The following is a 54,472-nucleotide window of genomic DNA, read 5'->3' as shown; positions in this document are numbered from 1 at the left end:
CGGGCGTGCGGGCGATCGTGCAGCCCGGTGGCTCGGTCCGCGACCCCGAGGTCATCGCGGCCGCGGAGAAGGCGGGGGTCACGATGTACCTGACGGGGACGCGCCACTTCGCGCACTGAACCCCGGCTTCGCTTCGAGAGGGAGGGCTCGATGCAGCAACCACCGCCGTACGGACAGGGTCAGCCGGGCTACGGGCAGCAGGGTCCGCCGGGGTATCCCCAGCAGCCCGGCTACCCGCCGCCCGGGTACCCGCCGCAGCAGGGCTACCCGCCGCCCGGTTACGCCGGGCCGATGCGGCCGCCGAAGAAGAAGCGGACCGGGCTGATCCTCGGGATCGTCGGCGCGGTGGTGGTCCTGCTCGGCGCGGGCATCCCGCTCGGCATCTTCGCGAGCGACTACTTCGCGAGCACCGGCGCGGCACCGTCGTCGTCGCCGGTGCCCGCCGAGTGCCAGGTCCCGGCGGCGGTGCTGGAGAAGGCGGGCTTCCCGAGCTTCGCGCTGGGCGGCCCGGGCACCGCGAACGTGCCCGGTCTGAAGCAGGTCAACTGCAGCTGGAAACCCGGGTCCGACGAGAACGTCCGCGACGCCACCCTGAGCGTCCGGATCACCGGGTACTCCGGGGAAAACGCGCGGGATTCGGCGAACCACCTGTACCTGCCGATCGCCCCGGAGGTCCCGCCGACCGACGTGAAGGGCATCGGCGACAAGGCGGCGCTCGTCCGGCTGGTCACGAAGAGCGCGTTCAGCGGGTCCGAACTGCACGTCTTGAAGGGCACCACGGTCGTCATCGTCGAGGTGTCCGGCTGGGACAAGGGGTTCTTCTCGAACTCGCCGATGCCGCAGCAGGAGACCGACGACGCGGTGAAGGCCGTCGGCACCGAGATCGTCAAGAAACTGCGCTAGAGCGTCCCCCGGTCACGCGGGCGCGGGCAGTGTCCTGCAGAGGGCGACGGGGAACTTCGGTTCGGCTGCCCGGATCTCCGGGCAGCCGGCCGACTTGACCTGCGCGAACGACGTCCAGCCCGCGCCGCCCCAGCGGAAGACCGCGCGGGCGGGCGGATCGGCCTGGTGCACCGGCAGGTCGAGGACCAGCCAGTTCGGGTCGCAGGCGCGGGTGGTGCCGGCGCTCTCGGCGCCCGTCGCGGACACTGCCGCGCCGATCCAGGCCGGGTCGCAGTGGTCGGCGGGCGGGGCGCAGGTGCCCTGGGGCGCGCAGTGGCCCCAGCCGGCGCCGAGCTTGTGCCACGCGTTGCCGTTGTCGCCGTTGAGGATCACCGTGCGGTCCGCGACCGGGGTGGCCGTGGCCAGCCGCAGCTCGGCGGGCACCTTGTCCTGGCAGCCGCCCGCCGCGGACCGGGTCGAGTAGACGACGTCGGCGCGGACGTCGGTCTTGGTCTCCACGATCTGTTCGATGCGCGGCTCCCGGACGCAGCCGGGGTCCTTGCCGGGCAGGGCGACCTGCACGAACAGGCTGACGTCGTCCGGCCCCGGGCGGATCCCGGTGATGTCGGCGCGGAACGAGCGCCACTCCGCACCGATCGTCGTCGGCCCGGGGGCCGCGGCCTTGGCGCCGGGCACGCCACCGCCCGCGGTGAGCACGACGGCCAGCACCGCACCCGCCGCGACCAGCGCTCCGGCGATCCACAGAACCGGCCCTTTGGTCATCGCCCACCCCCAGAAGTCACCGGGAAATCTAGCCGACGCCGCAGCGTCAGGCGGGCGGACCGGGTTTTTAGCGCTGTGTGACTTCTTTCTCCAAGTACACCGCGCCGTCGATGTGGCCGCCGGCGTCGGGCGCGTCGGTGAGCCGGTAACCGGCGCGCTGGTAGAGCGTGATGTTGCGGGTGCTGCGGGCGCCGGTGAACAGGGCGAACCGGCGGGCCTCGGCGGGTGCTTGCGCCTCGGCGTGCTCGAGCAGCCGGCGGCCGAGCCCGCGGCCGGCGAGGTCCGGCGCGACCATCAGCCGGCCGAGCTCCCAGCAGTCGCCCTCGAGCCGGGCGCGGACGGCGCCGACCAGCCGGTGCTCGTCGCGCAGGACCCACGCCGACCAGGTCTTCGTCCAGTCGCGGATGTCTTCGAGGGTTTCGTGCAGCGCGGGGATGTCGAGGGTGTCGTTGAGGACGGCCTCCTGGACCCAGCAGCAGCGTTGCAGGACGAGCAGTTCCGGGCAGTCTTCGAGCCGGGCTTCGGTGAGCTCCACGCAGGTCTGTCTAGCGATCGGGGCTCAGCGCGGGCAACTTCATTACCTTCGCGGGGTGATCGATCTGCTGCGTGGCGCTTCGGACGCGCCCGGCGCCCCAAGGGTTCGTGCCCCACCAGTGGGTGACTTGACACCTCGGGTGGTTCGCGGTTGACTTGTCCACGTCGAACACTTGTTCGACGTGGAACCGCCGCCTTCCCCGCGGCGAACCAGTGCCGTCGGTCGCGTTTTGGGAGAGGCCCGACCGCCGGCCTAGTCCGTGGTGGGGAGGTGCGTGCGGTGACTGCTGTGGTGGAGCCGCCGGTGGCCCGGCTGGCGGCCCTGCCCGGGGTCAGCACGGCGAGCCGGGTCGCGGCCCAGGCCGAGCGGGCGCGGGCGACGGGGAAGGTGCTCCCGGTCGTCCCGGCGCTTGCCGAGCTGCTGCCCGCGGCCGGGCTCCGGCGCGGGAGCACGGTGGCGGTCCACGGCGGGACGTCGCTGCTGGTGGCGCTGCTCGCCGAGGCGACGGCCACCGGATCGTGGGCGGCCGTGGTCGGCATGCCGTCGCTGGGGCTGGCGGCGGCGGCCGAGTACGGCGTGGACCTGGACCGGGTGGCCCTGGTCCCGCGTCCGGGCGCGGAGCTCCCGGCGGTGGTCGCGGCGCTGCTCGACGGCGTGGACCTGGTGGTGGTCAACGCGGACAGGGTGCAGGCAGCCGTGGCGCGCCGGTTGTCGGCCCGGGCCCGCCACCGCGGGGCGGTGCTGCTGGCGTCCGGCGGGTGGCCTGGGGCGGATGTCGAGCTGTCGTGCCGGCTTTCGGCGTGGTCCGGTCTGGCGGACGGCTACGGCCACCTGCGTGAGCGACGGGTGCAGGTCCGGGTCCACGGCCGCGGCGCGGCGGCCCGCCCGACCTCGGCCACGCTCGCACTGCCCGGCCCCGCCGGCGCGATCACTGCCGCTTCGAGTCACCTCGCCTCGCGCGAGGAGGCCACCGCATGAGGTCCAATCCAAAGTGGACCCCCACCCCGGCGCGCCCACTGCGTTGCCTTCCCTCCAATTACGCGAGCCGACTTGCTGCTCACACGAGGCACGCGAGCCAACTCTCCAGATACGCGAGCCGACCCTTCGGTCACGTGAGTCGACCGCTCAACCACGTGAGCCGACCCCTGAGGTACGCGGCCAGACCCTTTGGGTGCGCGAGCCGACCATCGAGGTACGCGAGCCGACTCCCCAGGTACGCGCCTCGCCCCTCGGGGTGCGTGAGCCGACCCTTCGGTCACGCGAGCCGACCCTCCGATCACGCGCCTCGGGCCGTCGAACGCACCCGCCCGGCGGGCCTTCGCCTCCCGCGCGAGGAGGTCGCATGACCGTCCCCGCGCCACGCCGTTCCTCCGACCTCCCCGCCCGGATGCTCGTCCTCTGGTGCCCGGACTGGCCCGTCGTCGCCGCGGCGGCCGTCGGCGGTGTTGCCGTTACCGTGCCCGCCGCCGTTTTCAGCGCCAACCGCGTTGTCGCCGGCAATGCCGGCGCGCGGCGGAACGGTGTCCGGCGGGGGATGCGGCGGCGGGAGGCGCAGTCGAACTGTCCGGACCTGGCCGTCTTCGCCGCCGACGATGGCCGGGACGCGCGGCTCTTCGAGGCCGTCGCGCGGGCGGTCGAGGCGCTCGTCGTCGGGGTCGAGGTCGTGCGGCCGGGGCTCGTCGCCGTCCCCGTTGCCGGCGCCGCCGGGTACTTCGGCGGGGAGCACGCCCTCGTCGAGCGGCTCGTCGACGACGTGTCCGCCGCCGCGGGTGTCGAGTGCCAGGTCGGCGTCGCAGAAGGGCTCTTCGCCGCGACGCTCGCCGCCCGGTGCGGGGAGTTCGTCGAACCCGGGCGCGTCGCCGAGTTCCTCGCCCCGCTGCCCGTCACCGAGCTCGACCAGCCCGGCGCCGAGCGCGCGGAGCTCGTCGACCTGCTGCGGCGGCTCGGCTTGCGGACGCTCGGCGCGTTCGCGGAACTCCCGGAGCGCGACGTCGTCAACCGCTTCGGCGCCGCCGGTGTGCTCGCTCACCGGCTCGCGCGGGGCCGATCCGAACGTCCACCGTTGCGGCGACGCCCGCCGCCCGAACTGACGCTCACCGAGGAGTTCGACCCGGTCGTCGAGCGGGTCGACGTCGCCGCGTTCCTCGCCAAGGGCCTCGCTACGCGGTTCTGCGCCGGCTTGGCCGGGCACGGCCTGGCCTGCACCCGGCTCGGCATCTACGCGGTCACCGAGGAAGGCGAACACCTCGGCCGCGCGTGGCGGTGCGCGGAACCCCTGACGCCCGCCGGGGTCGCCGATCGCGTGCGCTGGCAGTTCGAAGGCTGGCTGCGCGCCGCGCCGGGTCAACGTCCGACGTCGGGTGTGGTGCGGCTGCGGCTGGAACCCGAGGAGATCGTCGAAGGACGGTCGCTGCAGCTCGACCTGTGGCAGAACGGCCGTTCCGACGAGGACGACGAGCGCGCGGCGCGGGCGTTCGTGCGGGTCCAGGGGCTGCTCGGGCCGGAGGGCGTGTTGACGCCGGTGCTCGACGGCGGCCGCGACCCGGCGGGCCGCGTCCGGCTGGTGCCCTGGGGCGACCCGCGCGAACACTCGACGCCGGCGGACGCGACCTGGCCGGGACGGCTGCCGGCACCGTCCCCGGCGACGGTCCTCGACCGCCCGGTGCCGGCCCAGGTCTACGACGCCGAGGGCGGGCCGGTCGGCATCACGGCGCGCGAGCAGCTCACGGCGGTCCCGCGCGGGCTGAGCATCACCGGCGGCCCGCCGCGGGAGGTCGTGGGCTGGGCGGGGCCGTGGCCGCTGGCGGGCGACCGCCGAAGACCGGGTCCGCGGCGGGCGCGGCTGCAACTGCTGCTCGCGGGCGAGCCGGACGACCCGCCCGACGCGGTGCTGGTGCACGGCGCGGGCACAGAAAATCCACTGTGGACGGTCGAGGGAGTGTACGACTGAGCATGGACGAGGACTACGCACGGAAGCTCCGAGCCTGGCTGCGCGCCGAACCGGGGACAACGCCCCGCCGAGCCGAAGAGGAGCGCGAGTGGTTTCGCGAAGTGCCGGCCCCGGCGTCCGGCGATCGGGACACGGTGCCCGCTGCGGACGGGGGATGGGTTCGCGGCGAGCAGCCTCCGGCGTCCGGCGAGCCAGGGCCCGCTAGCGGTGACGCGGGTACTGCCGACGACCGGAAACCGGTGTCCCAGCCGGATTCGGAGCGGTGGTCGGTTCGCGGACAGCTGCCGGAAGGCGCGCAGCCCGAAGCCGACGACGAGTGGGTGTGCCCGGTGATCGTGCTGCCGGTCCCGCGCTCGTCGCGGGAGAACGGGTGCCGCCTGAGCGGGCCTGGCGAGCGTCCGCGCATCGAAGCGACTGATCACCCGGCGGAGCCGCGCGTCATGAGCGAAGCCGAAGCCCGCAGCCGCCGGAACCACCCCAGCAACTGGCACCGCCGCCGCCGGGAAGCACGGGAAGCACGGGAAACCGAAGAACGCGAGCCCGGGAGCCGCTGAATGGGCTGGAACAACCCACCCGTCCGCTGGAAGGACCTCGCCCGCACCCTCGCCGGCGGGGTGCCTCCCGGCGACCACGGCGACAGCCCCGCCTGGGGCCGCCGCCGCGAGACCTACCAGCGTCCCGGTGACCTCCCCGCCCGGCGCAACGACGACGGCGGCGAGGCCGTCCGCGTCCCCTACGCCGAGTTGCACTGCCACTCCAACTTCAGCTTCCTCGACGGCGCCAGCCACCCCGAAGAGCTCGTCGAGGAAGCCGCGCGCCTGGAGCTGGACGCCATCGCCCTCACCGACCACGACGGCATGTACGGCGTCGTCCGCTTCGCCGAGGCCGCGCGGGAACTGGGCGTCAACACCGTCTTCGGCACCGAGCTCAGCTTCGGCCTCCGAACCCCGCAGAACGGCGTCGCCGACCCCGAAGGCGAGCACCTCCTGCTGCTCGCCCGCGGCGACCAGGGCTACCGGGCCCTCTGCCGCGCCATCACCGCCGGCCAGATCCACGAGGACGCCGAAAAGGGCCGGCCCAGTTACGACCTCGGTGCGGTCGCCGAGGAGGTCGCCGGGCAGTGCGTGGTCCTGACGGGCTGCCGCAAAGGCGCGGTGCGCTCCGCCCTCGTCACGCACGGCCCGGCGGCCGCCGCGGAGAAACTGAAGGAACTCGTCGATCGGTTCGGGCAGGACAACGTCTACGTCGAGCTCACCGACCACCGCCAGCCGCTCGACAGCACGCACAACGACGTCCTGACGAAGCTCGCCGGCGAACTGGGCCTCCCGACCGTCGCCACCACCGCCGCGCACTACGCCCGGCCGGAACGCGCCCCGCTCGCCGACGCGCTCGCCGCGATCCGCGCCCGCCGCGGCATCGACGAGCTCGAAGGCTGGCTGCCCGCGGCCGGCACCGCATTCCTCCGCAGCGGCGCCGAAATGGACGTCCTGTTCAGGCGCTACCCCGGCGCCGTCCGCCGGAGTGCGTTGCTGGGCATGGAATGCGCCTTCCCGCTCAAGCTGATCGCCCCGAAACTGCCGCCCTTCGACGTTCCGGGTGGGGAAACCGAAGCGGTCTACCTCAGAAAGCTGACCGAGGAAGGGGTGAAGGAGCGCTTCGCAGGAAAGCCGCACGAGGAAAAGGCGAAAGCACAGGTCGAGCACGAGCTGGAGATCATCGAGAAGCTGGGCTTCCCCGGGTACTTCCTGATCGTCTGGGACATCGTCACCTTCTGCCGCAAGAACGACATCCTCTGCCAGGGCCGGGGTTCGGCCGCGAACTCGGCCGTCTGCTACGCGCTCGGCATCACGAAGGTCGACTCGGTGGCCAACAAGCTGCTCTTCGAGCGCTTCCTCGCCCCGGACCGCGACGGCTACCCGGACATCGACCTCGACATCGAGTCCGACCGCCGCGAGGAGGCCATCCAGTACGTCTTCGAGAAGCACGGCCGCCTGAGAACCGCGCAGGTCGCGAACGTGATCACCTACCGAGCCCGGTCGGCGGTCCGCGACGCCGCGCGGGCGCTGGGCTACTCGCCCGGCCAGCAGGACGCCTGGAGCAAGCAGATCGACCGCTGGGGGTCGTTGCGCAGCACCGAAAAGGACCACGACCACGACATCCCGGACGAGGTCGTGCAGCTCGCCTTCGCCCTCGAGGACTTCCCGCGCCACCTGGGCATCCACTCCGGCGGGATGGTCATGTGCCACGAGCCGGTGAGCCAGGTCGTGCCGGTGGAGTGGGCGAGGATGGCCGACCGCAGCGTCATCCAGTGGGAGAAGGAGGACTGCGCGGCCGCCGGGCTCGTCAAGTTCGACCTGCTCGGCCTCGGCATGCTCTCGGCGCTGCACTACATGCTCGACCTCGTCGAGGAGTACAAGGGCGAGAAGATCGACCTCGCCGAGCTGGACCTCACCGACCAGAACATCTACGGCATGCTTTGCCGCGCCGACGCGATCGGCGTGTTCCAGGTCGAAAGCCGCGCACAGCTGGCCACCTTGCCCCGGCTCAAGCCGGACAAGTTCTACGACCTCGCCGTCGAAGTCGCGCTGATCCGGCCCGGCCCGATCCAGGGCGGTTCGGTGCACCCGTACATCCGCCGCAAGCAGGGGATCGAGGAGTGGGACTACGACCACCCGCTGCTGGCGACGGCCCTGGAGAAGACCCTCGGCGTGCCGCTGTTCCAGGAGCAGATGATGCAGATCGCGCTGGACGTCGCGAACTTCACCGCGGCGGAGGCCGACCAGCTGCGGCACGCGATGGGGTCGAAGCGCTCGGACCGGAAGATGGACAGGCTGCGTCAGCGGTTCCTCGAGGGCGCCGCCACGAACGGCGTCGAAGCGGAGCTGGCCGAGAAGATCTTCCTGAAGCTCAAGGCGTTCGCGAACTTCGGCTTCCCGGAGAGCCACGCGCTGAGCTTCGCGCACCTCGTGTTTTCGAGCGCCTACTTCAAGTACTACCACCCGGACGCGTTCCTGGCGGGCCTGCTGCGCGCGCAGCCGATGGGCTTCTACTCGCCGCAGTCGCTGGTCGCCGACGCGCGGCGCCACGGCGTCACCGTGCACGGCCCGGACATCAACCGCAGCCTGCCGCACGCGACGCTGGAACCGGTGCCGGACAACGGACACGCGGTGCGCACCGGGCTGAGCACCGTGCGGATGATCGGCGAGGAGGTCGCCAAGGGGATCGTCTCCGAAAGACAGGCGAACGGCGACTTCACCGACATGGCCGACGTCGCCCGTCGCGTGCGGCTGAAGACCCCGCAGATCGAGGCGCTTGCCACGGCCGGTGCGTTCGCCGGGTTCGGCGGTGACCGCCGGCAGGCGCTGTGGACCGCGGGTGCCGTCGCCGGGGAACGCCCGGAGAAGCTGCCGGGCCTGGTCGGTACGCAGGCTCCGGTGCTGCCCGGGATGGACGGCCTCGACCTCGCGGCGGCGGACGTCTGGGCCACCGGGGTGTCGCCGGACAGCTACCCGACCGAGTTCATCCGCGACCGCCTCGACGAGCTCGGCGTCGTCCCGGCGAACGGCCTGGCCGGCCTCGAAGACGGCGCGCGCGTGCTGATCGGCGGGGCCGTCACGCACCGCCAGCGCCCGGCGACCGCGGGCGGTGTCACCTTCCTCAACATCGAGGACGAGACGGGGATGATCAACGTGATCTGCACGCTCGGCCTGTGGCAGCGCTACCACCGCGTCGCGCGCGCGAGCCCGGCGCTGCTGATCCGCGGGGTGGTGGAGAAGGCCGACGGCGTGGTCAGCGTCCTCGCCGACCGCGTCGAGGCACTGCCGATGCGGATCAAGGCGAAGTCGCGGGACTTCAGGTGAGCGGGCGCCGCACGATCGTGACGATCTCCGGGCTGTCGGCGGTCACCGGCGAACGGTCCCAGTAGCCGTACTGCTCGTCGACGACCAGCCCGGCCTCGTCGATGAACTCGTTCAGGGAAGGCACATCGAGGAAGCGAAGTGTGCTTTCGCTGTACCGCGGCGCGTCCCAGTCCGGGCTTTCATACGTCGTCGTGAAGCTGACGTACCCGTTCTCGAACGGTCCGGCGTCGTTCCACGACCGCACTTCGCCGGCTTCCCAGACGTTCGACGGCGTCCAGCGTTCCCAGGCACGTCTCGCCGGGTTGCGGGTGTCGAAGCCGAACCGGCCGCCGGGTTTCAGGGCACGTCGGATCGCCGCGAACGCCGTCCGCAGCTCCTCGTCGGTGAGCAGCACCTGGAACGCGTGCCCGGTCATCACGGCGAAGTCGAACTCGCCGTCCCAGGCGGCGGTCGACAAGTCGCCGTGGACCCACTCGACGTCGTCCCGGCGGCGGGCCTGGAGGAGCATGCCCTCGGCGGGTCGAGGCCGACGAGCCGTCCGCTGTGGCCGGACTCGCGTGCCCAGTGCAGCAGGGAACCGGTGCCGCAGCCGACGTCCAGCACCGACTCCGCCGTCATGATCATCGGCAGGTAGAACGCGAAGTCGCCGCTGCTCTCCCGCGGGTTCATCACGTCGTAGAGCGAGGCGAGATACGGGTCGACGTAGTCGTGGTCGGGCACGGCGTCACCGTAGTGAGCGGGCCGCGAAAGATCACCCGGTTTTCGGCTCGAGGCCCAGCAGCTCCGGGTGGGCGGCCAGCTCCAGCCAATACGCGCCGGGGTCGGGCAGCAGCCGCCGCCGGTCGAGGTCCAGCAAGCCGGACACCGACGACACGGAAGCGACCAACGTGCCGTCCGGCGCGTGGAATTCCTGAACCACGTGGGAAGTCTTGCCCTCGCCCCACTCGAACGCGCAGCTGACCGAGACCTCGCTGCCCGGGACGAGCTCGCGGTGGAACCGCACGGTCGTCTCCAGGTTCACCGGGCCGATCCGGCGCGCGGCCAGCTCGGCCGGGTCGATGCCCGCGGCCCGCACGCACACCCAGCGCGCGTGGTCGGCGTAGGCGAGGTAGGCCGGGCCGCGGACGTGGCCGTTGACGTCGAGGTCGTCAGCGCGCACCGCGATGGTGACTCGGAACATGCGGACGATCGTGGCGCGCGGACCCAGGTGCCGTCTGGAACTTTTCGGCCACGCGCACGAGTGCCGCGGGGGAGGAGCCGGACAGGCGGCGGCATTCGCGGCCGAGGTGGGACTGGTCGGCGTACCCGAGCCCGGCGGCGACGCCGGCCAGCGACGTCCGCCCGGCGGCCAGGGGTTCGAGCAGGCCCAGGAACCGCTGGAACCGCCGGACGCGCTGCAGTTGCTTCGGCCCGGCGCCGACGGCGTGGACGAAGTGCCGCCGCAACGCGCGTTCGCTGATTCCCACGGCGACATCGGACGTCCGCGTGGTCGCGCCGAGGGCCTGAACGGCAGCCAGCACCCGTCGGCCCGGCGACGCGCTTCGCCGGGCGACGAGCGTTTCGAGGATCCCGCGCTGGACCTCGGGATCGTCGGTCGTCGCCAAGTCCTCTTCGGCGCGCCGGGCGTCCGCGCCCCAGAGGTCGCTCAGCCGGGTCGCGCCCGCGGGCAGCTCCGGCATGGACGTCCCGAGCACGGCGGCCGCGGCCCCGCACCGCAGCCGCACGCCGACCCGCGACGCTTCGGCAGGCACCCACAGCCGCAGGGGAGCGCCGACGGTGACGACGACGGTGAGCGCGTCACCGTCCCAGACGAGGTCCGCGCAGCCGTCCGGGAGCACGCGCAGCGGCCGCGCCCAGCCGGTGCGTCCGTGCCAGCCGCAGGCGAGCACGGCCTCGAGCCCGGGCGGCGGCGGGACTTCGCGGTACACCGACCGCGCCGCCATCGGCCGCAGGGGGATTCCCATGGAGCCAGTATGCAGCGGTCAGGATCTGACCTATTTCGATCTTACGGTCGAAGCCACACCTACCGAGGAGGAAACATGGTTCCCGAGGGCTACACGACGGTCACGCCGTGGATCATCGGCCACGACACCGCCGGATTGCTCGACTTCCTGAAGCGGGCCTTCGGTGCCGAAGAGCTCGGCCGCGTCGTCGGGGAGGACGGGAAGATCGGCCACGCGGAAGTCCGCATCGGCGACGCGGTCGTGATGGCGTTCGACTCGCCGGACGACTGGGCCGCCACTCCCGCCTTCCTGCGGCTTTACGTGCCGGACAGCGAAGAAACGCAGCGACGCGCGATCGAAGCGGGGGCGACCGAGGTGACTCGCCAGACGGTGCTGTTCTTCGGCGACCGCGTCGGGCGCGTGCGTGATCCCTTCGGCAACCTGTGGTGGATCCAGACGCGCCTGGAGAACCTGGACGAGGCCGAGATGACGCGCCGCGCGCAACTGCCCGAGTACATCGAGGCGATGAACTACGTCCAGGGTGCGAAGCTCTGATCACCGGTGTGGCACCCTGGGGCCCGTGCTGGAGACGGGGGAGGACTACCGCGAAGCGGTGTTGTCCGGGCAGTGGTGGGAAAAGCGCCGGTTCACCGGGTGCGACTTCACCGGGGCGGACCTGAGCGGGCTGCGCACGCGCGGCTGCACCTTCGACGACTGCCTGTTCGGCCGGGCCGATCTGTCGCGCTCCCGGCACGACGCGTCCGCGTTCCGCTCGTGCACCTTCGACCGCACGGTGCTCGTCGAAAGCCGCTGGACGTCGTGCTCGCTGCTCGGCTCGTCGTTCGCCGAGTGCGGGTTCGCCGGCATCGCCCTCACCGAGTGCGACCTCTCGCTGGCGTCGCTCGCGAAGGCGCGGCTGCGCAAGCTGGGCCTGTCCGGGCTGCGGCTGCGCGAAGCCAACCTGACCGAGGCCGATCTCGCCGGCGCCGATCTGCGCGGCAGCGACCTGACCGGCGCCCGTCTCCAAGCCGCGAAGCTCGACGGCGCGGACCTGCGCGGCGCGCGTCTCGATGCGAACGCCCTGGTACAGGCCGATCTGCGGGGAGCCGAGGTCGACGTCGAGACGGCCATCTCCTTCGCCGCCGCCCACGGGCTCGTCATCCGCTGAAACGCGAAGACCCCGGCAGCGCGCTGCCGGGGTCTTCGAACGGATCAGTCGATCGGGGGTTCGCCCGGGTCGAGCTCGATCAGGTCGCCCTCGGCGACGAGCTCCTCGATCGACGCCGGGAGCAGGTACGCCGACCCGCCGCCCGGCTGGTTGAACCACGGGATCGCGACGCCGGCCAGCGCCTCGAGCGGCCGCTGCACCCGGTAGACGTGGTACGGCCGGTTCACCCACTCGGGCACCAGCGACCGTTCGGCGAACGGCGTGCCCGCCGCGTACGTCAGGTTGCCGGTCGGGCCGCCGAAGCGGTCCAGCTCGCTGCCCGCGGGCAGCTCGCGCAGCTCCTTGCCGCGGAACAGCGTCAGCGGCGGCTCACCGGCCATCGGCCCGATCGGCCACTGCTGCTGGCCACCGCCACCCCCGCCGTTGACGGCCGGGCGGACCGGCTCCTCACGACGCGGCGGCGCGGGCGGGGCACCCAGCGGCGCCACCGGCGGGGCACCTTGCGGCACCGGGGCGGCCAGGACGGTCGGCGTGGACGGCGGTTCGCGCCGGGGCGGCGCGGGGGCCACCGGCGGCGGGCCGGCCTGCTGCTGAGCCACCGGGGGCCCGGCCGGGACCGGTCCGGCCGGGACCGGCACGGGCGGGGCGGGCTGGCGCGGCGGGGCCGGCGGCTCGTCGTCCTCCAGATCGCCGAACAGCTCCTCGGCGCTCGTGAACGCCGTCTGCTCCTGGGCGGGCACCGGCTCCGGCTTGCGGACCGGGTACGACCCGGTCGCGACCTCCGGCGACAGCGTCGCGACGACCCGCTGCGGCGCCGGTTCCGGCTCGGGTTCGGGCTCCGGTTCCGGTTCCGGGGCGGGCGGCTCCTCGGGCACGTGGCCCTCGGGGTTGAGCAGCAGCTTGCCGAGCATGAACGCGGCCGCGTCCTCGGCGTCGCCGAACACCGCGGGGTTGCTGAGCTTGCCGTCGTACCAGCCGACGCGCCAGCCGTCGTCGACCTCCTCGACGCTCCACCCGTGCTCGGCGGGCTCGCCCAGCTTGTAGCCGCTCTCGGGCACTTCGAGTTCGTCCAGCTTGGTCTGCAGGCCGGCGAGCACCGGGTGGTCCGGGGTTTCGCGGCGCAGCGCACGACGGCCCGAGCGGGGCGCGGGCTCGGGTTCGGGCGCCGTCGGCTCCGGCACCGGCAGCACGCCGGGCACGTCGGTCTGGGTGATCATGGTCGGCGGACCGGGGTCGAACGCGGACCGCCGGCCCCCGCCGCGCGACGCCTCGTCCGGCCGGGGCCGGCCCGGCGGGAAGGCCTCGGGCTCCGGCTGGAACGCCGCGTGCGCGGGCTCGTCCTCACCGGGCTGGATGGCCGCGTGCGCGGGCTCGTCCGCATCCGGCGGGAACGCCGCGTGCGCCGGCTCGTCGTCCCGGTGGAGACCGGTCTCGAACGCGGAGTGGGCGTCGTCCTCGCGGTGGGAGGCGGGCTCCGGTGCCTGCTCGTCGGCGAAGCCGCCCTCGGCCTCGTGCGAGGACCGGCTCACGCCGTCGTGCGGCTCTTCCTCGTGCCCGATCGGCTGGTCGGGGACGTACTCCGCGGTCTCCTCGAGGTCGGGCACCCGGCCCGGCTCCGGCGCGGTGCCGTTGGAGCCGGCGGCGTGCTCGGGGTGCTCGTACTCCTCCTCGCCGTAGGAGTCCTCCTCGGCGAAGCGGTCGTCGAACTCCTGGTCGTCGTAGCCCTCTTCGGCGAACTCGGCGCCTTCGGCGTAGGCGTGCTCCTCCGCCGGGGCCTCCGGCTCGGGGGCGTGCGCCGCCGCTTCCACCGGCGCGGGCGGCTCCTGGTGCTGCTGCGGCGGCACGACAGGCACCGCCGGGGCGACCATGGTCGGCGGCGGGCCCGCGGGCGCCTGCTGGGGCGGCGGACCCTGGGGAGGGGGCCCCTGAGGCGGCCCCGGCGGCGGTCCGACCGGGCGCTGCTGCTGCGGGGGCGGCTGGTTGCCCCGGGTCAGGTACGCGCCGGCGGCTTGCAGCGTCGGCTCGTCGATCGGCGGCAGCTTGAAGCCGACCGCGCGGACGTGCTCGACCAGGTCCGACTCGGGCGAAACGCCGTACTTGCGCAGGTAGAAGTTGACGGCGGCGGGCCAGATCCACTGGCCGTCGCTGTGGAACGCGACCGGGACGGTGGCCTCGGGCGTCGCGGCCAGCCGGTCGATGTCGTAGCCGCGCTCGGTGACGACCAGCGGCGCGTGGTCGAGGTACTCCAGCAGGCGGTCCTGCTCCTCGACCTCGAGGTCGGGGCGGTTGATCACCGGGCGGCCGGCGGGGCCGATCGTGTCGAAGATCCGGGCGATCCGGAAGTGCGGCCCCGGCTGCTCCGGGCCGAGCCCGGACATCCGCCGGATCAGCCACTCGGGCACGTTCTCCTCGGTGCGCGGGAACATCCGCAGCTCGTCCGAGTAGGCCTGCGGCGGCGGCGCGAGGTTCCACACCGGCTCGTCGCGGTTGTACTCGAGGTTGTAGCTGGACGGGTGGTCGAGCTGGTACCGCGCGTTGAACCACGTTCCGCGGCCGTCGCGGTACATGCCCCCGCGCAGCCTGCCGAAGAGGGTCGCGATGTCGTGGGTGGCGAGCCACTCGTGCACCGTGCCGTCTTCGGTGACGATCTCGCCGGTCAGCTCGTGGTACCTCCCGACGGCTCGGTATTCCGCCGAGACCTTGCGCCAGTCGCGCGGGGCGGCACGCAGCAAGGCAAGTCCGATCTGCTTGACCAGGGTGTCCTGCTCGGTCGCGTTCAGCTGCGTCGTCGGTTGTGCCACGGGGACATTTTGACTGTTCGCGCGCGCGAGTGCACCCCGCATGTGGGTTTTGCCGCTCGGCGACCCGGTGGCACCCGGTCTGACCTCGGGTGATGCGAGGTGCGGTAGATCACAGCTTGATCGCGGGCAGCGTCGCGAGTGGACCGTGTGGGGGTGACGATCACTCTACGGGCTGCGACCACCCGCGCCTGGAAGCGACGCGCGGGGGCCGCTTTGCCAGAATGGGCCCCGTGACGGCGAAGATTCTCGACGGCAAAGCCACCAAAAACGCCATTTTCGCGGAGCTCGAACCGCGCGTCGCGGCGCTGGCCGCGAAGGGGGTGACGCCGGGCCTGGGCACCGTCCTGGTCGGCGACGACCCGGGGTCGCACTCCTACGTGCGGATGAAGCACGCCGACAGCGGCAAGATCGGGATCAACTCGATCCGCCGCGACCTGCCGGCCGACATCTCCCAGGAGAAGCTCGAAGCCGTCATCGACGAGCTGAACGCCGACCCGGCGTGCCACGGCTACCTCGTCCAGCTGCCGCTGCCGAAGCACCTCGACGCGAACCGCGTCCTCGAGCGCATCGACCCGGAGAAGGACGCCGACGGCCTCGCCCCGATCAGCCTGGGCCGCCTGGTGCTGGGCAAGCAGGGAGCGCTGCCCTGCACGCCGTACGGGATCGTCGAGCTGCTCAAGCGCCACGGCGTCGAGCTGAACGGCGCCCGCGTCACCGTGGTCGGCCGCGGCATCACCGTCGGCCGGACGCTGGGCCTGCTGCTGACCCGCCGCAGCGAGAACGCCACCGTGACCCTGTGCCACACCGGCACCCGCGACCTCGCCGCCGAGGTCCGCCGGGCGGACATCGTGGTCGCCGCGGCCGGCGTACCGGGGATCATCACGCCGGACATGGTCGCCCCGGGTGCCGCGGTGCTCGACGTCGGCGTGTCCCACGTGGACGGCAAGCTCACCGGCGATGTTCACCCGGACGTGGCCGAGGTGGCCGGCTGGATCTCGCCGAACCCCGGCGGGGTGGGGCCGATGACCCGGGCGATGCTCGTGAGCAACGTCGTCGAGGCGGCGGAGCGCTCGATCCAGGGTCTCCAGGGCTGATGACCATGACCGAGGACCGGCGGGACGTCCACGACCGCCGGCACCGGCAGTCCCGCTTCACCCAGCTCCCGCTGGCGGTGGTGCTGCTGGTCGTGGCCGTCGCCGCCCTGCGGATCGTCCAGTACCACTGGCGGGAGGGCGCGGCGCTGATCGGCGCCGCGCTCCTCCTCGCCGGGGTGCTGCGGGCGGTGCTGCCGACGGAGCGGGCCGGGCTGCTCGCGATCCGCGGCAAGGTCGTCGACATCGTGACCTACGCCGGGCTCGCGGCCGCCGTGCTCTACGTGGCCCTGACGATCATCGGCGGCCCGTTCAGCTCCTCCTGAACGCCGAAAAGCGCCACTTTCGGGGGAAGTGGCGCTTTTCGAGGCCTCTTAGGACGCCATCGCGAGCTCGCGTCGTTCGGCGCGGGCTTCACGGCGGTCCAAGGTGCCCGAGACGATCGCGAGCGTCAGCCCGAAGACCGCCAGGAGCGCGCCGACCCAGTTGGGGGCGACCAGGCCGAGGCCGCCCGCGATGACCAGGCCGCCGAGGTAGGCGCCGATCGAGTTGGCGATGTTGAACGCGGACTGGACGGCGGCCGACACCAGGGACGGAGTGCCGCCCGCCTTCTCCATGATCCGCGCCTGCATCATCGGGCCGATCATGAACCCGGCGACGCCGACGAAGAAGATCGTGATCGCCGCGCCGACCTTGCCCTGCGCGGTGATCGTGAAGATCCCGAGCACGCAGGCCAGCGACAGCAGCGCGGCGTACAGGCCCGGCATCAGCGCGCGGTCGGCCAGGCGGCCGCCGAGCAGGTTGCCGATCGTCATGCCGACCCCGGCCAGCGACAGCAGCAGGGTGACGTTCGACGGCGAGTAGCCGGCGACGTCGGTCAGCATCGGCGTGATGTAGGACAGGCAGGCGAAGACGCCGCCGAGCCCGAACGTGACGATCGCCAGCGCGAGGTGCACCTGCGGCCGCTTGAACGCGCCGAGTTCGCTGCGCAGCGAGGCCTCCGCGGGCCGGCCCTGGTGGGGCACCAGCTTCCCGATGGCCGCGGCGGCGACCAGGCCGATCACGGCGACGACGCCGAAGGTGGCGCGCCAGCCGACCTCCTGGCCCAGCAGCGTGCCCAGCGGCACGCCGATGACGTTGGCCAGGGTCAGCCCGAGGAACATCATCGACACGGCCTTCGCGCGCTGGCCGGGGCCGACGAGGCTGGAGGCGACGACCGCGCCGGCGCCGAAGAACGCGCCGTGGGGCAGCCCGGCCAGGAACCGGAACGCGACGCCGAACTCCTGGTTCGGGGAGAGCGCGAAGAGGGCGTTGCCCAGGGTGAACAGGCCCATCATGGCCAGCAGCATGGTCTTGCGCGGCAGCCGGACGGCGACCGCGGTGAGCAGGGGGGCGCCGACGACGACGCCGAGGGCGTAGGCGGTGATGAGGTAGCCGGCGGTCGGGATGTCGACGCCGAAGTCGGCGGCCGCCTGGGGCAGCACGCCCATCATGACGAACTCGGTGGTTCCGATGCCGAAAGCTCCGATGGCGAGCGCGAGCAGCGCGACGGGCACGGCACTCCTTCCAGGGTTGAGAAATCGATTACTTGGCCGATCTCGTGGTCGGGATCACTGGATCGGTTCAGTGAAGTTTCAAAGGAAAAGGCAGCCGCATGGCCCCAGCGCCGTGAGCTGCCTACGCCAGTCCAACCGACGGGAGGGGTGGTTGTCATCCCGGTATCCGGGTGACGATCCACACCGTAACGCCGTGATCAGCGCGGAGCGGCCAGAACGCCGGCCAGCAGGCCCGGGAACAGGGTGTCGAGGTCGTTGCGGCGCAACGAGTTGAACCGGGTCGTCCCCTCCTGGCGGCCGGCGACGACGCCGGCCTGGCGCAGGATGCTCAGGTGGTGGGTGATTGTGGACTTGGTCACCGGCACGGTCAGCCCGCCGCACGCGATCTCGTGGTCCGCGGCCGCGAGCTGGCGCACGATTCCCAGGCGCACCGGGTCGGCGAGGGCGCGGAGCACACCTTCGACGGTGATCTCGTCCAGCGTCGGGTGGACGATCGGCGGCAGCGTGACGGTCTTGGCCATGAGTCCATTGTACGACGCCGATCGAAATTGTCGGACCCGCGTAGTACGGTAGTTGTCGAACTACGACGTTCGTCGAACCAATCACCCGCTCGCTTGGGGGACCCACCCATGTCCACACCCTCGTCCTCGAGGATTTCGGTGCTGGCCTTCGGCGCGTTCGGCGTCGGGACCAGCGGCTACATCGTCGCCGGGCTGCTGCCGGCGCTGACCGGCGAGCTGCACGTCTCGGCCACCGCCGCGGCGCAGCTCGTCACGGCCTTCGCCATCGCGTACGCGATCGGCTCGCCGCTCTTCGCCGCCGTCACCGGCACCTGGGAGCGCCGGACGCTGCTGGTCGCCGCGTTGGTCGTCACCGCCGCCGGCAACCTGTTCGCCGCGCTCGCGCCCGGCTACGGCACGCTCCTGCTGGCCCGGGTGGTGACCGCGATCGGCGCCGCGGTGTTCACCCCGGCGGCCAGTGCCGTCGCGGCCGAGCTGAGCAGCCCCGACCGCCGCGGTCGCGCGATCGCGCTGGTGTTCGGCGGCCTGACCGTCGCGCTCATCTTCGGCGTGCCACTGGGCAGCCTGATCTCGCAGCACCTCGGCTACCGCACGGCGTTCGCGCTGGTCGCCGCGTTCTCGCTGGCGAGCGCGCTGGCCGTGCGGGCGGCGCTGCCGTCGGTCGCCGCGCCACCGCGGGTGAGCCTGGCCGAGCGGTTCGCCGCGGGCCGCGACCCGCGGGTGCTCGTCATGCTGGCCGTGACGGTGCTCGGATGCCTCGCCGCGTTCATGGTCTACACGTTCGTGTCCCCGCTGCTGGCCGCGACCGCCGGCCTCCACGGGACGGCCGTCACGGTCTTGTTGTTCTGCTACGGCGTCGGCGGCGCGGTGGGCAACTTCGCGGGCGGCCGGGCGGCCGATCGCTGGGGTTCGCGCGCGCCGCTGCTCGTCGTGACGGCCGCGATCACCGTCGTCATGGCGCTGCTGCCGATCGCGGCGACGACGCCGGTCGCGGCGGGCGTCGCGCTGTTCGTCTGGGGCCTGGCGACGTGGTCGTTCAGCCCGCCGGTGCAGCACCGGCTGATCGAGCTGGCCCCGGGCCACGCGGGTCTGGTGCTCTCGCTCAACGCGTCGGCGATCTACCTCGGCGTCGGGCTGTCCGGTGTGGTCGGGGGCGCGGTGCTGACGTCCGGCGGACCGCTGGTGCTGCCCGAGGTCGCGGCGGCGCTGACCCTGGTCGCGCTGGTGCTCGTCGGCACGGCGTGGGGCCGCGTCCGCGCGCCGCGGGAAGAAGTCGCGGTGGGCTAGCCGTGGTGGGCCTGGACCTCGCAGTCGGGCCCGGGGTAGACGAGCGCCTCGTGCCCGTCGGCGAACCGCACCAGGTAGGGCGGGGCGCCGTCGGGCCCGCGGACTTCGAGGATCTCGCCGCGCTGTTCGGCCGACCCGACGGTACGGCCGTGTACCTGGATTTCGTCTCCCACTCCTGCGTGCATGACCATCGCCTCCGTGTCCAGGGTAGGAGCGCGGATGGTTCCGCGGTCCCGGCGAACGGGTTAGAATCGGGGCGTGAACGACGAAATCGGAGGCGCCGCGCCTCGGCGCCGGTGAGCCCCGCGATCCGGGTCCGTACGCCCCGCGAGCTGCGGAAGTCCCGGCGGACCAAGGCACATCCCTGTTGGGTCCACCTGGTGGCCGCCCCCCTCTGGCCGTTGCACGGCGCGAACCTCGGCACGCTCTTACGGACTTGTGACGCGGTGGGCGCGTGCCTCGCGGTGCCGCGCTTCCCCTGGGTGCCCGAGGCGCTACGGCGCGGAAACACGTTGCGGCGCCCGGCATGCGTCCACTGGGTGCACGACCCGCCGGGCTGGCTGGCCCGCGAACGGGCGGTCGGCACGCGGGTGGTCGGCGTCGAGCTGGCGGAGGAAGCGGTGCGGCTGGGAGACCTCCCGGCCGCCCGCGGCCGCACGATCGCCGTGCTCGGCCACGAGCAGACGGGGATCCCGCCGGAAGCCCTCGACTTTCTCGACACCGTCGTCGAAATCCCGATGGTGGGCACCGGCGCGAGTCTCAACGTCGCGGTGGCGGGGAGCCTGGTCCTGTACAAACTCGCCGGCCTGCTGTGAGACTCGGTCCTGAGTGGACGGTGCCTTAGCTCGACGCGGCCGCCGCCTTGGCGGCCTTCTTGAACGCGCGGACCTGGGCCAGCGTCTCGGCGCTCGTGACGTCGGCGATCGACCGGCGCGAGCCGCGGTCGCCGTACGCTCCGGCCGCCTCGCGCCAGCCCTTCGGCTGGACGCCGCGCTGCTTGCCCAGCAGGGCCAGGAAGATCTTCGCCTTCTGCTCGCCGAACCCGGGCAACGCCCGCAGCCGCTTGAGGACTTCCGGGCCGTCGGGCTTCGGGCGGCCGTCGAGCCAGAGCCCCTCGGTCCGGCCGTCGTAGTTCTCGATGATGTGCTCCGCGAGCGCGTGGACGCGGCGGGCCATCGAGCCGCCGTAGCGGTGGATGGCCGGCGGCACCACGCACATCTCGACGAACTCCTCGACGTCGGTCGCGGCGATCTTCGCGAGAGCGAAGCCGTCCATGCGATCGGCGATCTTCCGCGGACCGGCGAACGCGTGCTCCATCGGGTACTGCTGGTCGAGGAGCATGCCGACGAGCAGGGCGAACGGGTCGTCGTTGAGCAGCTTGTCGGCGGCCGGGTCGCCGGTCAGGTGCAGTTCGCGCAGCATGCGGTCATCTTGACACAACGGGGCTCATCGAGTTCTCGAGTAGCGCGACGGCGTCGTGCCCAGGTACCGCTTGAAGTGCCGCGTCAGGTGGGCCTGGTCGGTGAACCCGGCGACGGCGGCGACCTCCGCGGCCGGCGAACCGTCGAGCAGCAGCCGGCGCGCCTGGTCGACGCGGCGGCCGGTCAGGTAGCGGTGCGGCGGCAGGCCGAACCGCGCCCCGAAGCAGCGGACGAGGTGCGCCGGGTGCGCGCCGAGCGTCTCGCCGGCTTCGGCCAGCGTCAGCGCTTCGGGCAGCTTCGCGTCGAGGAGGTCCCGCAGGTCGTCCGCGAGGCCGCGCTTCGGCGCGTGGGTCTCCGGCCGTCCGAGGTGGACGCGCAGCCGCTCGGCGACCAGTGCGAGCCGGCTTTCCGCCTCGAGCGCGTCGCCCGGCTCGGCCAGCGACGCGTGCAGCTGGTGGATCCGCGTGCGCAGCAGCCCGTCCGCGACGCTCGGCTGGTCGACCGCCGCGCCCACGAGGTCCTCGCCCAGCACCGACGTCTCCAGGTAGAGCACACGCTTGCGGAAGCCGTGGCTGGTCGCGGCGCGCCCGTCGTGCGCGACGTTCGGCGGCAGCAGCGTCACGGCCGGCCCGAGGGCGCCGTGGTGGTGGCGGTCGAGGTCGTAGCGGATGACGCCGTCGTCGACGATCAGCAGCGTCCACGTGTCGTGCGTGTGCAGCGGGTAGGCGTGCGTGATGAAGCGCGCGTGGAAGACCTCGGCGATCCCCGGGACCGCCGGCCGCCAAGCCGAGACGCGCGCCTCCATGTCAAGAACGTACAAGACGCGGGCGTGGCCGGCGGGCGAGTCTTTCCGCATGAGTTCCTTCGACACGAAGATCGCCGTCCTGCTGCGCGACGACCTGGCGTCCTGGCAGCGGCTCAACGTCACCGCGTTCCTGGTGAGCGGAATCGCCCACGTGACGCCGGAGCTGATGGGCGCCCCTTACGAGGATGCCGACGGCACGGAGTACCTGCCGATGTTCGGCCAGCCGGTGCTGGTCTTCTCGGGCACGGGAGACGTCCTGACGGCGGCGCACACCCGCGCGCTCGGCCGCGGCCTCCGGATCTCGATCTTCACCGACGAGCTGTTCCACACCGGCAACGACGTGGACAACCGGGCGGCGGTCCGCGCGGTGCCGGGGGAGAAGCTGGCGCTGGCCGGGCTGGCGGTGCACGGCCCGAAGAACGCGGTGGACAAGATCCTCAAGGGCGCTTCATTGCACCGTTGAGACCTATCCCCCGCTCCCTCCGCGCGGCAGCATGATCGTGATGCCGCACCAGGCGGCCTCGGGATGGGGAGGTTCCGTGAATTCACTTCGTCGCGCCTGCGTGGTCCTGTCGGCGGCGGCCGGGCTGGGCTTGGCGCTCGTGCCGGTCGCGTCGGCGGACCCGGTGCGGACGGTCGACTACACCTCGGAAGACGGCGCTCGGCCGCTGCAGGGCAGCGCCCACTACGCGGCGCCGGGCGACGAAATCGCCGTCTGGGAGTACAACGGCGTGCTGAAGATCGACGTCCAGTCGGGGCTGAAGGACCTGCGCGTCGAGCTGAGCGCCCCGGCGGGGGAGACCCTGCACCCCGGCACGTACACCGGCGCGCGGTTCCGCGGCCAGAGCGACCCGGCGCCGACGACCCCGGGGATCTTCGTGGTCAGCGGAAACTTCGGCTGCGGCGACCCGTACGCGGACTTCACGATCGACCGCCTCGACGCGACCGGCGTGGACGTCACCTTCGTCCAGCACTGCGACTCTCCGGACGGCCCGGCCACCCGCGGCGAGGTCCACTTCACGGCCTGAGCCGCTCCACCGGCGGCAGCGTCCCGTCAGTCACCCAGGCGACCCAGTCGGCGGGCCGGAACACGCAGTTCCCTGATCGCACCTGGCTCGCGTGTTCGCCGAGCAGTTGCACAGCGCGCCAAAGCTCGTCGTCGGCGTCGTGGCGCTCGAAGGTGACGCGGTTCGCGCCGGTCGCGCAGAAGACCCCGGTGCGAGAGGTCGTCAGCCGGTCCCGGCGCTGGAGAAACCAGCCGTCGGGATCGGCGGGCGTGCCCGCGTCGCCGCCGTAGGTGCGCCAGACCACGTCGGGACCGAGCGTCGGGATCTCGGCGAGGTCGAAGGTGCAAGCGTTTGCGGAGGGTGCGGGCAGCACCGGCCGCCGCTCGGTCCGTAGCAGGGTCAGCTCGAATGCGGCCGCCGTCACCCGGATCCGCAGGGGCGCGAAGAACTCGATCGTGCCGAGGCCGTCGCGCTCCGACCACGACGGTTCTTCCACCGTGTGATCCGCGCTCGGTGGCTCCGCCATTTCGAGGTCGGCGGGATCGGCCGACAGCTCGAAGACCTCGACGACGGAGACCTCACCCGGCACCCGCCGGTACTCCGCGTACGCCTCCAGGCGCAGCGAAACCCGGCTGCCGTCCGTGGTGACCCGCGTCAGGTGGCCGTCGGCAAAGCGCTCCAGGTTCACGGGGCCGTCGCGTGCACCAGGAAGACGCTCCGCACCCGGTCCCCGTCGTCGACCGTGAACGTCCGCGCCGCGGCGTCCACGAACCCCGCCGCCGACGCCAGCGCCGCGGCTCCGCCCTCGTCGAGCGGGAACGACAAGTCCGGCGGCACGAACGGCGCGAACGGCCCCGACGGCTTGAACCGCGTCCCCGACACCACCGAAAACGCCAGCCGCCCGCCGGGCCGGAGCACCCGCAGCCAGTCGGCGAACGCGACCGCCCCCAGGAAGTGCAGCGAGGACGCGCACAGGACCACGTCGGCCGACCCGTCGTCGGCCGGCATCGGCACCGCCGGTCCGACCTGCCACGTGATCAACCCTGCCGGGTCCGACGAAGCGGCCTTCGCCGAAGCCTGCTCGACCATCGCCGGCGAAAGGTCGACAGCCAGCACGCGTCCCGGCTTCAGCCGCAACGCCGCGTACGCCGCGAAGCCCGTCCCCGTGGCGACGTCCAGCACGAGCGCCGGCCCGGAAGGCAGCGGCGCGACCAGCGCGTCCGCCACCTGGGCGTGGAAGGTGTCTTCGTCGTAGTGCTCGGCCGTGCCGTCGAAGAGGGCAGCCCGCGATGCGTCGTCCACGGACCCAACCTAGTCCGGCGGACCAGCGATTTTCAGCGGCCGGCGCCCCGCGAAGCCCAGGTCGATGCGGTGGTACCAGCCCAGCTCGTGATCACCCTCGAGCCAGCACAGCAGCACGTCGGTGCCGTCGAGCTCGGCCGGGAAATCCACCAGCAGCGGCGCGAACCCCCTGAGCTCGGCGCCGGTGTGCTGGACCGTCGTCATCAGGTCGTCGAGCCGGGCCTGCGCGGCCTTCCACTCGGGCAGCCCGCCGAGCTCGGTGGCCCGCCCGCCGGGGCGCAGCGACGCCGCGAGCTCGGCCGCGTCGGCCCGGACGCGCACCAGTTCGTCGAGGACCGGCCGCAGCTTCGCCAGTTCGTCGCGGGCTTCGGCGACGGTGAACAAACCCATCGGCCGATGATCCCACCGGCGCGGTTCAGGCCTCCCGGCGCCGCCGCACCAGCGCGTTGGCCAGCCCGCTGCCGACCAGCAGGAAACCCACGCCGAGCAGGCCGCCGATGAACAGGAAGTCCATGACGCCGTACGCGATGTCGCTCTTCGGCATCAGGTTCACCAGCCGGAAGCCCCAGTCGGGCACGGCCATCGCCGCGACGCCGGGCAGCACGCCGTAGATCAGCCCGCCCAGGATCGGGCCGACCGCCGACAGCGCGCCGAGCGACGCGACGACCAGCAGCAGGATCGCCCCGCCGGCCAGCAACGCGATGCCCAGCGAGTCGCGGTTGGTGCTCAGCGTCGCCTGGATCAGCTGCTGCTGGCGCAGCCCGCCCCAGCTCAGCAGGCCCAGCGCGACCGGCGTGAGCAGCAGCCCGCCCAGCGCGCTGACCAAGTGGGCGACGCCGCGGCGCGGCCGCTCGTCGAGCACGTCAGCGGTGTTTTCGGGGTCTTCGTAGTCCTCGTAATCGTCTTCGTACTCGGCGTACCGATGGGTCGACATGGCCGTCACCTCCCGCATGATGAGTTCACGGATGGCATCGTGCCTTGGTTCACCCGCCGGCGCGACGCTCGCTCGGCGAGCGGTCGGATCGGCTGACCGGCGGTTCCCGCCCCGTGAGCCTCGCCACAAACGGCGGGGGGAGACTTGATACCGGCCACTACTGGAACCATCCAGCTCGGTCAAGCAGTACGCTTGTACCGCTACCGGCGAGACGTATCGAAGAACGCGAAGATCCGCGGAAGGAGCACCGCTGCTCATGGCCAAGATCAAGGTCCAGGGCACCGTCGTCGAACTCGACGGCGATGAGATGACCCGCATTATCTGGCAGTTCATCAAGGACAAGCTGATCCACCCGTACCTGGACGTGAACCTGGACTACTACGACCTGGGCATCGAGGAGCGGGACCGCACCGACGACCAGGTCACGGTCGACTCCGCGAACGCGATCAAGAAGCACGGCGTCGGCGTCAAGTGCGCCACGATCACCCCGGACGAGGCGCGCGTCGAAGAGTTCGGCCTCAAGAAGATGTGGCTGTCCCCGAACGGGACGATCCGCAACATCCTCGGTGGCGTGATCTTCCGCGAGCCGATCGTCATCCAGAACATCCCGCGCCTGGTGCCGACGTGGACGAAGCCGATCATCATCGGCCGTCACGCCCACGGTGACCAGTACAAGGCGACCAACTTCAAGGTCCCCGGCCCGGGCACGCTGACCGTCAGCTACACCCCGGACGACGGCTCCGAGCCGATGGAGTTCGAGGTCGCGAAGTTCCCCGAGGGCGGCGGCGTCGCCATGGGGATGTACAACTTCAAGAAGTCCATCGAGGACTTCGCGCGCGCCTCGCTGCAGTACGGCCTCGACCGCGGCCTGCCGGTCTACCTCTCCACCAAGAACACCATCCTCAAGGCCTACGACGGCCAGTTCAAGGACGTGTTCGAGGAGATCTTCCAGGCCGAGTTCAAGGCCGACTTCGACGCCAAGGGCATCTCCTACGAGCACCGCCTGATCGACGACATGGTCGCGGCGGCGATGAAGTGGGAGGGCGGCTACGTCTGGGCGTGCAAGAACTACGACGGTGACGTCCAGTCCGACACGGTCGCGCAGGGCTTCGGCTCGCTCGGCCTGATGACGTCGGTGCTGCGCACGCCGGACGGCCGGACCGTCGAGGCCGAGGCCGCGCACGGCACGGTCACCCGGCACTACCGCCAGCACCAACAGGGCAAGCCGACGTCGACGAACCCGATCGCGTCGATCTACGCCTGGACCCGCGGCCTCGAGCACCGCGGCAAGCTGGACGGCAACCAGGAGCTGATCGGCTTCGCGAACAAGCTCGAAGAGGTCGTCGTCGAGACCGTCGAGAGCGGTCAGATGACGAAGGACCTGGCGCTGCTCATCAGCAAGGAGCAGCCGTTCCAGACGACCGAGGAGTTCCTCGCGACGCTGGACGACAACCTGGCGAAGAAGATCGCCCAGGGCTGAGCCGCTTTTTTCGAAGCCCCCTTCCCGGTTCGCCGGGAAGGGGGCTTCTTTTGTGCACGGTGTGTCACCGGAAGGTGATGCGGACTGGCGCCTCCGGGTGGTTGCTGCGTCCGGCGCTGTTGGTCTGGGTAAAGGATTGCCTACCCTTGGCGGGGGACGGGCTCGCGGTTGGAGGAAGGCATGTCGAAGAAGACTCTGATCATCTTGGGCGCCATCGTCCTGGTCATCGTCGTTTACGTGATGAACACGGACAAGCAGGCCTCGGGAGCTTCGGCCACCGGCTGCAAGGTCACCGTGACCGCGGACGTGCTCAACGCCCGCGAAACGGCCGACGGCAACGCGAAGGTCGTCGGCAAGTACCTGCGCGACGCCCAGTTCGACGCGCTGCCGGGCGTGCAGAACGGCTTCCGGAAGGTGGCCGACGACAAGTGGGTGGCCGCCGCGTTCACCGAGCCGGTTGCCGGGTCCGCCTGCTGAGTCCTCACACGCCGAGCAGGTCGGCCGCGAGCGTGATGACGCCGAAGGCCGCGGCCGACAGGCCCAGAGTGCGGGCGCGCTTCGGGTCGCGCTTCGCGGCGGCGCGCCAGTAGAGGCCGATGCCGATCGCCAGCATCAGCAGCTCGACGACGGCCGAGACGGCGGGCAGCCGCCAGAGCCCGAAGCCGAACGTGGGCAGATCTCCGGCGTTGCCGGGCAGGATCGGCAGGTCGGCGTGGTGCACGACGAGGTCGAGCAGCCAGTGCGAGAAGACGACGCCGCTCAAGATGAGGCCGGTTTCGCGGCCGAACCAGTGGCTCGCGACCAGGCCGAAGAGGGCGGCGAGGACAAGCGCGCCGACGAGCGAGTGCGTGTAGTCGGCGTGGATGACGCCGCCGCCGTAGCCCTCGCCGTCGACCGTTTCGATGCCGCTGAGGTAGAGCGGCACGAAGACGACGTCGAGCCAGGCGGTGGCGAGCATGAGCGTCCAGACGGGAATGGCCGGCCGGCCCGCCTTGACGGCGGCCGCGAGCCCGAAGTGCCCGGCGATCATCTGCGGGCCTCCGTCCAGGGGAAGCGGGCGTCGAGCACGCCGAGCCCGACGGTGAAGAGGAGGACGGCGAGGATGAAGCTCATGGTTTCTCCGCGTAGTTCGTGAGGCCTTGGACGAGCATGGATTTGAGGACTTCGAAGCTCTGGTCGACGTCTTCGGGGCGCCCGAAGCCACCGGACGCTTCGAGTCCGGCGAACCCGTGCGCGGCGGCGCGGATGCACCGGGTGGCGTGGACGGCCTGGACGTGGTCGAAGCCGAACGGCCTGAGCACGGCGAAGACGACCTCGGCGACGGCGTGGGTGGCCCGGCTCAGCTCGGTGTCCGCTTCGTCGGGCGCGGTCGCCAGGGCGTTGGTGCGGTGGGGATGGCGCCGCAGGTAGGCGCGGTAGGCGTCGGCGAGCGCTTCGACGGCGCCCGCGCCCTCGCGTCCGGTGGCGGCGGTCCTCAGTGCGTCGGCCATCTCCTGGACGACTCTGAGGTCGATGAGCCTGCGCAGGCCGGCGAGGTTTTTGACGTGCTTGTAGAGCGAGGGCGCGGCGACGTTCGCTCGGTCGGCGACCTTCGCGAGGGTCAGGGCTTCGGCGCCGGCTTCGTCGACGATCTTGAGGGCCAGGTCGACCACCGCTTCGGTGGTCAGTCCTGCTCTAGGGGACATCGGTTCGGCTACTTGGCATAGCTTTAAAGCTAATGGTCTTAGCTTGAGGCGTCAAGGCGCGGTTTTTGTCGGTGGTGGGTGCTAGAAGTGATCAGGTCGAAGTTCGCAGGTGAGCGGAGGGGAGGCGACGTCCCGGGGACGGACGACAACTGAATGCGGCACGGCTCGAGGCGGTGTCCGCGGGGTCTCCAGGGGGAGTTCCGCGGGCGTGGGGCGCCGAGGGTGTGCGGCGGCTCGGCGGGCCGGGGTGAGGACGCCTGGGGACCGCGCTCGGACGGGGGTCGGAGCGCGGGGGCGAGATTCCTCCGGACCCGCTGAGACGGCGAACGTGCGGCGGCGCAGCCGCTGCGCTCGGTCGGGCGAAGCTGTACAGCTACGCGGCGGCGCCCGGCGGCAGTGGCCGAGCGAAGCCGAGGCTTCTCCGGATGACGCCGGAGCGCGGTGAGCTCTCGTTGGCGCACGGCGGAGGCGGTTCGGAGTGCGCTTTCGTCCAGCTGCGCGGAGAGGGCTGGCTGCGTAAGCGAACGTGTCCGAGCCGAGCCGAGCCGAGCCGAGCCGAGCCGAGCCGAGCCGAGCCGAGTGAAGCTGAGCTAGGTGGGCCAAGTCTGAGTGCCGAGCCGGCGAGCCGAGCCTGGGCGGCCGTCAGAGCACGATGGTCAGGTCCTCTTCCGCGACCAGCACCTCACCGCCGAACTCTGCACGCGCCTCAGCGGCAGCCGCCGCGCGGTCGGTGCCGGGCCAGAAGTGGGTCAGCATGAGCCGGCGCGCTCCGGCTCGCTCGGCCCAGTGGCCCGCCTCCGCCGCGGTCATCAGAAACCGGGGCTCTCCCTCGGCCGGTGGGGTGCGGAGGGTGGCGTCGCAGATGAACAGGTCCGCGTCGCGCCCCAGCTCGGCCAACGCCGGCGACGGTCCCGTGTCCCCGGTGTACGCCACCGTGAGCCCGGGTGCCGTCAGCCGCACGCCGAAGTTCGGCAGGTAGTGCGGCAGCGGGTACGTCGTGAGCCGGAACGGTCCGACGTCGGCCGGTGCGCCGAGGTCGTGCACCTCGAACAGCTCCGCCGGGTGCGGCCGCGGCTCCATCGCCTCCAGGCGCCGGACCGTGCCGGGCGTGCAGTGCAACGGCAACCGCGGCGACCCACCACCCGTCTCGGCCGTGTAGTACCAAGCCCGCCCGAGCGCGCTCACGTCCGCGCAGTGGTCGGGGTGCTCGTGCGTCACCACCACGGCGTCGGGCAGCCCGTGCGCGAACAGGCGTGACGCAGCGCCGTACCCGAGGTCGAGGACGACGCGGAAACCTTTGTGCGACAACAAGAATCCCGCGCACGCTCGCCCGGGCTCCGGATACGCGCCGCAGCTGCCCAGCACCGTCAGCTCACCCATGCCCGGCAGTCTGGCAGAGCGGCCACCGATCCGGGGTACGTGAGCCGGTAGCGTGCGGTCCGTGCTGACCGTCTCCACCGTGAACGTCAACGGCCTCCGCGCCGCCGCCAAAAAAGGCTTCGTCGAGTGGCTCGCCGCCACGAAGGCCGACGTCGTCTGCTGCCAGGAGGTGCGCGCCACGGCGGAGCAGCTTCCCGCCGAGGTCGTCGAACCCGAAGGCTGGTTCGCGGTGCACGCCGCCGCCGCCGTCAAGGGGCGCAACGGCGTCGCCGTCTACAGCCGCGCCGAGCCCGAAGAGGTCCGGATCGGCTTCGGTGAGCCCGAGTTCGAGGACAGCGGCCGCTACCTCGAAGTCCACCTGACGAACGTCGTGGTCGCGAGCCTCTACCTCCCCAGCGGGGACGTCGGCACCGAGCGCCAGGACGAAAAAGAGCGCTTCATGGCCGCGTTCCTGCCCTACCTCGTCGAGCTCCGCGCCAAGGCCGCCGCGGCCGGGCGCGAGGTCGTCGTCGTGGGGGACTGGAACATCGCCTACGACACCGTCGACCTCAAGAACTGGCGCGGCAACCGCAAGAACTCCGGCTTCCTCCCCGAGGAACGCGCCTGGCTCGGCCGCGTCTACACCGAGGCCGGCTACGCTGACGTCCAGCGCCGCCTCGACCCCGAAGGCCCCGGCCCCTACACCTGGTGGTCCTACCGCGGCCAGGCCTTCGACAACGACTCCGGCTGGCGCATCGACTGCCAGCTCGCGACCCCGGGCCTCGCGGAGAAGGTCGTCGACGTCGTCGTCGAGCGCGCCGCCGCCTACGACCAGCGCTGGTCCGACCACGCGCCGGTCACCGCCACCTACGACATCTAGGCCGCGCGGGCCGCGCGCCAGGTCGCGCTGTCCACGAAGTGGTTGTCGAACCGGTCCTGTGACGCCAGGATCTCCGCCGGCGACGCCTCGCCCCGCCGGATCCGGTCGATCATCCGGAAGTATTCGAAGCGCTCGACGCCGGGTGTGAACACGATCAGCACGTCCGCGCCCGACCGCGAAGTCGCGCCGAAGGCGTGGTTCGTGTGCGGCGGCACGAACAGCATGTCGCCGGTCCGCACCGTCACGACGTCTTCGCCGTTCAGGACCTCCAGCTCCCCGTCCAGCATGAAGAACATCTCGGCCGACGAGGTGTGGAAGTGCGGCGTCGCGCCGTCGCGCCCGCGGCCCAGCGACGCGCGGTTCGTGCTCAGGTGCCCGCCGGTCTGGGAGACGTCCGCGAGCAGGGTCATCGTGTCGGGGGTCGAGCCGAGCTGCTCGGCTTCGTCGTGGCGTACCAGCAATGTCGTCATGCGAGAGATGGTTCCACGACTGATAGTTCGCTGTCAAACTATCGGGCAACGAATAGTGTTGGCGTCGAATAGAGTGGGCAGGGTGAGTGACGAAGACGCCGTCGACGCCGTCGTGTCGGCCTGGCACCGCGAACGCCCCGACCTCGACCTGACCGCGATCGGCGTGGCCGGCCGGATGGGCCGGCTCGCGCTCGTGCTGGGCCCGGCCCAGGAACGCGTGTTCGGCAAGTTCGGCCTGCAGCGCGGGGAGTTCGACGTCCTGGCGGCGCTGCGCCGGTCCGGGCCGCCCTACACGCTGATCCCGTCCGAGCTGTCCGCGACGCTGATGATGTCCCGCGCGGGCATGACGAGCCGCCTCGACCGGCTGGAGAAGGCCGGGTTCGTCGAGCGCGCGCTGGACCCGAACGACCGCCGCAGCTTCCGGATCCGCTTGACGGACAAGGGTTTCGACGCCGTTGACGCCGCGATGACCGAGCACACCGCGAACGTCTCCGAGCTGCTGTCGGGACTGTCCGGAAAGGAGCTCGGCCTGCTCGACGACGTCCTGCGCAAGCTCCTGGACCACCTGGATCCCCGGCCCTGACACCGAAAAGGGCCTCCCCAGCGGTGTGCCGGGAAGGCCCTTCTCGCCGCGCCCGGCTCAGCAGGACAGGTTGCTGCCCGTCGGAACCCCGAGGATCCCGGTGATCTGGGTGTACTTGTCGATCCGGCTCTGCACCTGCGCCGGGTTGCCGCCGTTGCACTCGATCGAGCCGTTGATGCTGCGGATGGTCTCGCCGAACCCGCGCTGGTTGACCATCGCGTCGTGCGGCGTCATCGTGCCCGGCCCGGTCTGGGTGTTCCAGTACCAGAGCCCGGTCTTCCACGCGACGGCCGCGTTCTGCTCGACCTGGTACGGATTGCCGAGCAGGTCGATGCCCAGCGCGTCGCCGGCGGCCTTGTAGTTGAAGTTCCAGCTCAGCTGGATCGGGCCGCGGCCGTAGTAGGCGGCCTGGCCGGCGGGACAGCCGTACGACTGGCTGGCGTCGCAGTAGTGCGGGTAGTTCGCGGTGTTCTGCTCGACGACGTAGACGAGGCCGCCGGTCTCGTGGTTGACGTTCGCCAGGAACGCCGCCGCTTCCTGCTTCTTCACCGTGTCGTCGCCGGTGTTGGCGAAGCCGGGGTAGGCCGACAGCGCGTCGGTCAGGCCGCTGTAGGTGTAGAAGCTGTTGCGGCTCGGGAAGATCTGGTTGAACTGGGCCTCGCTGACGATGAAGGAGGCGTCCGGCGCGGCGGACGCGGTGGTGGCCGGGAGCACGACGGCGGCGGCCGCCGCGGCGAGCGCGCTCACCGCCACGCCGGTGCGCTTCAAGAACCGGGTAATCGTCATTCGGGACTCCTCTTGATCACGCCGGTCGTGCGCGGTCCGACCGAGCCGAATGGGTTACACCAAGAGGTATAGACCAATCACTTTCGTGCTAATAGTTTTCCGAATAAGACTGCGCGATCGGAGCAGCGGGGACTGCGGCGAATGGCAGAGGGTGAGCCCGGATTGCGACGAACGAGTGAGGGTCAGTGGACAACCCTCGGTCATTCTCTACTTTGTGTAGGAGCGTTCCGCCTTCCGCAACACCCACTCGGGTGGCGGCGTGAACCTTGGGGGTGCCCGGATCGTGTTCCTGGTTGGGGGCTAGTCTCGGCCGCCGAGTCAGTCAGTACCCCAGGGTCTTGACACACTCGGTAGTTTTTTGACCAGCAGCACGCAGCGTCTCACTCGGATGGGTGAGCGTTTCGCTCGTCACTCGCGGGAGGCACTCCGGTGCGCAACCCAGGTCAAAGCCTGATGCGGTCCACGCTGCGCGGATTCCGCGCGGCCGCGGTGGTCGCGCTCGTCCCGGCCGCCTTGGTGCTGGCCGGCGGCGGGAACGCGTTCGCCGACGTCGTGACCGCGCAGGCGGACTCGGGCGCGGAGAGCTTCGGCGTGCTCGGCCCGGTCGGGCTGGTCGCGGTCGCGCTCGGCATCGTCGGCATGACGCTGGGTGTGCTGCGCCAGCGCCGGAAGGCCCGCATCGCCGAGGCCGCCCCGGCGGTTCCGGAAGCTCCGGGCCCGGTGACGGCCATGGCCGAAGCGGTCCTCGGCGAGCCCGACGCCACGCCGACCCGCCCGTTCCTCACGCAGCGCCCGCACGCCTGAGCCCGCTCGCGCCTCTGCCGCGACGCGGCGCCGGCCTGGGGCCCACACCGTGTCGACCCTCCTGATCACGCGAGTCGACCTCCCGGTCACGTGAGTTGCCCATCCGCGCGTCGCGGCTGGCGAGACCCTCCCGGTGCGGCGTCCTCGTCGGCGCCGTTCATCGCGTCCCGTCTTGGAAGAATCCCCAGCTTGGGCCCCCTCGGCACCCGCCGCGCGGCCCGGCCTGGAAGAATCCTCACGTGTCCGAAGAGCAGACCGTCGCAGCCGAACGCCGTCCGCGGGTCCTGTCCGGGATCCAGCCGACCGCCGACTCGTTCCACCTCGGCAACTACCTCGGCGCGCTGCGCCAGTGGGTGCGGCTGCAGGACACGCACGAGCCGTTCTACTGCGTGGTCGACCTGCACGCCATCACCGTCGAGCAGGACCCGAAGGTGCTGCGCCAGCGCACCCGCGTCTCGGCCGCCCAGTTGCTCGCCATCGGCATCGACCCGCGGCGCAGTGCCCTGTTCGTGCAGAGCCACGTCCCGGAGCACGCCCAGCTGAGCTGGGTCATGGAGTGCCAGACCGGGTTCGGCGAGGCCGGCCGGATGACGCAGTTCAAGGACAAGTCCGCGAAGCAGGGCTCCGACCGCTCCAGCGTCGGCCTGTTCACCTACCCGATCCTGCAGGCCGCGGACATCCTGCTCTACCAGGCCGACGCGGTCCCGGTCGGCGAGGACCAGCGCCAGCACCTGGAGCTGACGCGCGACCTCGCGCAGCGCTTCAACAACCGGCTGGGCAAGACGTTCGTCGTGCCCGAGCCGTACATCATCAAGGACACCGCGAAGATCTACGACCTCCAAGACCCGACGGCCAAGATGAGCAAGTCGGCCTCCAGCGCCAACGGGATCGTGGAACTGCTCGAGGACCCGAAGCGCTCGGCGAAGAAGATCCGCTCGGCGGTCACCGACACCGGCCGCGAGGTCAAGTTCGACACCGAGAACAAAGCGGGCGTCTCGAACCTGCTGTCCATCTACTCAGCGCTGACCGACCGGTCGATCGCGGACCTCGAAGCGGCGTACGAGGGCAAGGGCTACGGCGACCTGAAGAAGGACCTCGGCGAGGTGTTCGTCGAGTGGGTGACGCCGATCCAGGAGCGCGCGAAGTCCTATTTGGACGATGTGGCGGAGCTGGACAAGGTCCTGGCGGCGGGGGCGGAGCGGGCGCGCGACGTGGCGTCGAAGACGCTGGCCAAGACGTACCAGCGGATCGGATTCCTCCCGCCGGTACGGTGAAACTGATCCTGCTGAACGGCCCGCCGGGCAGCGGCAAGTCGACGCTCGCCCGGCGCTACGCCGACGCCCATCCGCCGGCGCTCGCACTGGACGTCGACCGCGTCCGCGCCATGATCGGCGGCCGGCGGGAGAACGCCGGTGAAGCCGGTCTGCTCGCACGCGACATCGCGGTGGCGGCGGCGCGCACGCACCTGAGCGCGGGCCACGACGTCGTGGTGCCGCAGCTGCTCGCCCGTCCGGGCTTCGCCGAGCGGCTCGAAGCGCTGGCCGCCGAGACCGGCGCCAGCTTCCACGAGATCGCGCTCCTGCCCGGCCTCGCGGAGACTCGCCGGCGCTTCGCCGGGCGCTGTTCGTCGGAGATCGAGACGGCGGAGCCGCTCACGGAGGAAGACCTGGCGGCGGCCTACGAGCGCGTGGCCGCCTACGCCGCGACGCGGCCGCGAGCGTCGATCCTGCGCGACGAGGATGCCTACCCGGCTCTCCTCGCATCCCTCACGTAGGCCGCTCGCGTTGCGGGAGTCACCGGGCGTGGTTAGCGTTTCACAGTGGCGAACGAAGAAGAGAAGGAAAAGCTCCTGCCGCGGCTGCGGCGGAAGTACCCGTGGCTCGATCACCTGATCCGGGCGAACGAGGCCTTCACCGAGCGGTACGGCAACCACTACGCCGCCGCGATCACCTACTTCAGCGTGCTGTCCGTCTTCCCGCTGTTCATGGTCGCGTTCGCCGTGGTCGGGCTGGTCGTCAACCACGACCAGACGATCATCACGAAGATCACCGACGGCATCAACAGCTCCGTGCCCGAGGGCCTGAAGGACCTCGTGAACGGCATCGTCAAGGGCGCGCTGGACTCCGGCGGCGGCATCGGGATCTTCGGCCTGCTCATCGCGCTCTACTCCGGCATCGGCTGGATGTCGAACCTCCGTGACGCGCTCACCGCGCAGTGGGGCCAGGAGAAGCAGGCGCAGCCGGTCGTCAAGCAGACGCTCAAGGACTTCGTCGCGCTCATCGGCCTCGGGGTCGCGCTGATCGTCTCCTTCGCGCTGACCGCGGTCGGCGGTGGTGTCGGGCAGTTCCTGCTCGAACTCGTCGGGCTCGAACACCAAACCTGGGCGATCTACCTGCTGCGGGCGGCGACGATCGTGCTCGGCCTGCTCGCCAACACGCTCGTCTTCCTCTGGGTGATCGCCCGGCTGCCACGCGAACGGGTCGAGCTTCGCAGCGCCGTCAAGGGCGCCGCGGTCGCCGCCGTCGGGTTCGTCATCCTGCAGCAGGTCGGCTCGATCTACCTGGCCAGCGTCACGAAGTCGCCGTCGGCCGCGCTGTTCGGGCCGGTCATCGGGCTGCTCGTGTTCGCGAACCTCGTCTCACGCTTCCTGCTGCTCATCACGGCGTGGACCGCGACGGCGAAGGAGAACCAGCGCACCGTCGTCGTGCCCCCGCCGCCGGTGCGGCTCGAGCAGAGCGTCACCGTGCAGCGCGGGCCGGGGCTCGGCGCCGTCGCGGGAGCGTTCAGCGCCGGCGCGCTGCTCGCGTGGCTGGGTGGCCGCCGCAAGCCTTGACAGCGAGCGGGTCGGTAAAGAAACTGAACCGGTAAGAAATCTGAACCGGAGGTTTCATGCTGGACGCCGCCCGCGAGTGTGCCGCCCTCGCCCGGACGCTCGCACCCGTCACCGAGCAACGCCGCGCGTTGCCCGCGGAGCTCGTCGCCAAGCTGACCGACGCCCAGCTCCTGCGCAGTGGCGTCCCCGGCTACCTGGGCGGACCCGAAGCGCCGCCCGCCGTCAGCCTCGAGACGGCGGAGACGGTCGCGCGCGGCGACGCCTCGGCCGGCTGGTGCGTTTCGATCGCCGTGACGAGCAGCCTGCTCTCCGCCTACGCCCCGCGAAAGTGCGCTGAAGAGGTCTTCGGTGACCCTCGGACGGTCGCCGCGGGAGTCTGGGCGCCGCGCGGGACGGGACAGCGCGTGGATGGCGGCTACATCGTGTCCGGTCGCTGGGCGTTCTGCAGCGGCATCCCGCACTGCGACTGGCTTTTCGCCGGGTTCGTGCACGAGAAGGCGTTGTACGTCGCCGCGTTGCCGAAGGCCGAGATCGAAGTGCTCGACACCTGGCACACGAACGGCCTGCGCGGCACCGGCAGCCACGACTGCGTGGCCGACGAGCTGTTCGTCCCCGAGCACCGCGTCTTCTCCGTGATGGGCGGCCCGCCCGCGGAAGCCGTCGCGCTGCACCGATTCCCGCTCTTCGGCTACTTCGCGCTGTCGGTCGCGGCGGCCGCGCTGGGCAACGCGCGCGGCGCGATCGACGACCTGGTCGAGCTCGCCTCGACGCGCAAGCCCCTCGGCTCGAGCCGATCGCTGGCCGAACGGTCGCAGACCCAGGCCGCCGTCGCGGAGGCCGAAGCCGCCCTGCGCGCGGCGCGACTGCTCTTCTACACGAGCATCGACGACGCGTGGCAGGCCGCACAGGGCACCGAACCGGTGCCGGACGCGCTCAAGCTGGGCCTGCGTCTGGCTGCCACGCACGTCACGCGCACCGCCGCGAAGGTCGCCGAAAGCATGTACGACCTGGGCGGCGGCGCGGCGATCTACGAGACTTCGCCGTTGCAGCGCCGCTTCCGCGACGCCCACACGGCGACCGCCCACTTCCAGGTCAACCCGGCCAGCTTCGAGCTGTCCGGCAAGCTGCTGCTGGGCGTCCCCGCCCGCACCGAACAGCTCTGAGGAGTCCCGTGCCCGTCAACGCCCAGTACCGCCTCGCCGCCCGCCCGGCCGCCGGGCTGCCGAAGGACACCGACTGGCAGTACACCGAAGAAGCCGTCCCGTCGCCCGGCGAGGGGGAGTTCCTCGTCGAGGTCCGCTACCTCTCGCTGGACCCCGCGATGCGCACGTGGATGAACGCCGGCCGGTCGTACGTGCCGCCGGTCGGAATCGGCGAGGTCATGCGCGCGGCCGGGATCGCCGAGGTCGTCGAGTCACGCCACCCGGGCTTCCGGGCCGGGCAGAGCGTGTTCGGCACCTTCGGGGTCCAGAACTTCGCCGTCTCGGACGGCAAGGGCGTCACGATCGTCGACACGTCGCTGGCCCCGGCGCCGACGTTCCTCGGCACGCTCGGGATCAGCGGGATCACCGCGTACTTCGGGCTGTTCGACGTCGGCAGGCCCGAGCCGGGCCAGACCGTCGTGGTGTCGGCCGCGGCCGGGTCCGTCGGCATCGTCGTCGGTCAGCTCGCCAAGATCCACGGCTGCCGCGTCGTCGGCATCGCCGGTGGTCCGGAGAAGTGCCGGACGCTGGTCGAGGAGTACGGCTTCGACGCCGCCGTCGACCACCGTGCCGGGAACGTCCGCCCCGATCTCAAGGAGCACGCGCCCGACGGCATCGACGTCTTCTTCGACAACGTCGGCGGTGACGTCCTCGAAGCAGCGCTGGCCCGGCTCGCGCGCGGGGCCCGAATCGTGCTCAGCGGCGCGGTTTCCCAGTACAACAGCACCGAAGGCCCGCGTGGCCCGGCCAACTACATGCTGCTGCTGGTGCGGCGCGCGTCGATGACCGGGTTCGTCTTCTCCGACTACGCCGAGCGCTACCCGGAGGCGATCGCGGCGCTGGCCGGCTGGCTGGGCGAAGGCAAGCTGAAGCCCCGCGAAGACGTCGTCGAAGGCGGGATCGCGAAGTTCCCGGAGACGCTGCTCAAGCTGTTTCGCGGCGAGAACACCGGCAAGCTGGTGCTGGCGCTGTGACCGACCTGCGGCACCGGTTCACGCACGACTCGGTCGGCCGGGCGCTCGACCTGGTCGGCGAGCGGTGGAGCCTGCTCATCCTGCGCGAGACGTTCTTCGGCGTGCGGCGCTACGGCGAGTTCGCGCGCAACCTGTCGATCCCGCGCCCGACGCTGTCCGCCCGGCTCAAGACGCTCGTCGAGGCGGGCGTGCTGGCGCGCGTCGAAGAGGTGCCGGAGCGCCCCGAGTACCACCTCACCCCGGCCGGGCGGGAGCTCTTCGGTGCTGTCGTCACGCTGATGCAGTGGGGGGACAAGCACCTCGCCGGTCCGGAGGGGCCGCCGATCCTGTTGCGGCACAAGGACTGCGGCGAGATCGCGGAAACATTCGTCGCGTGTGGACACTGCGGCGGCGCGATCGCCACCGGCACCGTGACGCCGGAGCCCGGCCCTGGGTTCCGCTAGTTCGAGGCCTTCTTGCGCTGGTTCCCGACCACGAACCCGCCGACGATGATGAGGAACACCACCAGCGTGATGATCCAGCCGGTGACGCCGAACGGGTCCTCCTTGGCGGCGGGCGACGCGGCCGAGGACGTCCCGCTGTTGCCGGTGCCGCCGTCGGCGGCCGCGGACGGGTCGCCGCTTTCGGGCGTGGTCACCGGGGCCTGGTAGCTGATCTGGCCGACCGGCACGGCGCGGTCGGCTTCCAGGGCGAAGCCGTAGTCGAGCAGCTTCGCCGCCTGGTCGACGACCTTCGTCGGCTTCTGCTCGGCCCGCAGCATGACGACCGCGAGCCGCTTGCCCTTCTGCTGCGCCGCGCCGACGTAGGTGTGGCGGGCGTCGTCGGTGAAGCCGGTCTTGCCGCCGAGGAAGCCGGGGTAGACGCCAAGCAGCTTGTTGTCGTTGTAGACCGGGATGGCCGGTTTGCCGCCGGTCCCCGGGATTTCGAAGTTCTTCGTCGAGACGACCTTCGCGAACTCCGGCTGCTTCATCGCGTAGTGGAAGATCAGGCTCAGGTCGTAGGCCGAGGTCGACATGCCCGGCCCGTCGAGCCCCGACGGCGTCGCGGCGCGCGTGTCGTGCGCGCCGATGCGGGCCGCCAGCGCGTTCATCTTGGCCACCGCGGCGTCGACCCCGCCGAGCGCGGTGGCGAACGCGTGCGCGACGTCGTTGCCCGAGTGCATCAGCAGGCCGTGCAGCAGCTGGTCGACGGTGTACTGGCCACCGGCGACGAGGCCGACGCAGGTGCACTCCTGCTCCGCGTCCTCCTTCGTCGCGACGATCACCTGCTGCGGGTTCAGCTGGGTGACGACGGCGAGCGCGAGCAGCGTCTTGATCAGCGACGCGGGCCGCTCGCGGGCGTGCGGGTCCTTCGCCGCGACGACCGCGCCGGTGTCGAGGTCCTGCACCACCCACGACGCCGCGGTGTTGCCGTCCGGCGGGTTGAGCGCGCCGTCCGGGGTGACCAGGCCGCACTCGGCCATCCGCGGGCCGCCGACCGGGACGGCGGGCACGGCCAGCGCCGGCGGGGCCTGCTTGCCGGGCGCGGGCCTCTCCGACGTGTCGACGGGGGCCGGCGGGGCCTGGCGGTTCGCACACTGGCCCTGCTGCGGCGCCGCGGCCGCGAGGACCGGGGTGCTCAGGGCCAGGAGGGCGGCGGCGAGCGTCGTCGTGAGGACCTTGAGCGACCGGGAGACAGCGGAGTGCACCCACGCAATCTAGCGCCGAGGCGCGGGTCGCATACTCAGGGGCATGCGCATTTCGCGAGGCACCTCGCTGTTCCTGCTGGCCTTCGGCGTGTGGTCGTGGATCATCTGGATCACTTTCGCCAAGAACCTGTGGGCGAGCGACCAGTCCTGGACGCCCGACGGCTCGCCCACCGCGTACTTCGTGGTGCACGCGGTGCTGACGGTCGTGTCGTTCGTCCTCGGGACGATCATCGGCGTGCTGGGCTGGCGCGGGGTGCGCTCCAAGGTCTCCTCCTGACTTTGGTCGGTGGCGCGCTCTCCGGGGCCGGTTTAGGTTGACGCCACTGACTCTGGAGGTGGAATGTCCCGTTTACGCCGAATAGCGGCTCCGCTCGTGCTGGCCGTCGGGGGCGGCCTGTTCGCCGCGGCGCCGGCCGCGGAGGCCGCGCCGGTCACCTGTGACACGACGAGCACGCCGTACACCTACGTGGTGACCTACCAGCCGGGCACGCGCGCGTCGGCGGTCGACAAGGAGCTGGCGGCCAAGTGCGGCACGAAGGTGGCGTACTACGGCGAGATCGGCGTCGCGATCGCCAGCTCGCGCAACGCGGACTTCCAGCAGAAGATCGGCGTCTACCGGGCGTATTCGGGCGGCAAGGACGTGGCTTCCCAGGGCGCTTCCGCTTCGGCTCGCTCGCTGGGCGCGGTGCGGACGCTGGAGGACACGCGTTCGACGGCGGCCGCGGGTGACCTGTCGGCGCAGCAGTGGGACATGAAGGCGATCCACGCACCCGAGGCGAACAAGAAGTACCAGGGCAGCTCTTCGGTGACCGTCGGCGTGCTCGACTCGGGCATCGACGCGACGCACCCGGCCCTGCACACGGCCGTCTCGCCATCCGCTTCGGCCGGCTGCATCACGGGCGCGCCCGATCTTTCGCCGGCGTCGTGGGCGCCGACGACGTCGGATCACGGGACGCACGTAGCGGGCACGATCGCGGGCAAGGACCCGGCGGCGGGCTTCACGGGCATCGCGCCGGGGGTGCGGCTGGCCTCGGTGAAGGTCGTCAACGACGACGGCTACATCTTCCCGGAGTCGGCGGTGTGCGGGTTCGTCTGGGCAGCCAAGCACGGCTTCCAGGTGACGAACAACAGCTACTACATCGACCCGGGCATGTTCTTCTGCTCGCGCGAGCCGGGCGACGCGGCGGCTTACGAGGCGGTCCGCCGCGCGATCGAGTACTCGACGCACCACGGGGTCCTGAACGTGTCGGCGGCGGGCAACTCGGGCTTCGACACGACTGATCAGACGACGGACCCGAACCGCCCGCACCCGGTGGACTCGTCGTGCGGCATCCTCCCGAAGGCGATCGACGGCGTGGTGACGGTGTCGTCGGTGGGCTACGCGGGCACGAAGTCGTCGTTCAGCAACTACGGCGAGATCGACGTGACAGCGCCTGGTGGGGACTTCTCGCAGACGCCGCCTGAGGGCGCCGGGCCGTCGTGCCCGCTGTCGACAACGGTGTTCGGCGGCCTGTACGGCTCGAAGTGCGGAACGTCGATGGCTTCACCGCACGCGGCGGGGGTTGCCGCTCTGCTGGCTTCACGCTTCCGCGGTCTGCCGCCGCAGCTGCTGGCGAAGGTCCTGACGGGCGAGGCCGACCCGGTGAAGTGCGCGTCGGCGGAGACGGAGTGCACGGGGCCGGCGAGGAACAACTCGTACTACGGCCACGGCCTGGTCAACGCCCTGGACGCGGTCCGCTGACGCAACACCCGACAAAATAGACGGGATGACCACCCAGCGACCCACCTCGAGAAGGTGAGAGGTCAGCGAGACGGGTGGTCATCCCAGAGCCTGCCCGTCCGGCGAGGACAGTCTTTGCTTGTTCTCCGGCGCCGAGAAAGCGGGTCCGACCTCCCCCACCCCTCCGGTCGGATTCTCAGCCGCCGCCCGGGTTTGTCAAGGCGGGAAAGCGTGCCTTGACAAACCCGGCCGCCGGCTGAAATGCAGCTTGGGACGAGGGGCGGGGGAGGTCTGGTGACCTCGTGGTCGGCTTGCTGCCGGCCGCCGGTTGCCTGCCCGCGCAGGACGAAAAGGGCCCCCGCTCAGCCGAGCGGGGGCCCTTCGTCGTCGAGAACGTCAGACGCGCTTGAAGAGCAGCGCTCGCTTCACTTCCTGGATCGCCTTCGTCACCTGGATGCCCCGGGGACAAGCGTCGGTGCAGTTGAACGTGGTCCGGCACCGCCAAACGCCCTCACCGTCGTTGAGGATGTCGAGCCGCTCCTCGGCCCCCTCGTCACGGGAGTCGAAGATGAACCGGTGCGCGTTCACGATCGCCGCGGGCCCGAAGTAAGACCCGTCGTTCCAATACACCGGGCAAGACGAAGTGCAGCAAGCGCAAAGGATGCACTTCGTCGTGTCGTCGAAGCGATCCCGATCAGCCTGGGACTGGATCCGCTCCCGAGTCGGCTCGTTCCCGTACGTGATCAGGTACGGCTTGATCGCCCGGTAAGCCTCGAAGAACGGGTCCATGTCGACGTACAGGTCCTTCAACGTCGTCAGGCCCTTGATCGGGGCGATCGTGATCGTCGTCGGCTTGCCGGACGGGGACAGCAGGTCCTTCATCAGGACCTTGCACGCCAGGCGGTTGATGCCGTTGATCTGCATCGCGTCGGACCCGCACACGCCGTGGGCGCACGACCGGCGGAACGAGAACGTCCCGTCGAGGTAGTCCTTGACGTAGAACAGCAGGTTCAACAGCCGGTCGGTGCGCTGCGCCGGGACCTCGTACGACTCCCAGTGCGGCTCCGAATCCACCTCCGGGTTGAACCGCAGGATCTTCAGCGTGACCGTGATCGGGGTGTGCTCGTCGGAAGCAGAGGACGAAGGAGCTTCGGCAATTGCAGTCATCAGTACTTCCGCTCCATCGGCTCGTAGCGGGTGAAGGTAACCGGCTTGTAGTCGAGCCGGATGTCGGACGCCAGGCCGGTGCCCTGCTTGTACGCCATGGTGTGCCGCATGAAGTTCGTGTCGTCGCGGGTCGGGTAGTCCTCGCGGGCGTGGCCGCCGCGGGACTCCTTGCGCGCGATCGCACCCACGACCAGCACCTCGGCCAGCTCCAGCAGGAAGCCCAGCTCGACGGCCTCGAGCAGGTCGGTGTTGTACCGCTTGCCCTTGTCCGCCACGGTGATCCGCTGGTAACGCGCCTTCAGCGCCTGGATGTCGGTCAGCGCCTGCTTCAGCGTGTCCTCGGTCCGGTACACCGACGCGTGCGAGTCCATCGTCGCTTGCATTTCCTTGCGGATGTCGGCGACGCGCTCGTCGCCGTGCTCCGACAGCAGGCCCGCCAGCTGCTCTTCCACCAGCGTGGTGGGCTCCGCAGGCAGCTCGACGTGCTCGTGCGCCAGCGCGTACTCCGCGGCCGCGATGCCGGCGCGGCGGCCGAACACGTTGATGTCCAGCAGCGAGTTCGTGCCCAGGCGGTTCGAGCCGTGCACGGACACGCACGCGACCTCGCCCGCGGCGTACAGGCCGGGGATGACGTTCTCGTTGTCCCGCAGCGCTTCGCCGTGGATGTTGGTCGGGATGCCGCCCATCACGTAGTGGCACGTCGGGAACACCGGCACCGGCTCCTTCACCGGGTCGACGCCCAGGTAGGTCCGGGAGAATTCCATGATGTCCGGGAGCTTCGCGTTCAGCGTCTCCTCGGGGATGTGCGTGACGTCCAGGACGACGTAGTCCTTGTTCGGCCCGCACCCGCGGCCCTGCAGCACTTCCTGCACCATCGACCGCGCCACGATGTCGCGGGGCGCGAGGTCCTTGATGGTGGGGGCGTAGCGCTCCATGAACCGCTCGCCGGACGCGTTGCGCAGGATCCCGCCCTCGCCGCGGACGGCTTCGGAAATGAGAATCCCCAGGCCCGCGAGGCCGGTCGGGTGGAACTGGAAGAACTCCATGTCCTCCAGCGGCAGGCCCTTGCGGAAGATGATGCCGAGGCCGTCACCGGTGAGGGTGTGCGCGTTCGACGTCGTCTTGAAGATCTTGCCCGCGCCGCCGGTGGCCATCACGATCGACTTCGCCTGGAAGACGTGCAGCTCGCCGGTGGCCAGCTCGTAGGCGACGACGCCGGAGGCGACCGGGTTGCCGTTCTCGTCCGGGCTGGTGACCAGGTCGAGCACGTAGAACTCGTTGAAGAACTCCGTGCCGTACTTGACGCAGTTTTGGTACAGCGTCTGGAGGATCATGTGGCCGGTGCGGTCGGCGGCGTAGCAGGCTCGGCGGACCGCGGCCTTGCCGTGGTCACGGGTGTGCCCGCCGAAGCGGCGCTGGTCGATCTTGCCCTCGGGCGTGCGGTTGAACGGCAGGCCCATCTTCTCGAGGTCGAGGACCGCGTCGATGGCCTCCTTCGCCATGATCTCGGCGGCGTCCTGGTCGACCAGGTAGTCGCCGCCCTTGATCGTGTCGAAGGTGTGCCACTCCCAGTTGTCCTCTTCGACGTTCGCCAGCGCGGCGCACATGCCGCCCTGGGCCGCGCCGGTGTGGGACCGGGTCGGGTAGAGCTTGGTGAGGACCGCGGTGCGGGCGCGCTGGCCGGACTCGATGGCCGCGCGCATCCCGGCGCCGCCGGCACCGACGATCACCACGTCGTACTTGTGGAACTGCATCGAAAAAGTCTCCGTGGCTTCAGTTCGCGGGCATGTTCGGGTCGAAGGTGAAGATCACCATCGTGCCGACGGCCAGGATCAGCACCATCGAGACGTAGAGCAGGATCTTCAGCCAGAACCGCGTGCTGTCCTTGCGCGCGTAGTCGTCGATGATGGTGCGCAGGCCGTTGCCGCCGTGGATCTCGGCCAGCCAGAGCATGGCCAGGTCCCAGAACTGCCAGAACGGCGAGGCCCAGCGGCCGGCGACGAAGCCCCAGTTGATCCGGTGCACACCGCCGTCGAGGATGTTCATGATCAGCAGGTGGCCGAGCACCAGGATGATCAGCGCGAGGCCGGAGATCCGCATGAACAGCCAGCTGTAGAGCTCGAAGTTGCTCCGGCGGGCGGCGGGACGCTTCGGCGCGCGGGGGTTCGCGAGGGCGAGGTCGGCCATGTCAGTTACCCCCGAAGAGCGTTTCGACGGTGCGCTTCAGCATGAAGTACACACCGGGGACCATCACCACGACCCAGACCACGGCGATCACCCACAGCATCGCCTTCTGCAGCTTCGGGCCCTTCGACCAGAAGTCGACCAGCATGACGCGGATGCCGTTGAGCGCGTGGAACAGCACCGCGCCGACCAGGCCGACCTCCAGGAGGTTGACGATCGGGGTCTTGTAGGTCTCGATGACCTGGTCGTAGGTGTTCGGCGACACGCGCACCAGCGCGGTGTCGAGCACGTGCACGAACAGGAAGAAGAATGTGAGCACGCCGGTGATGCGGTGCAGCACCCAGGACCACATGCCGGGGTCACCCCGGTAGAAGGTCCCCTGCCGGCGTGAGGCACCCGCCCGATCGCTCGCCCCTGCCTGCGTGGCAGTGCTCGCCGTGGTGGACATCGGTGAACGGCCTCCAACGTCTGACTATGTGCCCGGTGGCCGTGAGGTCCGCAGTCGCCGCGGAGCGGCGGCAATGCCGAGATCGAGGGTCATCGAGCCTGGATGAATCGGATGCTAGACCCGCACCCGGCACGCGGCTCACCTCCGGGTTCCTCTCTGTGATGGACCAGACACCGGCACTCCCGTGCCGCCACCCGGCGGTGTGGCGCAGCGCACTCGGTGGTGCGGCGACGCGGCCCGTCCCGGTCACCGGAGATCTGACCTCTAGGGAATCTGATATCTGATGCATTAGACCAAAAGGCTGGTGCAGTCGGTTTGTTGTTGACCAACCGACGCCTCATTCTTACTGTCGCTGCCACATACATCGGATCTCTCACGATGGGGTGACGTACTGGTGAGACGCCTCGGCCTGGTGATCGCTGTCGCTGCATTGCTTCCCGTGGCGGTGGTCACGCCCGCCCAGGCGCTGCCCGATGGACTGGCACTCACGCCACCCATGGGCTTCAACAACTGGAACACCACCGGCTGCGCGGTCGACGAGCAGATCATCCGCGACACCGCGGACATCTTCGTCGCCCAGGGCCTGAAAGCCGCCGGTTACCAGTACGTCAACGTCGACGACTGCTGGGCCGAGCCTCAGCGCGACGCCGAGGGCCGGATGCAGGCCAACAAGGCGCGCTTCCCGAGCGGGATCAAGGCGCTGGCCGACTACGTCCACTCGAAGGGCCTCAAGTTCGGCATCTACACCAGCGCGGGCACGCTGACCTGCGCGAAGACCCAGCCGGGGGCGCTCGACCACGAGGACGTCGACGCGCAGACGTTCGCGGACTGGGGCGTCGACTACCTCAAGTACGACAACTGCAACAACGAAGGACGGCCCGCGCTCGAGCGCTACACGAAGATGCGCGACGCGCTGGCGAAGACCGGTCGCCCGATCGTGTACTCGCTCTGCGAGTGGGGCGAGAACAAGCCGTGGGAGTGGGGCGCCGGCGTCGGCCACCTGTGGCGGACCACCGGCGACATCAAGGACAACTGGGCGAAGATGGTCCAGATCCTCAAGGCGAACGCGCCGCTCGCGCCCTACGCCGGGCCGGGTCACTGGAACGATCCCGACATGCTCGAGGTCGGCAACGGCGGCATGACGGCCGACGAGTACAAGTCCCACTTCTCGCTGTGGGCGATGATGGCCGCGCCGCTGCTCATCGGCGCCGACCTGCGCAAGGTGTCGCCGGCGAACTTCGACGTCCTGCGCAACACCGAGGTCATCGCCCTCGACCAGGACCGCCGCGGTGTCCAGGCGCGCGTGCTGTCCAACCAGGACGGTCACTGGGTCTTCGCCAAGCCCCTCGCGAACGGCGACGTCGCGGTCGCGCTCTTCAACGAGACTTCCGCCAACGCCACGATCGGCACCACCACGGCCGCCGTGGGTCTCCCGAAGGCCGGCGGCTACTCCGCCCGCGACCTCTGGGCCCGCCGCGACTTCCAGACCGCGGGCGGGATCTCCGCGGTCGTCCCGCCGCACGCGACGGTCGTCTACCGGGTCCACGCGGGCGGCGCGTGGCTGGGGAAGGCGCCGCTGGTGAGCACCGGCATCGAGCTGGCCTCGCCCGTGCCCGGCGTGCCGGGCGAGATCACTCCTGCCGGGAAGCCGTTCGAGGTCACGGTGTCCGCGACCGACGAAGCCCGCGTCCCGGTGTTCGACCCGCGCGTCACGCTGACCGCGCCCGCCGGCTGGCGCGTCGAGCAGTTGTCCCGGCCGCGGGCGTTCGTGCTCGGCACCGGCGACACCGCTGCGGGGCGCTGGCGGGTCACCCCGCCGGCCGGAACCGAAGGCACGACGGCGGTCCTGCGCGGCGGCGTCACCTACCGCACGCTCGGGTTCGGCCAGGTGAGCTGGGCCGGCGAGCAGCAGCTGACGGTGCCCGCGGCGCCACCCGGCGGCCCGGCCTGGGCCAGCGACCTGCGCTGGGCGGCGGAGAAGAACGGCTACGGCCCGGTCGAGCGGGACATGTCCAACGGCAGCATCCCGGCGGGCGACGGCAAGCCCCTGACGATCAACGGCGTCGTCTACCCGAAGGGCCTCGGCGCGCACGCGCCCAGCGAGGTCGTCTTCTACCTGGGTGGTCGGTGCACGACGTTCACCGCGGACGTCGGCGTCGACGACGAACGCGAGGCGACGAACAAGCAGGGCTCGGCGACGTTCGAGGTCTACGCGGACGGCGCGAAGGCGGCGTCGACGGGCGTCCGGACGTGGCAGGACCCGGCGGTGCCGCTGGCGGCGGACCTGCACGGCGCGCAGTACCTGCGGCTGGTGGTCACCGACGGCGGGGACGGCAACTCCTACGACCGCAGCGACTGGGCCGCCGCGCGGCTCACCTGCGCCTGAATGGCCGTCATCTCACAGAGTGACCGCGCCGGCCCACTCCTCGGTCGGTTCGGCACACTGAGTGACACAAAATGGCATTTCGACCGTCCCCGAGACGTCGAACCCGCCAAAAGTAGGTCTCCGCGCGGTCCGATGATCACGGGCGGTGTCCAGTCCGTCGCGCGCGAGACTGCTGAGTAAACGTTTGTGTTACGTAGCGTGCCGTTCCTATGGCGCATTCCTGTCCGTTGGGTACGGTCTGGCGGTCGACCCGGCAGCAGGCCGGGTCGTGCCCTTGACCATCCGCTGGATCAGCGGGGAGGGAGACACACGTTGCGTCGCATGCGTGGAACCGCGCTGGCCGCCGTGGCCATGGCCGGGGCGCTCGCCCTGACCGGGTGCGCCAAGGACTCGACCGGTGGGAGCAGCAACAACAGCGCCGCGCCTTCGTCCGGTGGTTCGGACTGCGTGACCGCGCAGAAGCCGCCCGCCGCGCCCGCCGCCGCGAGCAGCTCGACCGCCGCCACCGGCAAGGTCGACGGCAGCGCGCTGAAGATCGGCCTGGCCTTCGACGTCGGCGGCCGGGGTGACGCGTCGTTCAACGACGCCGCCGCCGCGGGCACCGACAAGGCGAAGTCCGACCTGGGCGTGACGACGGTCAGCGAGAGCACCGCCAGCGCCAGCGAGGCCGAGTCGGCCAAGCAGCAGCGCCTCGACCAGATGGCCTCCTCGGGCCTGAACCCGATCATCGCGGTCGGGTTCGCCTACGCGCCGTCGGTCAAGGTCGTCGCCGCCAAGTACCCGAACACCAAGTTCGCGATCGTCGACGACGACTCGATCACGCTCCCGAACGTGACGCCGCTGGTCTTCGCCGAGGAGCAGGGCTCGTTCCTGGCCGGCGTCGCCGCCGCGTACAAGAGCAAGAGCTGCCACATCGGCTTCGTCGGCGGTGTCAACACCCCGCTGATCCAGAAGTTCGAGGCCGGCTTCCTGCAGGGCGCGAAGACCGTTTCGAGCAAGATCAAGATCGAGGACGAGTACCTCACCCCGGCCGGTGACTTCTCCGGGTTCCAGGACCCGCCGAAGGGCAACGCCAAGGCCGCGGCCGAGATCGCCAAGGGCGCGGACGTGATCTACCACGCCGCCGGCGCTTCCGGTAAGGGCGTGTTCGACGCCGCCAAGGCGGGCAACGCGCTGGCCATCGGGGTCGACTCCGACCAGTACAACCAGAAGACCGTCGAGGCCGACAAGGACGTCATCATCACGTCCATGCTCAAGCGCGTCGACGTCGCGGTGTTCGACTACGTCACCGCGCTGGCCAAGGGCGACCTGACGACCCTGCCGAAGCGGTTCGACCTCAAGGTCGACGGCGTCGGCTACGCCACCTCCGGTGGCAAGGTCGACGACATCAAGGACGTCCTGGACGGCTACAAGGCCCAGATCATCTCGGGCGCGATCACCGTTTCGGACAAGCCGCAGAAGTAGCTCACAACGCGTCGGGGCTCGGAGGAATTCTCCTCCGGGCCCCTCACGCGTTTAACGAGATATGGAATTCTCCCGCCCATGAGCACTGCCGAGGCCCCGGCCGAGGCCGTCCCCGACCGGGGCGCCCCCGCCGTCCAGCTGACCGGGATCACCAAACGGTTCCCGGGTGTGGTGGCCAACTCCGACGTCAACCTCACCGTCGCCGCGGGCGAGGTGCACGCCATCTGTGGCGAAAACGGCGCCGGCAAGTCCACCCTGATGAAGATCCTCTACGGCATGCAACCGCCGGACGAGGGCACGATCGCGATCAACGGCGAAGAGGTGAGACTGCGCAACCCGCAGGACGCCATCCGCGCCGGCATCGGCATGGTGCACCAGCACTTCATGCTGGCCGACAACCTCACGGTCGGCGAGAACGTCTTCCTCGGCGCCGAGGCGCTGCACGGCATCGGCCGCGCCGCCCGTGCCCGGCTGGCGGAGCTCGGCCGGCGGACCGGCCTGCGCGCCGAGCCGGACACGCTGCTCGAAGAGCTCGGCGTCGCCGACCGCCAGCGCGTCGAGATCGTCAAGGTGCTCTACCGCGGCGCGAAGATCATCATCCTGGACGAGCCCACCGCGGTGCTCGTGCCGCAGGAGGTCGACGCGCTGTTCGCGACCGTCCGGGAGATGAAGGCCGACGGCTACACGTTCCTCTTCATCTCGCACAAGCTCGACGAGGTCCGCGCGATCGCCGACACCGTCACGGTCATCCGGCGCGGCACCACCGTCGGCACCGCCGACCCGAAGAGCATCACCTCCCGCCAGCTCGCGGAGATGATGGTCGGGTCGGAGCTGCCCAGCCCGGAGACCCGCGAGTCCACCGTCACCGACCGCGCGGTGCTGCGGCTGACCGGCCTGACGCTGGGTGCCGAGGGCTCGGACCGCAACGCGCTCGACGACGTCACCTTCACCGTGCGCGCGGGCGAGGTGCTCGGCGTCGCCGGGGTCGAGGGCAACGGCCAGACCGAGCTCGTCGAGACCATCATGGGCATGCGCAAGCCGTCCGGCGGCAAGATCGAGCTGGTCGACGCCGACGACAAGGCTCGCGACCTCACCAAGGCAGGGACGCTGGCGCGGCGCGAAGCCGGCATCGGCTACATCGCCGAGGACCGCACCCGGCACAGCCTGCTGCTCACGCAACCGTTGTGGGTCAACCGGATCCTCGGTTACCAGACCCGCGAGCCGGTCTCCAAGGGCCAGCTGCTCGACATCGCGGGCGCCCGCGCGGACACCGAGCGGATCGTGCGCGACTACGACGTCCGCACGCCGGGGATCGACGTCCCCGCCGCGGCGCTCTCGGGCGGCAACCAGCAGAAGCTGATCGTCGGACGCGAGCTGTCCGGCAACCCGGTGCTGCTCATCGCGTCGCACCCGACCCGGGGCGTCGACGTCGGTGCGCAGGCGCTGATCTGGGAAAACATCCGCCAGGCCCGCTCCGCCGGGCTCGCGGTGCTGCTGATCTCCGCCGACCTCGACGAGCTGATCGGCCTGTCCGACACGATCCGGGTCATGCTGCGCGGGCGGCTCGTCACCAAGGCCGACCCCGCCACCGTGACGCCGCAGGAACTGGGTTCGGCGATGACCGGCGCAGGAGAGGGTGACGAAGAATGACCTCCTGGCGCACAAAACTGCTGCCGCCGCTGCTGGCGATCGTCTTCGCCGTGCTGCTGTCGGCGATCGCGCTGATCATCTCCGGGGCCGACCCGCTGAACGCGTACGGCACCATGATCGGCCAGATGTTCAAGGGCTCGACCGCCGTCGACACCGTGAACCTCGCGACCGTGTACTACCTGTCCGGGCTCGCGGTCGCCATCGGCTTCCAGATGAACCTCTTCAACATCGGGGTCGAGGGCCAGTACCGGTTCGCCGCCGTCATCGCCGCCATCGCGGGCGGCGCGCTGAAGCTGCCGCCGGTCATCCACGTCATCGCGATCCTGGTGGTCGCGGTCGTGGCGGGCATGGCCTACGCGGCGGTCCCGGCGATCCTCAAGGTGACCCGCGGGGTCAGCGAGGTCATCTCGACGATCATGCTCAACGCGATCGTCGCCGGCATCATCGCCTTCCTCATCAACGCCGACCAGTTCGGCGTGCAGACCGGCAACAACATCGGCACCCGCGCCATCGAGCCCTCCGGCCGGATCCCGGGCATCCCGCTCGGCTCGGGCACGCTCTTCGGGTTCGTCTTCATCGCGGCGATCGTCGGCGGGGCCTACTGGTTCATGCTCAACCGCACGCGGTTCGGCTTCGAGCTCAAGGCGTCCGGCGAGTCGACCACGGCGGCCGCGGCCGGCGGGGTCAACGCCAAGAAGATGACGCTGATCGCGATGCTGCTCTCCGGCGGTGTCGCCGGCCTGGTCGCGATGCCGGAGCTGCTCGGCCGCGACTACTCCTACGGCATCACCGCGACCCAGATGTACGGCTTCACCGGCATCGCGGTCGCGCTGCTCGGCCGCAACCACCCCGGCGGCATCGCGCTCGGCGCGCTGCTGTGGGCGTTCCTCGACACCTCCGCGGTGTCGCTGGAGCAGATCAACGTGTCCAAGGAGATCGCGACGATCATGCAGGGCATCATCGTGCTGTCGGTCGTCGTGGCGTACGAGGTCGTGCGCCGGGCCGACCTGGCCGCCGAACAACGCAGAGTCGGCCGCGCGCTCGCCGGCAAGGCTTCTTCGGTCGCCGGGGGAGGTGCCGTCTGATGGCCGTCACCGACATCTCCCGGCCCGACGCGGGCAGCCCCGGCACGATGCCCGTGCACCGCAAGCGGTCCCGGATCCCCGGCTGGCTCCGCGGGGTCATCTGGGCCGTGATCGCCATCGCCGTCGTCTCGACGGCGTCCTACTCCACCGGCGTCGCCGCCCTGACGTCGTCGAACACCGCGTCGACGGCGCTGCGCCTGGCCCTGCCGATCCTGCTGTGCGCGCTCGGCGGTCTCTGGGCCGAACGCGCGGGCGTCGTCAACATCGGTCTCGAGGGCATGATGATCCTCGGGACCTGGGGCGCCGCCTGGGGTTCGTACAACGGCGGCGTGTGGGCCGGCCTGATCGCCGCGATCGTCTTCGGCGCGCTCGGCGGACTGCTGCACGCGGTGGCGACGGTGACGTTCAACGTCAACCACATCGTCTCCGGCGTCGCGATCAACCTGCTCGGCCTCGGCGTCACGAAGTACCTGGCGAACCTGATCTTCGCGCCGATCTCCGGCAACCCGCGGCAGTCGCCGGTGGTGCCGAAGTTCGACACCTACTCGGCGAGCGGCCTCTCGGACTGGCTCGGTGACCTGGAGAAGGAGCAGCGCGTCGGCATCTCCGACGTCGCCGGCATCCTGCGCGGCCTGGTCACCGAGGTGGCCCCGCTGACGATGATCGCGATCCTGCTGGTGCCGCTCAGTTTCTGGGTCCTCTGGCGCACGCGCTTCGGCCTGCGGCTGCGGTCGTGCGGCGAGAACCCGGTGGCCGCGGAGTCCCTCGGCGTCAACGTCTACCGGCACAAGTACATCGCGATGCTGATCTCCGGCGCGCTGGCCGGCATGGGCGGCGCGTCGCTGGTGCTGCTGCGCGGCGGGGCGGACTACCTGGAGAACCAGACCAACGGCCGCGGGTACATCGGCCTCGCGGCGATGATCTTCGGCAACTGGCGCCCGGGCGGCCTGCTCGGCGGCGCGGCGCTGTTCGGCTACGCGGACGGCCTGCAGCTCGCCGGCGGCGGCGAAGCGGTGCTCGCGCTGCTGTACGGCGCGGTGATCCTGGTCGCCGTGATCGTCGTCGTCCAGCTGTTCCGCAAGCAGTGGATCGCGGCCGGGCTCGGCGTCGTCGGCGCCGGGATCCTGTACTTGATCTACTGGTCGAACGACACGCTGCCGTCCGACCTGATCCCGTACACCGCGCACTTCGTGACGCTGATCGTGCTCGCGGTGGCTTCGCAGCGGTTGCGGCCGCCGAAGGCCGACGGGCAGCCGTACCGGCGGGGTGAGGACTGATGTCCACAGTAGACTGGGACGCTCTGCGTTCTCGGGCCATCGAGGCCGCTTCCCATGCGTACGCGCCTTATTCGGGATTGCACGTCGGGGTCGCCGGGATCGTCGACGACGGTCGCGTGGTGGTCGGCTGCAACGTCGAGAACGCTTCCTACGGGCTCGGGCTGTGCGCCGAGTGCACGATGGCCGGGCAGCTGCGGCTGTCCGGCGGCGGCCGCCTGGTCGCCGTCGCGTGCCGCAGTGGTGCCGGTGACCTGCTGATGCCGTGCGGGCGCTGCCGTCAGATCCTGTTCGAGCTGGGCGGTTCCTCCTGCCTGGTCGACACGCCCAGCGGCATCCTGCCGATGTCCGACGTGCTGCCGGACGCCTTCGGCCCGGACGACCTGCCGTGACCGGGTTCGCGGCGGTCGACGTCATCCGGACCAAGCGGGACGGCGGACGGCTCTCGGACGAGCAGATCGACTGGGTCGTCGACGCGTACACGCGCGGGGACGTCGCCGAAGAGCAGATGTCGGCACTGGCGATGGCGATCTTCTTGCGGGGTATGGACTCCGACGAGATCTCGCGCTGGACCGGCGCGATGATCGAGTCCGGTGAGCGGCTGTCGCTTTCCGTGTCCCGTCCGACGGTCGACAAGCACTCGACGGGCGGGGTCGGCGACAAGATCACGCTGCCGCTGGCGCCGCTCGTGGCCGCGTGCGGCGCGGCGGTGCCGCAGCTGTCCGGGCGCGGGCTCGGCCACACCGGCGGGACGCTCGACAAGCTCGAGTCGATCCCGGGGTGGCGAGCTTCCCTGACGACGTCGGAGATTCAGGCTCAGCTGGAGGACGTCGGCGCGGTGGTCTGCGCGGCGACGTCCGGGCTCGCGCCGGCGGACAAGAAGCTGTACGCGCTGCGGGACGTGACGTCCACTGTGGAGTCGGTCCCCCTGATCGCCAGCTCGATCATGAGCAAGAAGATCGCGGAAGGCGCGTCCGGGCTGGTCCTGGACGTGAAGTTCGGGTCGGGCGCGTTCATGAAGACGCTTGACCAGGCGCGTTCGCTGGCGTCGACGTTGACTTCGATCGGCGTCGCGCACGGCGTCCCGACGACGGCGCTGCTGACCGACATGAACGTCCCGCTGGGGCGGGCGGTCGGGAACGCGGTGGAGGTCGCGGAGTCCGTCGACGTCCTGAAGGGCGGCGGCCCGTCGGACGTCGTCGCGCTGACGGTCGCGCTGGCCCGGGAGATGCTGGCGCTCGCGGGTCTGGATGTGGATCCGGCCGCGGTGCTGGCGTCGGGCGAGGCGTACGAGACGTGGTGCCGGATGATCTCCGCCCAAGGCGGCGACCCTTCGGCGCCGCTGCCTACACCTGGTCATGTGCATGTGGTGCACGCTCCGGCATCGGGCGTGCTGGCTTCGCTGGACGCGTACGCGGTGGGCGTCGCGGCGTGGCGGCTGGGCGCGGGCCGGGCCCGCAAGGAGGACCCGGTCCAGGCCGCGGCGGGGATCTTGTGCCTGGCCA

Annotated in this window: 60 protein-coding genes (2 of these 60 running past the window's edge); 34 read left to right on the top strand and 26 right to left on the bottom strand. The window is 70.9% G+C overall.

From position 1 onward, the window contains the following. Positions 1–119, top strand: the final stretch of a protein-coding gene (gene purH / locus AB0M59_RS36440; RefSeq protein WP_364624523.1) for a bifunctional phosphoribosylaminoimidazolecarboxamide formyltransferase/IMP cyclohydrolase. Its footprint begins 1,441 nt before the window's first position; 119 of the gene's 1,560 nt are visible here — the last part of the coding sequence; its start codon lies off the left edge, out of view; the stop codon is at positions 117–119. 31 nt (positions 120–150) lie between these two features. Next, positions 151–903, top strand: a complete 753-nt coding sequence (locus AB0M59_RS36435; RefSeq protein WP_364624521.1) for a hypothetical protein — start codon at positions 151–153, stop codon at positions 901–903. A 12-nt stretch (positions 904–915) separates the two neighbouring features. Here the strand turns inward: AB0M59_RS36435 and AB0M59_RS36430 are convergent, their stop codons facing one another. Both AB0M59_RS36430 and AB0M59_RS36425 read right to left on the bottom strand, forming a co-directional pair. Then, positions 916–1,665, bottom strand: coding sequence for a hypothetical protein (locus tag AB0M59_RS36430; RefSeq protein WP_364624519.1), 750 nt, complete (start codon positions 1,663–1,665; stop codon positions 916–918). A 67-nt stretch (positions 1,666–1,732) separates the two neighbouring features. Beyond that, complete coding sequence (locus tag AB0M59_RS36425) at positions 1,733–2,200, bottom strand: GNAT family N-acetyltransferase (protein ID WP_364624517.1); 468 nt, start codon at positions 2,198–2,200, stop codon at positions 1,733–1,735. 279 nt (positions 2,201–2,479) lie between these two features. On the opposite strand from AB0M59_RS36425, the gene AB0M59_RS36420 reads away from it, so the two are divergent. The 4 genes from AB0M59_RS36420 (at position 2,480) to AB0M59_RS36405 (ending at position 9,010) form a co-directional block, all read left to right on the top strand. Then, entirely contained in the window at positions 2,480–3,178 is a 699-nt protein-coding gene (locus tag AB0M59_RS36420; RefSeq protein WP_364624515.1) for a hypothetical protein, read from the top strand. A 409-nt stretch (positions 3,179–3,587) separates the two neighbouring features. After that, positions 3,588–5,150, top strand: coding sequence for a DNA polymerase Y family protein (locus AB0M59_RS36415; protein WP_364624553.1), 1,563 nt, complete (start codon positions 3,588–3,590; stop codon positions 5,148–5,150). Between the two features lie 2 nt (positions 5,151–5,152). Then, complete coding sequence (locus AB0M59_RS36410; RefSeq protein WP_364624513.1) at positions 5,153–5,704, top strand: hypothetical protein; 552 nt, start codon at positions 5,153–5,155, stop codon at positions 5,702–5,704. Next, entirely contained in the window at positions 5,705–9,010 is a 3,306-nt protein-coding gene (locus AB0M59_RS36405; protein WP_364624511.1) for an error-prone DNA polymerase, read from the top strand. Here the strand turns inward: AB0M59_RS36405 and AB0M59_RS36400 are convergent. From AB0M59_RS36400 to AB0M59_RS36385, 4 genes are read right to left on the bottom strand one after another with little or no spacing between them, the layout of a single operon-like run. After that, a complete protein-coding gene (locus AB0M59_RS36400) occupies positions 9,003–9,518 on the bottom strand; it encodes a methyltransferase domain-containing protein (protein ID WP_364624509.1) in 516 nt (171 codons plus the stop codon). The genes AB0M59_RS36405 and AB0M59_RS36400 overlap by 8 nt on opposite strands. Then, a complete protein-coding gene (locus AB0M59_RS36395) occupies positions 9,425–9,730 on the bottom strand; it encodes a methyltransferase domain-containing protein (RefSeq protein ID WP_364624507.1) in 306 nt (101 codons plus the stop codon). The genes AB0M59_RS36400 and AB0M59_RS36395 overlap by 94 nt, the downstream gene beginning before the upstream one ends. A gap of 31 nt (positions 9,731–9,761) precedes the next feature. Continuing rightward, positions 9,762–10,190 (bottom strand): acyl-CoA thioesterase, encoded by a 429-nt coding sequence (locus AB0M59_RS36390; RefSeq protein ID WP_364624505.1) that lies wholly within the window; start codon positions 10,188–10,190, stop codon positions 9,762–9,764. Next, a complete protein-coding gene (locus AB0M59_RS36385) occupies positions 10,159–10,974 on the bottom strand; it encodes a helix-turn-helix domain-containing protein (protein WP_364624503.1) in 816 nt (271 codons plus the stop codon). The genes AB0M59_RS36390 and AB0M59_RS36385 overlap by 32 nt, the downstream gene beginning before the upstream one ends. A gap of 75 nt (positions 10,975–11,049) precedes the next feature. Here AB0M59_RS36385 and AB0M59_RS36380 point away from each other — a divergent pair, with 75 nt between their 5' ends. Together AB0M59_RS36380 and AB0M59_RS36375 are read left to right on the top strand one after the other, a co-directional pair. Further along, positions 11,050–11,508, top strand: coding sequence for a VOC family protein (locus AB0M59_RS36380; protein WP_364624501.1), 459 nt, complete (start codon positions 11,050–11,052; stop codon positions 11,506–11,508). Between the two features lie 25 nt (positions 11,509–11,533). Further along, positions 11,534–12,121: a pentapeptide repeat-containing protein gene (locus AB0M59_RS36375; RefSeq protein ID WP_364624499.1), complete on the top strand. Its 588-nt coding sequence runs from the start codon at positions 11,534–11,536 to the stop codon at positions 12,119–12,121. A 44-nt stretch (positions 12,122–12,165) separates the two neighbouring features. On the opposite strand, the gene AB0M59_RS36370 is transcribed toward AB0M59_RS36375, so the two are convergent. Then, entirely contained in the window at positions 12,166–14,964 is a 2,799-nt protein-coding gene (locus AB0M59_RS36370) for a glycohydrolase toxin TNT-related protein (protein ID WP_364624497.1), read from the bottom strand. A 188-nt stretch (positions 14,965–15,152) separates the two neighbouring features. On the opposite strand from AB0M59_RS36370, the gene AB0M59_RS36365 reads away from it, so the two are divergent. After that, entirely contained in the window at positions 15,153–16,016 is an 864-nt protein-coding gene (locus AB0M59_RS36365) for a bifunctional methylenetetrahydrofolate dehydrogenase/methenyltetrahydrofolate cyclohydrolase (protein ID WP_364624495.1), read from the top strand. Then, entirely contained in the window at positions 16,016–16,339 is a 324-nt protein-coding gene (locus AB0M59_RS36360) for a DUF3017 domain-containing protein (protein ID WP_364624493.1), read from the top strand. Before AB0M59_RS36365 ends, AB0M59_RS36360 begins: the two co-directional genes overlap by 1 nt. Before the next feature lie 48 nt (positions 16,340–16,387). On the opposite strand, the gene AB0M59_RS36355 is transcribed toward AB0M59_RS36360, so the two are convergent. Then, positions 16,388–17,569, bottom strand: a complete 1,182-nt coding sequence (locus AB0M59_RS36355; RefSeq protein WP_364624491.1) for an MFS transporter — start codon at positions 17,567–17,569, stop codon at positions 16,388–16,390. Between the two features lie 197 nt (positions 17,570–17,766). Further along, on the bottom strand, positions 17,767–18,090 hold the full coding sequence (locus AB0M59_RS36350) for a metalloregulator ArsR/SmtB family transcription factor (RefSeq protein ID WP_364624489.1): 324 nt from the start codon (positions 18,088–18,090) through the stop codon (positions 17,767–17,769). Between the two features lie 108 nt (positions 18,091–18,198). Here AB0M59_RS36350 and AB0M59_RS36345 point away from each other — a divergent pair, with 108 nt between their 5' ends. Continuing rightward, the gene (locus tag AB0M59_RS36345; protein WP_364624487.1) at positions 18,199–19,377 is read left to right on the top strand and encodes an MFS transporter; all 1,179 of its coding nucleotides are present in this window, start codon (positions 18,199–18,201) and stop codon (positions 19,375–19,377) included. On the opposite strand, the gene AB0M59_RS36340 is transcribed toward AB0M59_RS36345, so the two are convergent. After that, positions 19,374–19,562: a DUF1918 domain-containing protein gene (locus AB0M59_RS36340; protein WP_364624485.1), complete on the bottom strand. Its 189-nt coding sequence runs from the start codon at positions 19,560–19,562 to the stop codon at positions 19,374–19,376. The two genes, AB0M59_RS36345 and AB0M59_RS36340, sit on opposite strands and share 4 nt — an antisense overlap. A 195-nt stretch (positions 19,563–19,757) precedes the next feature. On the opposite strand from AB0M59_RS36340, the gene AB0M59_RS36335 reads away from it, so the two are divergent. Continuing rightward, the gene (locus AB0M59_RS36335) at positions 19,758–20,192 is read left to right on the top strand and encodes a TrmH family RNA methyltransferase (protein WP_364624483.1); all 435 of its coding nucleotides are present in this window, start codon (positions 19,758–19,760) and stop codon (positions 20,190–20,192) included. 25 nt (positions 20,193–20,217) lie between these two features. Here AB0M59_RS36335 and AB0M59_RS36330 read toward each other — a convergent pair whose 3' ends face one another. Together AB0M59_RS36330 and AB0M59_RS36325 are read right to left on the bottom strand one after the other, a co-directional pair. Beyond that, positions 20,218–20,799, bottom strand: coding sequence for an HhH-GPD-type base excision DNA repair protein (locus AB0M59_RS36330; protein WP_364624481.1), 582 nt, complete (start codon positions 20,797–20,799; stop codon positions 20,218–20,220). Positions 20,800–20,823: 24 nt separating this feature from the next. After that, the gene (locus AB0M59_RS36325; protein ID WP_364624479.1) at positions 20,824–21,603 is read right to left on the bottom strand and encodes an AraC family transcriptional regulator; all 780 of its coding nucleotides are present in this window, start codon (positions 21,601–21,603) and stop codon (positions 20,824–20,826) included. 49 nt (positions 21,604–21,652) lie between these two features. On the opposite strand from AB0M59_RS36325, the gene AB0M59_RS36320 reads away from it, so the two are divergent. Together AB0M59_RS36320 and AB0M59_RS36315 are read left to right on the top strand one after the other, a co-directional pair. Further along, positions 21,653–22,066: a DUF2000 domain-containing protein gene (locus AB0M59_RS36320; protein WP_364624477.1), complete on the top strand. Its 414-nt coding sequence runs from the start codon at positions 21,653–21,655 to the stop codon at positions 22,064–22,066. A 76-nt stretch (positions 22,067–22,142) separates the two neighbouring features. After that, entirely contained in the window at positions 22,143–22,631 is a 489-nt protein-coding gene (locus AB0M59_RS36315; protein WP_364624476.1) for a hypothetical protein, read from the top strand. Here AB0M59_RS36315 and AB0M59_RS36310 read toward each other — a convergent pair. From AB0M59_RS36310 to AB0M59_RS36295, 4 genes are read right to left on the bottom strand one after another with little or no spacing between them, the layout of a single operon-like run. Beyond that, positions 22,621–23,298 (bottom strand): hypothetical protein, encoded by a 678-nt coding sequence (locus tag AB0M59_RS36310; protein ID WP_364624475.1) that lies wholly within the window; start codon positions 23,296–23,298, stop codon positions 22,621–22,623. The genes AB0M59_RS36315 and AB0M59_RS36310 overlap by 11 nt on opposite strands. After that, a complete protein-coding gene (locus AB0M59_RS36305; RefSeq protein ID WP_364624474.1) occupies positions 23,295–23,912 on the bottom strand; it encodes a class I SAM-dependent methyltransferase in 618 nt (205 codons plus the stop codon). The genes AB0M59_RS36310 and AB0M59_RS36305 overlap by 4 nt, the downstream gene beginning before the upstream one ends. A gap of 9 nt (positions 23,913–23,921) precedes the next feature. Beyond that, a complete protein-coding gene (locus tag AB0M59_RS36300; RefSeq protein ID WP_364624472.1) occupies positions 23,922–24,302 on the bottom strand; it encodes a DUF2203 domain-containing protein in 381 nt (126 codons plus the stop codon). Positions 24,303–24,327: 25 nt separating this feature from the next. Next, the gene (locus AB0M59_RS36295; RefSeq protein ID WP_364624470.1) at positions 24,328–24,846 is read right to left on the bottom strand and encodes a hypothetical protein; all 519 of its coding nucleotides are present in this window, start codon (positions 24,844–24,846) and stop codon (positions 24,328–24,330) included. Positions 24,847–25,102: 256 nt separating this feature from the next. Between AB0M59_RS36295 and AB0M59_RS36290 the strand changes: the two genes are divergently transcribed. Both AB0M59_RS36290 and AB0M59_RS36285 read left to right on the top strand, forming a co-directional pair. Further along, positions 25,103–26,326 (top strand): NADP-dependent isocitrate dehydrogenase, encoded by a 1,224-nt coding sequence (locus AB0M59_RS36290; protein ID WP_364624468.1) that lies wholly within the window; start codon positions 25,103–25,105, stop codon positions 26,324–26,326. A gap of 180 nt (positions 26,327–26,506) precedes the next feature. Then, entirely contained in the window at positions 26,507–26,803 is a 297-nt protein-coding gene (locus tag AB0M59_RS36285) for an SH3 domain-containing protein (protein WP_364624466.1), read from the top strand. A 4-nt stretch (positions 26,804–26,807) separates the two neighbouring features. Here AB0M59_RS36285 and AB0M59_RS36280 read toward each other — a convergent pair whose 3' ends face one another. The 3 genes from AB0M59_RS36280 to AB0M59_RS36270 all read right to left on the bottom strand — a co-directional run bounded on the left by AB0M59_RS36280 (position 26,808) and on the right by AB0M59_RS36270 (position 29,391). Next, positions 26,808–27,356: a permease gene (locus AB0M59_RS36280; protein WP_364624464.1), complete on the bottom strand. Its 549-nt coding sequence runs from the start codon at positions 27,354–27,356 to the stop codon at positions 26,808–26,810. Between the two features lie 79 nt (positions 27,357–27,435). Then, positions 27,436–28,011: a TetR/AcrR family transcriptional regulator gene (locus AB0M59_RS36275; protein WP_364624462.1), complete on the bottom strand. Its 576-nt coding sequence runs from the start codon at positions 28,009–28,011 to the stop codon at positions 27,436–27,438. A gap of 642 nt (positions 28,012–28,653) precedes the next feature. Further along, entirely contained in the window at positions 28,654–29,391 is a 738-nt protein-coding gene (locus AB0M59_RS36270; RefSeq protein WP_364624461.1) for an MBL fold metallo-hydrolase, read from the bottom strand. Between the two features lie 52 nt (positions 29,392–29,443). On the opposite strand from AB0M59_RS36270, the gene AB0M59_RS36265 reads away from it, so the two are divergent. Further along, positions 29,444–30,250, top strand: a complete 807-nt coding sequence (locus tag AB0M59_RS36265) for an exodeoxyribonuclease III (RefSeq protein ID WP_364624460.1) — start codon at positions 29,444–29,446, stop codon at positions 30,248–30,250. On the opposite strand, the gene AB0M59_RS36260 is transcribed toward AB0M59_RS36265, so the two are convergent. Next, positions 30,247–30,720 carry a cupin domain-containing protein gene (locus AB0M59_RS36260; RefSeq protein ID WP_364624459.1) on the bottom strand — a complete coding sequence of 158 codons (474 nt, stop codon included), beginning with the start codon at positions 30,718–30,720 and terminating at the stop codon, positions 30,247–30,249. The two genes, AB0M59_RS36265 and AB0M59_RS36260, sit on opposite strands and share 4 nt — an antisense overlap. An 82-nt stretch (positions 30,721–30,802) precedes the next feature. On the opposite strand from AB0M59_RS36260, the gene AB0M59_RS36255 reads away from it, so the two are divergent. Further along, a complete protein-coding gene (locus tag AB0M59_RS36255) occupies positions 30,803–31,303 on the top strand; it encodes a MarR family transcriptional regulator (RefSeq protein WP_364624457.1) in 501 nt (166 codons plus the stop codon). 57 nt (positions 31,304–31,360) lie between these two features. Here AB0M59_RS36255 and AB0M59_RS36250 read toward each other — a convergent pair whose 3' ends face one another. Then, entirely contained in the window at positions 31,361–32,089 is a 729-nt protein-coding gene (locus AB0M59_RS36250) for a chitinase (RefSeq protein WP_364624455.1), read from the bottom strand. Positions 32,090–32,542: 453 nt separating this feature from the next. Between AB0M59_RS36250 and AB0M59_RS36245 the strand changes: the two genes are divergently transcribed. From AB0M59_RS36245 to AB0M59_RS36215, 7 genes are all read left to right on the top strand, one after another. Beyond that, the gene (locus AB0M59_RS36245; protein WP_364624453.1) at positions 32,543–32,893 is read left to right on the top strand and encodes a hypothetical protein; all 351 of its coding nucleotides are present in this window, start codon (positions 32,543–32,545) and stop codon (positions 32,891–32,893) included. Between the two features lie 239 nt (positions 32,894–33,132). Next, complete coding sequence (gene trpS / locus AB0M59_RS36240; protein WP_364624451.1) at positions 33,133–34,167, top strand: tryptophan--tRNA ligase; 1,035 nt, start codon at positions 33,133–33,135, stop codon at positions 34,165–34,167. Next, the gene (locus AB0M59_RS36235) at positions 34,164–34,667 is read left to right on the top strand and encodes an AAA family ATPase (protein WP_364624449.1); all 504 of its coding nucleotides are present in this window, start codon (positions 34,164–34,166) and stop codon (positions 34,665–34,667) included. Before trpS ends, AB0M59_RS36235 begins: the two co-directional genes overlap by 4 nt. A gap of 45 nt (positions 34,668–34,712) precedes the next feature. After that, complete coding sequence (gene yhjD, locus AB0M59_RS36230; RefSeq protein ID WP_364624447.1) at positions 34,713–35,726, top strand: inner membrane protein YhjD; 1,014 nt, start codon at positions 34,713–34,715, stop codon at positions 35,724–35,726. A 56-nt stretch (positions 35,727–35,782) separates the two neighbouring features. Next, positions 35,783–36,889: an acyl-CoA dehydrogenase family protein gene (locus tag AB0M59_RS36225; protein WP_364624445.1), complete on the top strand. Its 1,107-nt coding sequence runs from the start codon at positions 35,783–35,785 to the stop codon at positions 36,887–36,889. 8 nt (positions 36,890–36,897) lie between these two features. Further along, positions 36,898–37,902, top strand: coding sequence for an NADP-dependent oxidoreductase (locus AB0M59_RS36220; RefSeq protein ID WP_364624443.1), 1,005 nt, complete (start codon positions 36,898–36,900; stop codon positions 37,900–37,902). Further along, the gene (locus tag AB0M59_RS36215) at positions 37,899–38,345 is read left to right on the top strand and encodes a helix-turn-helix domain-containing protein (protein WP_364624442.1); all 447 of its coding nucleotides are present in this window, start codon (positions 37,899–37,901) and stop codon (positions 38,343–38,345) included. Before AB0M59_RS36220 ends, AB0M59_RS36215 begins: the two co-directional genes overlap by 4 nt. Here the strand turns inward: AB0M59_RS36215 and AB0M59_RS36210 are convergent. Beyond that, positions 38,342–39,589 (bottom strand): D-alanyl-D-alanine carboxypeptidase family protein, encoded by a 1,248-nt coding sequence (locus tag AB0M59_RS36210; protein ID WP_364624440.1) that lies wholly within the window; start codon positions 39,587–39,589, stop codon positions 38,342–38,344. The genes AB0M59_RS36215 and AB0M59_RS36210 overlap by 4 nt on opposite strands. 43 nt (positions 39,590–39,632) lie before the next feature. On the opposite strand from AB0M59_RS36210, the gene AB0M59_RS36205 reads away from it, so the two are divergent. Next, positions 39,633–39,866: a hypothetical protein gene (locus AB0M59_RS36205; RefSeq protein WP_364624438.1), complete on the top strand. Its 234-nt coding sequence runs from the start codon at positions 39,633–39,635 to the stop codon at positions 39,864–39,866. Between the two features lie 63 nt (positions 39,867–39,929). Next, positions 39,930–41,330 (top strand): S8 family serine peptidase, encoded by a 1,401-nt coding sequence (locus AB0M59_RS36200; protein ID WP_364624436.1) that lies wholly within the window; start codon positions 39,930–39,932, stop codon positions 41,328–41,330. A gap of 375 nt (positions 41,331–41,705) precedes the next feature. On the opposite strand, the gene AB0M59_RS36195 is transcribed toward AB0M59_RS36200, so the two are convergent. From AB0M59_RS36195 to sdhC, 4 genes are read right to left on the bottom strand one after another with little or no spacing between them, the layout of a single operon-like run. Beyond that, on the bottom strand, positions 41,706–42,476 hold the full coding sequence (locus AB0M59_RS36195; RefSeq protein ID WP_284747959.1) for a succinate dehydrogenase iron-sulfur subunit: 771 nt from the start codon (positions 42,474–42,476) through the stop codon (positions 41,706–41,708). After that, complete coding sequence (sdhA, locus tag AB0M59_RS36190; RefSeq protein WP_364624434.1) at positions 42,476–44,230, bottom strand: succinate dehydrogenase flavoprotein subunit; 1,755 nt, start codon at positions 44,228–44,230, stop codon at positions 42,476–42,478. The genes AB0M59_RS36195 and sdhA overlap by 1 nt, the downstream gene beginning before the upstream one ends. Before the next feature lie 19 nt (positions 44,231–44,249). Further along, a complete protein-coding gene (locus AB0M59_RS36185) occupies positions 44,250–44,663 on the bottom strand; it encodes a succinate dehydrogenase hydrophobic membrane anchor subunit (protein ID WP_247060758.1) in 414 nt (137 codons plus the stop codon). A gap of 1 nt (position 44,664) precedes the next feature. Then, positions 44,665–45,108 (bottom strand): succinate dehydrogenase, cytochrome b556 subunit, encoded by a 444-nt coding sequence (sdhC, locus tag AB0M59_RS36180; RefSeq protein WP_364624432.1) that lies wholly within the window; start codon positions 45,106–45,108, stop codon positions 44,665–44,667. 394 nt (positions 45,109–45,502) lie between these two features. Between sdhC and AB0M59_RS36175 the strand changes: the two genes are divergently transcribed. The 7 genes from AB0M59_RS36175 to AB0M59_RS36145 form a co-directional block, all read left to right on the top strand. After that, complete coding sequence (locus AB0M59_RS36175) at positions 45,503–47,494, top strand: NPCBM/NEW2 domain-containing protein (RefSeq protein WP_364624430.1); 1,992 nt, start codon at positions 45,503–45,505, stop codon at positions 47,492–47,494. Positions 47,495–47,815: 321 nt separating this feature from the next. After that, the gene (locus tag AB0M59_RS36170; protein ID WP_364624428.1) at positions 47,816–48,958 is read left to right on the top strand and encodes a BMP family ABC transporter substrate-binding protein; all 1,143 of its coding nucleotides are present in this window, start codon (positions 47,816–47,818) and stop codon (positions 48,956–48,958) included. A gap of 78 nt (positions 48,959–49,036) precedes the next feature. Then, complete coding sequence (locus tag AB0M59_RS36165) at positions 49,037–50,608, top strand: ABC transporter ATP-binding protein (protein ID WP_364624426.1); 1,572 nt, start codon at positions 49,037–49,039, stop codon at positions 50,606–50,608. After that, positions 50,605–51,693, top strand: a complete 1,089-nt coding sequence (locus AB0M59_RS36160; protein ID WP_364624424.1) for an ABC transporter permease — start codon at positions 50,605–50,607, stop codon at positions 51,691–51,693. Before AB0M59_RS36165 ends, AB0M59_RS36160 begins: the two co-directional genes overlap by 4 nt. Further along, positions 51,693–52,970 carry an ABC transporter permease gene (locus AB0M59_RS36155; RefSeq protein WP_364624422.1) on the top strand — a complete coding sequence of 426 codons (1,278 nt, stop codon included), beginning with the start codon at positions 51,693–51,695 and terminating at the stop codon, positions 52,968–52,970. The genes AB0M59_RS36160 and AB0M59_RS36155 overlap by 1 nt, the downstream gene beginning before the upstream one ends. Further along, the gene (locus tag AB0M59_RS36150) at positions 52,970–53,359 is read left to right on the top strand and encodes a cytidine deaminase (protein WP_364624420.1); all 390 of its coding nucleotides are present in this window, start codon (positions 52,970–52,972) and stop codon (positions 53,357–53,359) included. The genes AB0M59_RS36155 and AB0M59_RS36150 overlap by 1 nt, the downstream gene beginning before the upstream one ends. Beyond that, positions 53,356–54,472 carry the 5' portion of a thymidine phosphorylase gene (locus tag AB0M59_RS36145; protein WP_364624418.1) on the top strand. Its footprint extends 167 nt past the window's final position, so only the first 1,117 of its 1,284 coding nucleotides appear in the window; it begins with the start codon at positions 53,356–53,358; its stop codon lies off the right edge, out of view. The genes AB0M59_RS36150 and AB0M59_RS36145 overlap by 4 nt, the downstream gene beginning before the upstream one ends.

The sequence above is a fragment of the Amycolatopsis sp. NPDC051371 genome (assembly GCF_040682155.1).
Taxonomy (GTDB): Bacteria; Actinomycetota; Actinomycetes; order Mycobacteriales; family Pseudonocardiaceae; genus Amycolatopsis.
This window is presented reverse-complemented; position numbering and strand designations above follow the sequence as displayed.

What these genes read in the sequence shown, in the direction of transcription:
- AB0M59_RS36325 (WP_364624479.1), bottom strand. Translation starts at nt 21,603, where the DNA reads ATGGAGGCGCGCGTCTCGGCTTGGCGGCCGGCGGTCCCGGGGATCGCC.
- AB0M59_RS36275 (WP_364624462.1), bottom strand. Translation starts at nt 28,011, where the DNA reads ATGTCCCCTAGAGCAGGACTGACCACCGAAGCGGTGGTCGACCTGGCC.
- AB0M59_RS36160 (WP_364624424.1), top strand. Translation starts at nt 50,605, where the DNA reads ATGACCTCCTGGCGCACAAAACTGCTGCCGCCGCTGCTGGCGATCGTC.
- sdhA (WP_364624434.1), bottom strand. Translation starts at nt 44,230, where the DNA reads ATGCAGTTCCACAAGTACGACGTGGTGATCGTCGGTGCCGGCGGCGCC.
- AB0M59_RS36150 (WP_364624420.1), top strand. Translation starts at nt 52,970, where the DNA reads ATGTCCACAGTAGACTGGGACGCTCTGCGTTCTCGGGCCATCGAGGCC.
- AB0M59_RS36430 (WP_364624519.1), bottom strand. Translation starts at nt 1,665, where the DNA reads ATGACCAAAGGGCCGGTTCTGTGGATCGCCGGAGCGCTGGTCGCGGCG.
- AB0M59_RS36245 (WP_364624453.1), top strand. Translation starts at nt 32,543, where the DNA reads ATGCGGTCCACGCTGCGCGGATTCCGCGCGGCCGCGGTGGTCGCGCTC.
- AB0M59_RS36280 (WP_364624464.1), bottom strand. Translation starts at nt 27,356, where the DNA reads ATGATCGCCGGGCACTTCGGGCTCGCGGCCGCCGTCAAGGCGGGCCGG.
- AB0M59_RS36370 (WP_364624497.1), bottom strand. Translation starts at nt 14,964, where the DNA reads ATGCGGGGTGCACTCGCGCGCGCGAACAGTCAAAATGTCCCCGTGGCA.
- AB0M59_RS36410 (WP_364624513.1), top strand. Translation starts at nt 5,153, where the DNA reads ATGGACGAGGACTACGCACGGAAGCTCCGAGCCTGGCTGCGCGCCGAA.
- AB0M59_RS36290 (WP_364624468.1), top strand. Translation starts at nt 25,103, where the DNA reads ATGGCCAAGATCAAGGTCCAGGGCACCGTCGTCGAACTCGACGGCGAT.
- AB0M59_RS36385 (WP_364624503.1), bottom strand. Translation starts at nt 10,974, where the DNA reads ATGGGAATCCCCCTGCGGCCGATGGCGGCGCGGTCGGTGTACCGCGAA.
- AB0M59_RS36345 (WP_364624487.1), top strand. Translation starts at nt 18,199, where the DNA reads ATGTCCACACCCTCGTCCTCGAGGATTTCGGTGCTGGCCTTCGGCGCG.
- AB0M59_RS36390 (WP_364624505.1), bottom strand. Translation starts at nt 10,190, where the DNA reads ATGTTCCGAGTCACCATCGCGGTGCGCGCTGACGACCTCGACGTCAAC.
- AB0M59_RS36170 (WP_364624428.1), top strand. Translation starts at nt 47,816, where the DNA reads ATGCGTGGAACCGCGCTGGCCGCCGTGGCCATGGCCGGGGCGCTCGCC.
- AB0M59_RS36250 (WP_364624455.1), bottom strand. Translation starts at nt 32,089, where the DNA reads ATGACGATTACCCGGTTCTTGAAGCGCACCGGCGTGGCGGTGAGCGCG.
- AB0M59_RS36155 (WP_364624422.1), top strand. Translation starts at nt 51,693, where the DNA reads ATGGCCGTCACCGACATCTCCCGGCCCGACGCGGGCAGCCCCGGCACG.
- AB0M59_RS36165 (WP_364624426.1), top strand. Translation starts at nt 49,037, where the DNA reads ATGAGCACTGCCGAGGCCCCGGCCGAGGCCGTCCCCGACCGGGGCGCC.
- AB0M59_RS36415 (WP_364624553.1), top strand. Translation starts at nt 3,588, where the DNA reads ATGCTCGTCCTCTGGTGCCCGGACTGGCCCGTCGTCGCCGCGGCGGCC.
- AB0M59_RS36400 (WP_364624509.1), bottom strand. Translation starts at nt 9,518, where the DNA reads ATGCTCCTCCAGGCCCGCCGCCGGGACGACGTCGAGTGGGTCCACGGC.
- AB0M59_RS36185 (WP_247060758.1), bottom strand. Translation starts at nt 44,663, where the DNA reads ATGGCCGACCTCGCCCTCGCGAACCCCCGCGCGCCGAAGCGTCCCGCC.
- AB0M59_RS36435 (WP_364624521.1), top strand. Translation starts at nt 151, where the DNA reads ATGCAGCAACCACCGCCGTACGGACAGGGTCAGCCGGGCTACGGGCAG.
- AB0M59_RS36260 (WP_364624459.1), bottom strand. Translation starts at nt 30,720, where the DNA reads ATGACGACATTGCTGGTACGCCACGACGAAGCCGAGCAGCTCGGCTCG.
- AB0M59_RS36350 (WP_364624489.1), bottom strand. Translation starts at nt 18,090, where the DNA reads ATGGCCAAGACCGTCACGCTGCCGCCGATCGTCCACCCGACGCTGGAC.
- AB0M59_RS36330 (WP_364624481.1), bottom strand. Translation starts at nt 20,799, where the DNA reads ATGCTGCGCGAACTGCACCTGACCGGCGACCCGGCCGCCGACAAGCTG.
- AB0M59_RS36300 (WP_364624472.1), bottom strand. Translation starts at nt 24,302, where the DNA reads ATGGGTTTGTTCACCGTCGCCGAAGCCCGCGACGAACTGGCGAAGCTG.
- AB0M59_RS36200 (WP_364624436.1), top strand. Translation starts at nt 39,930, where the DNA reads ATGTCCCGTTTACGCCGAATAGCGGCTCCGCTCGTGCTGGCCGTCGGG.
- AB0M59_RS36405 (WP_364624511.1), top strand. Translation starts at nt 5,705, where the DNA reads ATGGGCTGGAACAACCCACCCGTCCGCTGGAAGGACCTCGCCCGCACC.
- AB0M59_RS36380 (WP_364624501.1), top strand. Translation starts at nt 11,050, where the DNA reads ATGGTTCCCGAGGGCTACACGACGGTCACGCCGTGGATCATCGGCCAC.
- AB0M59_RS36340 (WP_364624485.1), bottom strand. Translation starts at nt 19,562, where the DNA reads ATGCACGCAGGAGTGGGAGACGAAATCCAGGTACACGGCCGTACCGTC.
- AB0M59_RS36270 (WP_364624461.1), bottom strand. Translation starts at nt 29,391, where the DNA reads ATGGGTGAGCTGACGGTGCTGGGCAGCTGCGGCGCGTATCCGGAGCCC.
- AB0M59_RS36360 (WP_364624493.1), top strand. Translation starts at nt 16,016, where the DNA reads ATGACCATGACCGAGGACCGGCGGGACGTCCACGACCGCCGGCACCGG.
- AB0M59_RS36295 (WP_364624470.1), bottom strand. Translation starts at nt 24,846, where the DNA reads ATGTCGACCCATCGGTACGCCGAGTACGAAGACGATTACGAGGACTAC.
- AB0M59_RS36320 (WP_364624477.1), top strand. Translation starts at nt 21,653, where the DNA reads ATGAGTTCCTTCGACACGAAGATCGCCGTCCTGCTGCGCGACGACCTG.
- AB0M59_RS36285 (WP_364624466.1), top strand. Translation starts at nt 26,507, where the DNA reads ATGTCGAAGAAGACTCTGATCATCTTGGGCGCCATCGTCCTGGTCATC.
- AB0M59_RS36195 (WP_284747959.1), bottom strand. Translation starts at nt 42,476, where the DNA reads ATGACTGCAATTGCCGAAGCTCCTTCGTCCTCTGCTTCCGACGAGCAC.
- sdhC (WP_364624432.1), bottom strand. Translation starts at nt 45,108, where the DNA reads ATGTCCACCACGGCGAGCACTGCCACGCAGGCAGGGGCGAGCGATCGG.
- AB0M59_RS36205 (WP_364624438.1), top strand. Translation starts at nt 39,633, where the DNA reads ATGCGCATTTCGCGAGGCACCTCGCTGTTCCTGCTGGCCTTCGGCGTG.
- AB0M59_RS36225 (WP_364624445.1), top strand. Translation starts at nt 35,783, where the DNA reads ATGCTGGACGCCGCCCGCGAGTGTGCCGCCCTCGCCCGGACGCTCGCA.